General features: G+C 45.5%; 49 protein-coding genes and 4 pseudogenes (1 of these 53 running past the window's edge). 26 read left to right on the plus strand and 27 right to left on the minus strand.

What is annotated here, in order from left to right; all coding sequences use genetic code 11:
- Positions 1-293, minus strand: a pseudogene (locus PL85_RS00390) (transposase family protein); the annotation flags it as partial.
- Between the two features lie 182 nt (positions 294-475).
- Positions 476-1,612 carry an LPS O-antigen chain length determinant protein WzzB gene (locus PL85_RS00395; protein WP_081245192.1) on the minus strand — a complete coding sequence of 379 codons (1,137 nt, stop codon included), beginning with the start codon at positions 1,610-1,612 and terminating at the stop codon, positions 476-478.
- A 286-nt stretch (positions 1,613-1,898) separates the two neighbouring features.
- Between PL85_RS00395 and rfaD the strand changes: the two genes are divergently transcribed.
- From rfaD to PL85_RS00410, 3 genes are all read left to right on the plus strand, one after another.
- Positions 1,899-2,840: an ADP-glyceromanno-heptose 6-epimerase gene (rfaD, locus tag PL85_RS00400; protein ID WP_019282768.1), complete on the plus strand. Its 942-nt coding sequence runs from the start codon at positions 1,899-1,901 to the stop codon at positions 2,838-2,840.
- Between the two features lie 143 nt (positions 2,841-2,983).
- Positions 2,984-4,753 (plus strand): polysaccharide deacetylase family protein, encoded by a 1,770-nt coding sequence (locus tag PL85_RS00405; protein WP_029388338.1) that lies wholly within the window; start codon positions 2,984-2,986, stop codon positions 4,751-4,753.
- 63 nt (positions 4,754-4,816) lie between these two features.
- Positions 4,817-5,377 carry an acyltransferase gene (locus PL85_RS00410; RefSeq protein ID WP_019282770.1) on the plus strand — a complete coding sequence of 187 codons (561 nt, stop codon included), beginning with the start codon at positions 4,817-4,819 and terminating at the stop codon, positions 5,375-5,377.
- Positions 5,378-5,411: 34 nt separating this feature from the next.
- Here PL85_RS00410 and PL85_RS00415 read toward each other — a convergent pair whose 3' ends face one another.
- Together PL85_RS00415 and PL85_RS00420 are read right to left on the minus strand one after the other, a co-directional pair.
- Entirely contained in the window at positions 5,412-6,617 is a 1,206-nt protein-coding gene (locus PL85_RS00415; RefSeq protein ID WP_029388339.1) for an O-antigen ligase family protein, read from the minus strand.
- Positions 6,601-7,329, minus strand: coding sequence for a glycosyltransferase family 25 protein (locus PL85_RS00420; protein ID WP_029388340.1), 729 nt, complete (start codon positions 7,327-7,329; stop codon positions 6,601-6,603). The genes PL85_RS00415 and PL85_RS00420 overlap by 17 nt, the downstream gene beginning before the upstream one ends.
- A 178-nt stretch (positions 7,330-7,507) precedes the next feature.
- Between PL85_RS00420 and waaF the strand changes: the two genes are divergently transcribed.
- From waaF to PL85_RS00465, 9 genes and pseudogenes are all read left to right on the plus strand, one after another.
- Positions 7,508-8,545, plus strand: a complete 1,038-nt coding sequence (waaF, locus tag PL85_RS00425; RefSeq protein ID WP_019282773.1) for a lipopolysaccharide heptosyltransferase II — start codon at positions 7,508-7,510, stop codon at positions 8,543-8,545.
- Entirely contained in the window at positions 8,542-9,582 is a 1,041-nt protein-coding gene (locus PL85_RS00430; RefSeq protein ID WP_069212059.1) for a glycosyltransferase family 9 protein, read from the plus strand. Before waaF ends, PL85_RS00430 begins: the two co-directional genes overlap by 4 nt.
- Positions 9,583-9,593: 11 nt before the next feature.
- On the plus strand, positions 9,594-10,388 hold the full coding sequence (locus tag PL85_RS00435) for a glycosyltransferase family 32 protein (RefSeq protein ID WP_019282774.1): 795 nt from the start codon (positions 9,594-9,596) through the stop codon (positions 10,386-10,388).
- A 1-nt stretch (position 10,389) separates the two neighbouring features.
- Positions 10,390-11,655: a lipid IV(A) 3-deoxy-D-manno-octulosonic acid transferase gene (waaA, locus tag PL85_RS00440; protein WP_019282775.1), complete on the plus strand. Its 1,266-nt coding sequence runs from the start codon at positions 10,390-10,392 to the stop codon at positions 11,653-11,655.
- 14 nt (positions 11,656-11,669) lie between these two features.
- Complete coding sequence (locus tag PL85_RS00445) at positions 11,670-12,050, plus strand: HAD-IIIC family phosphatase (RefSeq protein ID WP_010320770.1); 381 nt, start codon at positions 11,670-11,672, stop codon at positions 12,048-12,050.
- Positions 12,041-13,624, plus strand: coding sequence for a capsular biosynthesis protein (locus PL85_RS00450; RefSeq protein ID WP_081245191.1), 1,584 nt, complete (start codon positions 12,041-12,043; stop codon positions 13,622-13,624). Before PL85_RS00445 ends, PL85_RS00450 begins: the two co-directional genes overlap by 10 nt.
- Positions 13,621-14,364: a glycosyltransferase family 2 protein gene (locus PL85_RS00455; protein WP_019282777.1), complete on the plus strand. Its 744-nt coding sequence runs from the start codon at positions 13,621-13,623 to the stop codon at positions 14,362-14,364. The genes PL85_RS00450 and PL85_RS00455 overlap by 4 nt, the downstream gene beginning before the upstream one ends.
- Positions 14,361-15,305 carry a WavE lipopolysaccharide synthesis family protein gene (locus PL85_RS00460; protein WP_019282778.1) on the plus strand — a complete coding sequence of 315 codons (945 nt, stop codon included), beginning with the start codon at positions 14,361-14,363 and terminating at the stop codon, positions 15,303-15,305. Before PL85_RS00455 ends, PL85_RS00460 begins: the two co-directional genes overlap by 4 nt.
- Positions 15,306-15,350: 45 nt before the next feature.
- Positions 15,351-16,047: pseudogene (locus tag PL85_RS00465) on the plus strand (CatB-related O-acetyltransferase).
- A gap of 191 nt (positions 16,048-16,238) precedes the next feature.
- Here the strand turns inward: PL85_RS00465 and PL85_RS00470 are convergent.
- On the minus strand, positions 16,239-18,233 hold the full coding sequence (locus PL85_RS00470) for an acyltransferase family protein (protein WP_115339368.1): 1,995 nt from the start codon (positions 18,231-18,233) through the stop codon (positions 16,239-16,241).
- A gap of 10 nt (positions 18,234-18,243) precedes the next feature.
- Positions 18,244-18,939: a 3-deoxy-D-manno-octulosonic acid kinase gene (locus PL85_RS00475; RefSeq protein ID WP_029388341.1), complete on the minus strand. Its 696-nt coding sequence runs from the start codon at positions 18,937-18,939 to the stop codon at positions 18,244-18,246.
- 115 nt (positions 18,940-19,054) lie between these two features.
- On the opposite strand from PL85_RS00475, the gene PL85_RS00480 reads away from it, so the two are divergent.
- Both PL85_RS00480 and PL85_RS00485 read left to right on the plus strand, forming a co-directional pair.
- Positions 19,055-20,125: a glycosyltransferase family 9 protein gene (locus tag PL85_RS00480; protein ID WP_115339369.1), complete on the plus strand. Its 1,071-nt coding sequence runs from the start codon at positions 19,055-19,057 to the stop codon at positions 20,123-20,125.
- Positions 20,122-20,907, plus strand: coding sequence for a glycosyltransferase family 2 protein (locus PL85_RS00485; RefSeq protein ID WP_019282784.1), 786 nt, complete (start codon positions 20,122-20,124; stop codon positions 20,905-20,907). Before PL85_RS00480 ends, PL85_RS00485 begins: the two co-directional genes overlap by 4 nt.
- On the opposite strand, the gene PL85_RS00490 is transcribed toward PL85_RS00485, so the two are convergent.
- On the minus strand, positions 20,876-21,910 hold the full coding sequence (locus PL85_RS00490; RefSeq protein ID WP_019282785.1) for a glycosyltransferase family 9 protein: 1,035 nt from the start codon (positions 21,908-21,910) through the stop codon (positions 20,876-20,878). The genes PL85_RS00485 and PL85_RS00490 overlap by 32 nt on opposite strands.
- A 123-nt stretch (positions 21,911-22,033) precedes the next feature.
- Between PL85_RS00490 and coaD the strand changes: the two genes are divergently transcribed.
- A complete protein-coding gene (gene coaD, locus PL85_RS00495; protein ID WP_026028196.1) occupies positions 22,034-22,525 on the plus strand; it encodes a pantetheine-phosphate adenylyltransferase in 492 nt (163 codons plus the stop codon).
- Between the two features lie 15 nt (positions 22,526-22,540).
- Here coaD and mutM read toward each other — a convergent pair whose 3' ends face one another.
- The 5 genes from mutM to radC all read right to left on the minus strand — a co-directional run bounded on the left by mutM (position 22,541) and on the right by radC (position 25,386).
- Positions 22,541-23,350, minus strand: coding sequence for a bifunctional DNA-formamidopyrimidine glycosylase/DNA-(apurinic or apyrimidinic site) lyase (mutM, locus tag PL85_RS00500; protein ID WP_019282786.1), 810 nt, complete (start codon positions 23,348-23,350; stop codon positions 22,541-22,543).
- A gap of 63 nt (positions 23,351-23,413) precedes the next feature.
- Positions 23,414-23,881 (minus strand): hypothetical protein, encoded by a 468-nt coding sequence (locus PL85_RS00505; RefSeq protein WP_013855728.1) that lies wholly within the window; start codon positions 23,879-23,881, stop codon positions 23,414-23,416.
- Positions 23,882-24,016: 135 nt separating this feature from the next.
- The gene (gene rpmG, locus PL85_RS00510) at positions 24,017-24,184 is read right to left on the minus strand and encodes a 50S ribosomal protein L33 (RefSeq protein WP_010318992.1); all 168 of its coding nucleotides are present in this window, start codon (positions 24,182-24,184) and stop codon (positions 24,017-24,019) included.
- Between the two features lie 13 nt (positions 24,185-24,197).
- Positions 24,198-24,434 (minus strand): 50S ribosomal protein L28, encoded by a 237-nt coding sequence (rpmB, locus tag PL85_RS00515; protein ID WP_004397476.1) that lies wholly within the window; start codon positions 24,432-24,434, stop codon positions 24,198-24,200.
- A gap of 277 nt (positions 24,435-24,711) precedes the next feature.
- Positions 24,712-25,386, minus strand: a complete 675-nt coding sequence (gene radC / locus PL85_RS00520) for a RadC family protein (RefSeq protein ID WP_010318993.1) — start codon at positions 25,384-25,386, stop codon at positions 24,712-24,714.
- A 221-nt stretch (positions 25,387-25,607) separates the two neighbouring features.
- Between radC and coaBC the strand changes: the two genes are divergently transcribed.
- From coaBC to lpxM, 4 genes are all read left to right on the plus strand, one after another.
- On the plus strand, positions 25,608-26,822 hold the full coding sequence (gene coaBC, locus PL85_RS00525) for a bifunctional phosphopantothenoylcysteine decarboxylase/phosphopantothenate--cysteine ligase CoaBC (protein WP_064626049.1): 1,215 nt from the start codon (positions 25,608-25,610) through the stop codon (positions 26,820-26,822).
- A 208-nt stretch (positions 26,823-27,030) separates the two neighbouring features.
- The gene (gene slmA, locus PL85_RS00530) at positions 27,031-27,621 is read left to right on the plus strand and encodes a nucleoid occlusion factor SlmA (RefSeq protein ID WP_010318996.1); all 591 of its coding nucleotides are present in this window, start codon (positions 27,031-27,033) and stop codon (positions 27,619-27,621) included.
- A 52-nt stretch (positions 27,622-27,673) separates the two neighbouring features.
- A complete protein-coding gene (gene lpxL / locus PL85_RS00535) occupies positions 27,674-28,621 on the plus strand; it encodes an LpxL/LpxP family Kdo(2)-lipid IV(A) lauroyl/palmitoleoyl acyltransferase (RefSeq protein WP_029388343.1) in 948 nt (315 codons plus the stop codon).
- A gap of 22 nt (positions 28,622-28,643) precedes the next feature.
- Positions 28,644-29,621, plus strand: coding sequence for a lauroyl-Kdo(2)-lipid IV(A) myristoyltransferase (gene lpxM / locus PL85_RS00540; protein ID WP_029388344.1), 978 nt, complete (start codon positions 28,644-28,646; stop codon positions 29,619-29,621).
- 101 nt (positions 29,622-29,722) lie between these two features.
- Here lpxM and pyrE read toward each other — a convergent pair whose 3' ends face one another.
- Together pyrE and rph are read right to left on the minus strand one after the other, a co-directional pair.
- Positions 29,723-30,364 (minus strand): orotate phosphoribosyltransferase, encoded by a 642-nt coding sequence (pyrE, locus tag PL85_RS00545; RefSeq protein WP_013855722.1) that lies wholly within the window; start codon positions 30,362-30,364, stop codon positions 29,723-29,725.
- 246 nt (positions 30,365-30,610) lie between these two features.
- On the minus strand, positions 30,611-31,327 hold the full coding sequence (gene rph, locus PL85_RS00550) for a ribonuclease PH (protein ID WP_017042236.1): 717 nt from the start codon (positions 31,325-31,327) through the stop codon (positions 30,611-30,613).
- 178 nt (positions 31,328-31,505) lie between these two features.
- Between rph and PL85_RS00555 the strand changes: the two genes are divergently transcribed.
- Complete coding sequence (locus tag PL85_RS00555) at positions 31,506-32,372, plus strand: YicC/YloC family endoribonuclease (protein WP_013855720.1); 867 nt, start codon at positions 31,506-31,508, stop codon at positions 32,370-32,372.
- A 105-nt stretch (positions 32,373-32,477) separates the two neighbouring features.
- On the opposite strand, the gene PL85_RS00560 is transcribed toward PL85_RS00555, so the two are convergent.
- From PL85_RS00560 to PL85_RS00570, 4 genes and pseudogenes are all read right to left on the minus strand, one after another.
- Complete coding sequence (locus PL85_RS00560; RefSeq protein WP_069212058.1) at positions 32,478-35,366, minus strand: Ig-like domain-containing protein; 2,889 nt, start codon at positions 35,364-35,366, stop codon at positions 32,478-32,480.
- Between the two features lie 156 nt (positions 35,367-35,522).
- Positions 35,523-36,005 (minus strand): annotated as a pseudogene (locus PL85_RS18770) (transposase); the annotation flags it as partial.
- Positions 35,985-36,299, minus strand: a pseudogene (locus PL85_RS18775) (transposase domain-containing protein); the annotation flags it as partial. The pseudogenes PL85_RS18770 and PL85_RS18775, both read right to left, overlap by 21 nt.
- A 114-nt stretch (positions 36,300-36,413) precedes the next feature.
- Complete coding sequence (locus PL85_RS00570) at positions 36,414-39,233, minus strand: M16 family metallopeptidase (protein WP_234826550.1); 2,820 nt, start codon at positions 39,231-39,233, stop codon at positions 36,414-36,416.
- Positions 39,234-39,500: 267 nt separating this feature from the next.
- Between PL85_RS00570 and PL85_RS00575 the strand changes: the two genes are divergently transcribed.
- Positions 39,501-39,989 carry a TIGR00645 family protein gene (locus PL85_RS00575; RefSeq protein WP_017045929.1) on the plus strand — a complete coding sequence of 163 codons (489 nt, stop codon included), beginning with the start codon at positions 39,501-39,503 and terminating at the stop codon, positions 39,987-39,989.
- Positions 39,990-40,168: 179 nt separating this feature from the next.
- On the opposite strand, the gene fhuB is transcribed toward PL85_RS00575, so the two are convergent.
- The 4 genes from fhuB to PL85_RS00595 form a co-directional block, all read right to left on the minus strand.
- Complete coding sequence (gene fhuB / locus PL85_RS00580) at positions 40,169-42,136, minus strand: Fe(3+)-hydroxamate ABC transporter permease FhuB (protein WP_115339371.1); 1,968 nt, start codon at positions 42,134-42,136, stop codon at positions 40,169-40,171.
- Complete coding sequence (locus PL85_RS00585) at positions 42,133-43,059, minus strand: iron-siderophore ABC transporter substrate-binding protein (RefSeq protein ID WP_069212057.1); 927 nt, start codon at positions 43,057-43,059, stop codon at positions 42,133-42,135. Before PL85_RS00585 ends, fhuB begins: the two co-directional genes overlap by 4 nt.
- The gene (locus tag PL85_RS00590) at positions 43,050-43,835 is read right to left on the minus strand and encodes an ABC transporter ATP-binding protein (RefSeq protein ID WP_029388345.1); all 786 of its coding nucleotides are present in this window, start codon (positions 43,833-43,835) and stop codon (positions 43,050-43,052) included. Before PL85_RS00590 ends, PL85_RS00585 begins: the two co-directional genes overlap by 10 nt.
- Before the next feature lie 105 nt (positions 43,836-43,940).
- On the minus strand, positions 43,941-46,037 hold the full coding sequence (locus PL85_RS00595) for a TonB-dependent siderophore receptor (RefSeq protein ID WP_019282793.1): 2,097 nt from the start codon (positions 46,035-46,037) through the stop codon (positions 43,941-43,943).
- 143 nt (positions 46,038-46,180) lie between these two features.
- Between PL85_RS00595 and PL85_RS00600 the strand changes: the two genes are divergently transcribed.
- Positions 46,181-48,013, plus strand: coding sequence for an ABC transporter ATP-binding protein (locus tag PL85_RS00600; protein WP_115339372.1), 1,833 nt, complete (start codon positions 46,181-46,183; stop codon positions 48,011-48,013).
- Positions 48,014-48,166: 153 nt separating this feature from the next.
- Here the strand turns inward: PL85_RS00600 and murP are convergent, their stop codons facing one another.
- Together murP and murQ are read right to left on the minus strand one after the other, a co-directional pair.
- On the minus strand, positions 48,167-49,615 hold the full coding sequence (gene murP / locus PL85_RS00605) for a PTS N-acetylmuramic acid transporter subunit IIBC (RefSeq protein ID WP_019281275.1): 1,449 nt from the start codon (positions 49,613-49,615) through the stop codon (positions 48,167-48,169).
- A 29-nt stretch (positions 49,616-49,644) separates the two neighbouring features.
- A complete protein-coding gene (gene murQ / locus PL85_RS00610) occupies positions 49,645-50,547 on the minus strand; it encodes an N-acetylmuramic acid 6-phosphate etherase (RefSeq protein ID WP_115339373.1) in 903 nt (300 codons plus the stop codon).
- Between the two features lie 241 nt (positions 50,548-50,788).
- Between murQ and PL85_RS00615 the strand changes: the two genes are divergently transcribed.
- Entirely contained in the window at positions 50,789-51,637 is an 849-nt protein-coding gene (locus PL85_RS00615) for a MurR/RpiR family transcriptional regulator (protein ID WP_115339374.1), read from the plus strand.
- 5 nt (positions 51,638-51,642) lie between these two features.
- Here the strand turns inward: PL85_RS00615 and PL85_RS00620 are convergent, their stop codons facing one another.
- From PL85_RS00620 to recQ, 3 genes are all read right to left on the minus strand, one after another.
- Positions 51,643-52,005, minus strand: coding sequence for a hypothetical protein (locus PL85_RS00620; RefSeq protein ID WP_017043038.1), 363 nt, complete (start codon positions 52,003-52,005; stop codon positions 51,643-51,645).
- A gap of 90 nt (positions 52,006-52,095) precedes the next feature.
- The gene (locus tag PL85_RS00625) at positions 52,096-52,398 is read right to left on the minus strand and encodes a DUF3630 family protein (protein ID WP_013855693.1); all 303 of its coding nucleotides are present in this window, start codon (positions 52,396-52,398) and stop codon (positions 52,096-52,098) included.
- On the minus strand, positions 52,391-54,229 hold the full coding sequence (gene recQ / locus PL85_RS00630; protein ID WP_115339375.1) for an ATP-dependent DNA helicase RecQ: 1,839 nt from the start codon (positions 54,227-54,229) through the stop codon (positions 52,391-52,393). The genes PL85_RS00625 and recQ overlap by 8 nt, the downstream gene beginning before the upstream one ends.
- Before the next feature lie 251 nt (positions 54,230-54,480).
- Between recQ and rarD the strand changes: the two genes are divergently transcribed.
- The 3 genes from rarD to PL85_RS00645 form a co-directional block, all read left to right on the plus strand.
- Positions 54,481-55,392: an EamA family transporter RarD gene (gene rarD / locus PL85_RS00635; protein ID WP_017043036.1), complete on the plus strand. Its 912-nt coding sequence runs from the start codon at positions 54,481-54,483 to the stop codon at positions 55,390-55,392.
- A 140-nt stretch (positions 55,393-55,532) separates the two neighbouring features.
- The gene (gene ggt / locus PL85_RS00640) at positions 55,533-57,287 is read left to right on the plus strand and encodes a gamma-glutamyltransferase (RefSeq protein WP_164996740.1); all 1,755 of its coding nucleotides are present in this window, start codon (positions 55,533-55,535) and stop codon (positions 57,285-57,287) included.
- Positions 57,288-57,457: 170 nt separating this feature from the next.
- On the plus strand, positions 57,458-57,671 hold the beginning of the coding sequence (locus tag PL85_RS00645; RefSeq protein WP_174223810.1) for an AraC family transcriptional regulator. 593 nt of this gene lie beyond the right edge of the window; only the first 214 of its 807 coding nucleotides appear in the window; it begins with the start codon at positions 57,458-57,460; the stop codon falls past the right edge of the window.

Here is a 57,671-nt window from a genome sequence, read left to right on the forward strand (position 1 = left end):
TATGGCAGTCCTTCATCCAAAAAGCTTCTTTGCAACGCTGTCGGATTAATCATGCCCATCACACGAGACAGCGTATCTGCAGAAGGAATACCAGCGTCAAAGTGACCATATCGTTTGAGGAAATCTAAGCGAGCATTGCCAAAATCGATAATGCCATCCCAGCCATCATGACCCGACAAAACGCCACAAATTGTCAGCAAAATAATGTCTGATAATTTGTGTGCTATTTTATTTTCCTGTCGATAATCTTTAATGATTTGAAAGTGCATAAATGGGTTGGTTAACTCGCTCATATTTAGGCTCCTATATTGTCTAGGAGCAATTAGAAAACAACAAAAATGATCCACAAGCAGATCTTGATTTTCATTTGGTTACATTCAATAGTTGGGATTCGTGATAGGTTCAAAGCGGATTCTTAGCATCTTTGCAGCCCTTATATATCAACGACCTTCATGCGGTTTCCCTGCTGCCTGGTCTAAGCTTTTTCTTCTTCTTTTCTAAACGCAAACCTCACCAGCACAATCGCAACGCCAAGCATGCCGCCCAGTAAGGTTCCAAGCACCGCTATCAATGCTCGTTTGGGCTCATCACGGCTAATCGGCGCTTCTGGTTGCTCTAAGTAAGCGTAACCTTGCACTTGCGCTGGTTTTACTTTACCTAATAGCTCAACCTGCTGAACTTGGGCTTGCAGCAGCGCTAAGCGTGGTTCAAACACACTTAAATTCGTTATACTTTTTAATGCATCGACTTTGGCTTGCAATGCTTTACTACCAATACTAATGGCAAACAGCTTCTCTTCATTCAGATTTTGTACAGGCTCATTAATATTGGCCGCTTTTGCAATTGCCAATGCATTCTGCACTCGCGCCAATTCCACCTGCAGGCGCAATTGGGTTTGCTGCTGCAAACTACTGTATTGCTGGCTAAGTTGGTTATGTTTTACCGTCAATTTACTGGTAAGGTCATTGGTTAGCTGCTGGTTCAGTTGTTGGTTAATAAAGTCGATATAGGCGTTAAGCAACACTAAACTGCTGGCTTTATCAATTGACTGAAAGCTGAGATAAAAATCACCCGCTTGTGTCTTACCCACTTCTTGAGCCGTAATTTTGCCATACCAACTTTGATAAAAGCGCGCCACATCATCAGTTTCGTTATTTTCATTCACTTTAAGCTGTTGCTGCTCAATGGCTAAAAAAGTAGGGTTACTTTGCATAAAGCGCTTTTTATTGTCATTAGTATTAAATGCACGCACAAAACGCTGGAAAATAGTGGCTGGGTTAATTAAGCCATCAAGCTCTTTACTCACAATAATGGTGCCATCTTCTTGGTAGAGATCAAACAATGGCTGATACTGCTTCACCTGTTGCAGGAAGGTTACAACTTGGCTTAATTCAGGCTGGGTAACGGTTGCTTTAGCGCTCCACCACTGCTGCGCCGTCAATGCATATACCACCGCCATCACAGCAAACAAAACAGTGCACAGCACTATGGTCAATTTCCCTTGCCATAGCACACTAAACAACTCACGCAGGTCAATTTCATCATTATTGCTTTGCTGATAGTAAGAAGGCACTGGTGGGTATGAAGAGTGCGAAAAAGGGGATTGATTCACAGTGTTGATCCTATCATTGGTTTTTAGGCACGCTACCGCCCTTAGGTATCCGCTCCTAAAGGCTGACTGTTTAAATTGTTGTTCAAGCTTTATCGAATTTGTCAATTTCGAGCCACCTTGCCACCTTGCCACCTTGCCACCTTGCCACCTTGCGTGCCGAAGTTTAAAGCAAAACCCTTTTCAAGGCTAGACGTTCAATGAGAAAAGCGAGCTTTTGTGATTACAGCCACTAGCTAAGCCGCTATAATGCGCATAATTGTTCGTATTATAACCATAGGAATTTTGTATGATCATCGTAACGGGTGGCGCTGGCATGATTGGCAGCAACATTATCAAAGCGCTAAATGAACAAGGCATTACTGATATTCTTGTTGTCGATAACTTAAAAAATGGGCGTAAATTCAAAAACCTAGTTGATCTGGACATTGCCGATTACATGGACCGAGACGATTTCTTGGTGCAGATCATGTCTGGTGAGGATTTTGGTCCTATCGAAGCCGTATTTCATGAAGGCGCTTGCTCTGCCACTACCGAATGGGATGGCAAGTATGTGATGCTTAATAACTATGAGTATTCTAAAGAACTACTGCACTACTGCTTAGAGCGCGGCATTCCATTTTTGTATGCTTCATCAGCCGCAACCTATGGCGATACCAATACCTTCATTGAAGAAAAAGAGTATGAAGGTGCGCTGAATGTATACGGCTATTCCAAACAGCAGTTTGATAACTATGTACGCCGTATTTGGCAAGAAGCACAAGCACACGGTGAGACCCTTTCCCAAATTACCGGTTTTCGTTATTTCAATGTCTATGGCCCGCGTGAACAGCACAAAGGCTCAATGGCTTCTGTTGCTTTTCATTTAAATAATCAAATGAATGCCGGTGAAAACCCGAAACTGTTTGCAGGTAGTGAAACCTTCCAGCGTGATTTCGTTTATGTAGGTGACGTTGCGGCTGTGAACTTATGGTTTATGAACAACGGTGTATCTGGTATTTATAACTTGGGTACTGGCAACGCAGAATCTTTCCAAGAAGTGGCTAAAGCCGTTATCAAGCACCATGGTAAAGGTGAGGTTGAAACCATTCCATTCCCAGATCACTTGAAAGGTGCGTACCAAGAGTTCACTGAGGCCGATTTAACGAAATTGCGCGCCGCAGGTTGTCAGCATCAATTTAAGACGGTGGCTGAAGGTGTGGCTGAGTATATGATGTTGATTAATAAGTAGTGAGGCTGTAATCACCCCCTCCTAACCTCCCCCTAAAAGGGGGAGGAATTAATAAACATCTCTCCCTAAAAGGGGAGGAATGAAAAATTGATCATGTTTCTTAGACATATGAAAAGCCCTTGCTGCTAACTCGTGGAGTATTAATGAATATATTAATGGCCTTATCTCAACTTGAGGTCACTGGGGCAGAGGTTTACGCCACAACCGCTGGTGATGAACTAACAAAGCGTGGGCATAAGGTATTTTATGTTTCCGATACGCTAACAAAACCTCACCAAGGGCTATTTTATAAACTCCGTTTTAATAAACGCAGTATTCCTCGCCGCTTTTGGCATGTGGGTTATCTTATTTATCTGATTAAGAAACACCATATCCAGCTAGTGCATGCTCACTCTCGCGCCTCCAGCTGGAGTTGTCACATTGCTTGCAAATTAACAAATACGCCTATGGTCACCACAGTACATGGTCGTCAGCCTGTACACGCATCTCGTAAAAAATTTCACGCCATGGGTGACAAAGCACTACCGGTTTGTGAGGCCATTGAACAACAACTCATGACTGAATTGAATGTTCCACAAAGCTTGCTCGTCGTAAGCCGAAACGGCATTGAAACGCAAGAATTCACTTGGCAAAACGCTCCTCAAAATAGCAAACCCGTGGTCAGTATTATTGGTAGGTTAACCGGCCCAAAAGGGGATCTTTGTTATCGGTTGCTCGATGAGTGTTTAGACTCAGCGAAATACCACATTCAGGTCATATCTGGCTCTAAAATTGAAGCACGTTTTGATAAGTTTACTTCCGACGTTCACTTTCTTGGTTATTCACAAGATGTCGTCTCGATACTTGCTCAATCAGACTTAGTCATTGGGGCTGGCAGAGTGGCAATGGAATCTTTGCTATGTGGACGGCCTACCCTGGCAATCGGTGAGGCAAGTGCAATTGGTATTGTCGATGACGATAATATCGCTGCGGCCATGGCAAGCAACTTCGGTGACATCGGGCCGAAAGATCTCGATATTGATTTTGCAAAAATTAGTCAATATGTGGAACAAGGGTTAAAAACACCACACTGCTCGCCACAAGTCAGAGAGATAATTCAGCACAGCTACAGCTTAACCAATGTGGTCGATCAAATAGAAGATATTTATCAAACGGTTTACGTTGAAAAACTGCGTAAAGAGATGCCAATCATCATGTACCATCGTTTTATTAAGGATGATAGTGAAAAAGGCGTACATGGAACCTATCTGCATATTGACATGCTTGAAAAGCACTTCAACCTGCTAAAAAAAATGGGGTTTGAAACGCTAACCTTTAAAGATTTAGCGGATAAAGGACTCATTCACCGCCTTGAATCAGGCAAGCGCTATATCATCTTAACGGTTGATGACGGGTATCAAGATAACTACGAATTGATGTTGCCGCTATTACGAAAATATGGTTTTAAAGCGGTTGTCTATATAGTAACGGGGGAGGGTTTTAACCGTTGGGATGTTGAAGTACCGAGCAACCCAGAAAAACCAGTGCCTTTAATGTCTCGTCAGCAAGTCAAAGCATTACACGATTCAGGGCTAGTTGAAATTGGGGGTCATACAATGACTCATCCATTTCTCAGCAAACTCAGTGAATCTGAACAGCGTCAAGAGATCTCACGCAATAAGCTTGAACTCGAAGAGCTACTAGACGAACAACTGGTTTCTTTTGCATACCCCTATGGCGATCATGATGCGCACTCAAAACAGATCGTGCATCAATGTGGCTATCAATTTGCGGTTGCAACCAACAGCGGCCCATTGTTAATGCATCAAGATCCATATCAAATACGACGTATTGCTATTTTCCCTAAAACCGATGTATTTGGCCTATGGCGTAAAGTACGCGGTAATTATACGTTTCGTAAATTAGGAAACTAACTATGGCGTGCAAATAATAACAACTTTAGTTTATTAACCGAAACTCATACTAAGGGATTGAATATGTCTGGTTTCTCTTTTATAGAAAAATTGCGTAATAAAATTAGGATTAAACCGAACAATCATATTCAGGTTGGTAAAAATACTCGAATCCGTTACTGTGACATTCACGTTAATGGTAAAAACAATCACCTTATCATTCATGATGGTGCTAATTTAAAAGGCGTCTCAATTGAGTTGAATGGTGAAAACTGTACCTTAGAAATCGGGACAAATTGTGTTATAGGGGAGAATTGCTTTTTCTCTTGCCGAGAACGTAATACTCAACTTTTTATCGGTGACAACTGTATGTTTTCACGTAATGTAAAGATAATGACCAGTGATGGCCATGATATATTGCGTGATGGGAAGCGTATCAATTTAGCTAAAAGTATTTATATCGGTTCACGAGTTTGGTTAGCCGATAACGTCACTGTATTAAAAGGCGTGTCAATTGGCAATGGTTCGATCGTTGGTATTAACTCAACAGTAACACATTCCGTTGCCGATAACTCAGCAGCAGCGGGTAATCCTGCTCGAGTTATCGCTGATTCTATAGTTTGGCAGGAAGAGTTAACTTTTTAAACTAACCGTTTACTCATTATTCAATAAATATTATTTAAAAAGATGGCGAATTTTTATCCTTTCCTATCTCTGAAAAACGGATCAACAAGCCACATAAGATCGTTAGTAAATAAATAAGATGTGTATGGTGCAAAGGAACATCAGTTAAACCTGCAAGCATAAGCATAATAAGCATGCTATTAACTAGTGGATTACCGATATATTTAACACCCGAACAAGTAAAATTAATGATTAAAGTAAAACAAAATAAAAACATTACCAGAGTTCCCACCACCCCATAGCGGGCTAAAGAATCTAAATATTGATTATGTAAATGGGGCTGAATAGCTGCACCACGATTTTTCATACCGGAAATGCTGTCTTGCAAACTGTCATCCCCAAGACCCAAAATAGGGTCATGAACAATCACATCCAAACCATGCTTCCATAAGTCGAACCGAATACCGATAGAGGTATTATGGTTCCCTTTCTCTATCATCGAAATTTCGTATTGCGTCTGTTTAATCCGAGTATCAATTTCTTTCTCAAAAAATGCATAAAATAGCACCGAAATGACACATATTGAAAAACACAAAAAAATATAATGTTTAACGGTCGGCTTTACTGCAACAATCATCAAATAAAGAATCGCCACAGGTAAAAAGAGAATTACCCCTCGCACATCGGTCATGATAATGGCCGCCAATGAAAGCAAGCCGCCTATACCAGCAAGCGTTTTCAACACTTTATCTGATTGATTTAAAACAAAGTAAACGCAACACAACAAGAGAAAAGAGACATATAAAGCATAAGGTATCGGGTTTGTCGCAATGCCAACACGCGCAATGTTCATCACAAAATGTTCATACAACGCATTTAGCCCACAAATAACTGAAGCTAATGCAACAATGTAATAAATCCACTGGCGTGATATTTTATTCCACGGCACAAAAAGCAAATAAACCAAACTTGCAATCAACGTTCTAGGTAAAGAAAATTCATCACCACGGACAAAGTGATAGCCAGAGAAAATCACTATCATCAATAATCCAGAGATAAAAAAGCCCCTTAACTCTGAATTCCAGTTTTCACTAATTGCATGTCGATATTTTAACAAGCAATAAAGAGAAACTATTGGTATCAACCGTGAAAGAATAAACTTACTATCAGAAAAATTAAATATAAGCATTAACACGACCACTAATGGTGATAGTAAAAATAACTTTTCTATATGATTAATTTTTTTATTTTTTATAAGCATTATTTGCTAAGGCCATTTTTACTTTGCGATACAGTGAGTACAATTCACGAGTGGGTTTTCTGTGCAATGGAGCCTTGGGTTGCTGTTCGTTTTGAAACGTTGTGTCAAAGTATTGAGGATTTGCAACCACACTTGGTAAAAATAAAAATGAAGGCATCTGATGCAAATATAGTGACCCCATATAGTTATCAACAGGCATCGACCAATACTGTGAAGCTTTAAGTAATTTCGTTGCTGCATCAGGAGAAAGTGCATAAGCTCTAGTGCCACCAAAATTATTACTTAGAAAATAGATGTCGTAGTTCTTTGCCTGTTCCTTCAAGAACAGTTGACTGCGTTCACAAGCTTCCTCCAATCTCAAAAAGCCATATTCTTGGGTTTTAATTTTGATTAGATCAATAAAATGTATAAAGCAGGGTAATAGCTCAGCATCATCCTCTAAAACAATGATCGGCTCATTCAACTCAACACTCTTTTGCCAGAGTAGGTAATGGCTCGCGTAGCAGCCCATCTCCCCTTTTGAAGGCATTTTACCACTGGTAAACCATAACCGCTTGGTATAGTCATAATTGGCAAATAAAGGGTGTGGCGGAACAACTCGACCATCAATCGCATCAAAGAACTCAAAATCTAGGCCGTAATTAGCCATTTGTTGCTCAATGGATGCTCGTCTTTCTAGGCTGTTTTTAAGGCTAATAACGTAGATTTTCATCACAAAAACTCGAATTTCTATAATATGCTCGCCAACATGCTGCACAATACTTATTCTCAGGTTGAGGCGGATTAGAGCATATCTTGCCTAGCATTTGAATGCATTTTTTAATAGAAATTGAGTTTTATCAAACGAGCGCTGTGCTAGAATGGCCGCAAAATAAGAATGACGGTGAAAAATGAAGTTACTGATTGTGGGCCCTTCATGGGTAGGCGATATGGTGATGTCACAAAGTTTATATCAACGCCTTAAGCAACAGCACCCTGATGCACAAATTGACGTTCTAGCCCCCGCTTGGTGCAAACCTATTTTGGAACGCATGCCAGAAGTTAATTGCGCGATTGAAATGTCGATTGGGCACGGCGCTTTTAATCTTGCAGGTCGATGGGCGCTCGCACAAGAGCTAAAACGCAACAATTACACTCATGCCTATGTCTTACCAAATTCGGCAAAATCAGCACTCATACCGCTATTTGCGGGTATTCCTTCTCGTACTGGCTGGAAGGGTGAGTTTCGCTACGGCTTACTTACTGATCTTCGCCCTAATCGTAAAGTGTTCCAGTATATGGTTGAACGCTATGTGGCTCTTGCTTATTCAAAAGAAAGCATGCTCGATGAAGTACAGCTAGAAAACTGCCCTCACCCTTCTTTATTAGTTGATAGCAAAGCTCAGCAATATGCCATTTCAAGATTAGGCTTATCGACAACCAAACCAATTGTCGGTTTATGCCCAGGGGCTGAGTTTGGTCCGGCTAAAAGATGGCCTGACCACTATTATGCTCAAGTTGCACAACACGCTATTGAAAGCGGCTATCAAATCTGGCTTTTTGGCTCGACCAAGGATAGCAAAGTATGTGACCTCATTCGTTCAGCACTTAGCACCGAACAACAAAAATATGCCTTTAATCTAGCTGGACAAACCTCACTTGTTGAAGCTGTGGATCTGTTGGCTGCTTGCCATACCGTCATCAGTAATGATTCAGGATTAATGCATGTCTCCGCCGCCGTAGATTGTAATATCGTCGCAATTTATGGATCAAGCTCACCGCAATACACGCCACCGCTAACTGAGCGCTTAGAAATGGTGTATACCGATATTGAATGCCGCCCATGCTTTAAGCGAACCTGCCCATTAGGGCACTTAAATTGCCTAAATCAACTGCAACCGGTGCAAGTTATTCAAGCTTTAGATAGATTTATTGGAAAAGATTCATGAAACACCTCTGGTTTGAAAAAGGGGCTTATGCCTCGAAGGCCGCGCGCCAATACTTGAATGGTTATTTTAATCCTTTAGCGATCAAGAAAATTGCCGTCATTCGCCATGCTGCGCTCGGTGATCAAGTCATTGTGCGCCCCTTTTTGATTGAAGCTCGGAAGTTCTTCCCTCATGCAGAAATAACATTAGTCACCGTTTCAAACTACCTCTATGGAACACCAGCAGAGTTAGCGGATAAAACAGTGGTAATGAAAAGCCGTGAGGATTCAAAACACTTATCACTCAAGCAAAAATGGCAAGACTACAGCCAACTGGAAGAGCAAGATATTATATTTGATGTCGCTGGGACAAATCGTTCTTACTGGATGACATTACTGACTAAAGCAAAACTCAAAGTTGGCTTTCCTTACACGCCATTTTTATGTGGCACCTTGTATAACTTGGCAGTATTTCGCTCTGACTTTCAACCAGAAGTAGAATGCATGCTCGATATGCTTAAAATCCTTGGCCACAGCCCAAGCTATCCTCTCGATTTTGCCTACCCAGACAACAGGCAACTTTGTGATTTTGAGACACCTTACCTTGTCTATTTCAGTGGAGCTTCGCAGCTGAGAAAAATCTTATCTAAGCCTGAAATGCGTGCTGTCATCGAGCAAACTATTGAGCAGCAACCCAATGTAAAACATGTCTTCCTTGAGGGAAAAAATGAGTTTGAAAAAGGTGAGTATCTACAAGATCTTGCAAAGGCTGGAAAATTAACGATTCAGCCATGCTTACCTTTAGATGAATTAGTCACGTTTATTGCGAAAGCAACGTTAGTGATTGCTCCAGACACAGGCATACGCAATGTGGCCATATCGACCCACACACCAACTGTTGGTTTTTTTTACGCTACCGTCCCTTTTCGTTATACACCACTTTATGAAACACATACGATCGTGATGAATGCCAATGGTGAAAAGCCTTCTACTGAGCAAATTACTGCAGCGATTACTGCCACGTTGAAACAGCGCTCGATAACCGAAAAAAACAGATAGGATCAATCAATATGAGCCAAGTAACCGTATTAATCGCCAACCGATTAATCCGCTTGACCGGGAATATTTTTAAAATACTCGCTTACCCATTTCATTGGGTGTTTCCAAAATTGCGTTTTACCATTCCTGCCTATTCACCAGCAAAATTGGCACGCTCTAATCGCAGCGCTATCCCACGTACAATTTGGCAAACCAACTTTACCGATCAAGCCTCTCTACCCGTTTATATTAACTACTTATTTAATCGATTAATGTCGCTCAATTGTGACTATCGCTATGTGAGTACCGAAGCCCGTGGTGAGTATTTACAAACCCACGCATCAACTGAAATCTATGATGCTTACATGCGGCTAACCAACGGCGCTGCTCAAGCCGATTTATGGCGTTTGGTCGTACTCAATAACGAAGGGGGCGTCTATATGGACATTGATGCAACTTTGGTATGGTCTCTCGATAAACTGATTGGCGATGAACAACAAGCGGTTTACATAAAGATTGACAACAATACCCGTTTTACCAACTACTTTATCGCCTCAGCACCTAATAATAACGACCTCAGCCAAGCGATTGAAAAAGTACTGCATAACATTGAGAACTACGACCCTAAAATGGGCGTTTATTATTCAACCGGGCCTGGCGTATTTGATGAATTACTAAAAGGCAGAGAAGATCTTTGCACAAAAGATAGAAAATACGTTTGTATTCAAGGTAGTTTTACCAATGAACATTTTCAATATATAGATCGCCCTCGTTCGAAGTGGACTCACATTAATCCGGATGATTTGGTAAAGAAAAAGGAACCGTAGAGTGGTGATTCGAGCTCTCTATACCTTACTGCTCTGTGTAGCTTCTCCTTTTTTAATGTGGAGCTTGTACAAAAAGCGGCCGGGCAAGCCGTGTGTTGGTGCTCGCTGGAAAGAGCATTTTGGCTTCACGCCACCGCTTAAAACTAATCAATCCCCTATTTGGATCCACGCGGTATCCGTTGGAGAAACGCTTGCCGTTTCTCCACTGATAAAAAAACTCAAATCACAATATCCTGATCAACCGATTGTCATTACAACAACAACGGCTACGGGCGCTGAGCAAGCGGCTAAATTACAAGGCATTGCCGAACATCGCTATATGCCATTTGACTTCTCTTTTGCCGTACACGCTTTCATCAAGCGGATAAAACCAAGCCAAATGCTGATCATGGAAACTGAACTTTGGCCGAACACGCTGCATACTGTTGCAAAAGCGGGCATTCCTATCACTGTTATTAATGCTCGCTTATCTGAGCGTTCATGCCAACGCTACGCTAAATTTCAACCGATATTTAACTTGTTAGCCTCTCACTTAACCCATGTACTTTGTCAGTACCCAGATGATGCGCAGCGCTTCATTCGACTCGGATTACCTGCTGACAAAGTGACAGTCACCGGTTCGATGAAGTTTGATATCAATATCGATCAACAAACCATAGAAAAAGGCCAGCAGTTAAGGCATCAACTAGGTAAAGAACGACCAATTTGGATTGCCGCAAGCACTCACCAAGGTGAAGATGAACAAGTGTTAGCCGCTCATGCAAAAGTACTTAAAGCACACCCTAGCGCACTGCTTATGCTTGTTCCGCGCCACCCTGAGCGATTTAATGCTGTTTTTGAGTTATGCAAAACACAATTTATGAGTGTTCTGCGAACTCAAACAGAGAATAAACTCGATCTAGAAGTACAGGTCTATCTAGCTGATACTATGGGGGAGATGCTAGTACTCATGGGATCTGCTGACATTTGCTTTATGGGCGGAAGCTTAGCGGGTGACAAAGTCGGTGGACATAATTTACTCGAGCCAGCTGCGCTTGGTTTACCCATGTTGACTGGCCCAAGCTATTACAACTTCAGTGAAATCACTCAAGCCCTCAATCAAGCCGATGCTTGTGTGATCACACAAGATGCAGAGCAAATTGCACAAATGCTTTGTGAATGGTTCACTGATAACAAACAGCGTATTCATTGCGGCAAGCAGGGTTATCAAATCGTAGAACAAAACCGTGGCGCTCTTGCCAAAACACTTGAATATTTAGATTTATAAAGAGAATACTCTTAATGAAACGACTAATTGTTGATCTTGATGGGACACTAACTCAAGCCAATACTTCCGATTATAAAAACGTCCTACCGAGAATGGATGTGATTGAACAACTGCGGAATTATAAGCAAAAGGGGTTTGAGATTGTGATTTCAACGGCGCGTAATATGCGCACTTATGACGGTAACGTCGGTAAAATCAATATCCACACTCTGCCTATCATTACTGAGTGGCTGGATAAACACCAAGTTCCGTATGATGAAATTTTAGTGGGCAAACCTTGGTGTGGACACGACGGCTTTTACATTGATGATCGCGCCGTGCGCCCTACCGAATTTGCCTCGATGAGTTTGGAAGAGATCCACCAACTGTTTGCAAAGGAAAAATCATGTTCCTGATAATGTCTGGTGCCTACGTCGGCCAAGAATTGGAATCTGAATTTGGACGTATTCCACCTAGCTTTCTACCTTTAGGCAATCGACCTCTTTTCCAACATCAAGTCGCTTTAGCACCGCAGGGGGTGCAGATCTATCTCTCCTTGCCCGAGTCGTTTACCATCTCAGAAATCGACAGTCAGTGGCTTGAACAGCATCAGGTGACGATTATCGCTACGCCTGATGGACTGAGCCTTGGCGCTTCTTTGGTTGCTGCACTCAATATTAGTGGCCACTCACTTAATGCACCATTGCACATCCTCTACGGTGATACGCTTTTTAATCAACTTCCTGTTGGCGATGATATTGTCAGCGTTTCCACCGCGAAAGACAGTTATAACTGGGCCGTATTGACTAATGATGAAGTTGATTGGCTACAAGATGCCAACACTCCAATGAATCACGAAAGTCAGCGGATCATTGATGGCTACTTCAAGTTCAGCCGCCCACGGGAACTGGTTCGCAGTATTACACAGAGTGAGTGGCAATTTATTGCTGGTCTTAACCGCTATCATAAAAACGTAGGCTTAAGTGCCGTTAACTCGATTGGCTGGCTCGATTTTGGTCATGTGAATACTTACTATCACTCCAAGGCTGAATTCACCACCCAGCGCGCCTTTAATGAACTAACCATAACCGCCAAATGGATTGAAAAATCGAGCATAAAGAACCAAAAAATCGCTGCCGAAGCCTACTGGTTTGACAATCTGCCGATGACGATGCGTGGTTTCATTCCACAATATTTAGGCAGCCAAAACAGCGAAGGGAAAATTTCCTATCGCTTAGAATATCTCTACCTCACTGCGCTGAATGAGTTATTCGTTTTTTCCAAGCTGCCGAGTCAAATCTGGCAAAAAATCTTAGCCAGCGCGGTGGAGTTTTTAAGCCTATGCCTTGAGCAACCTACCGAGCCGAATGATCCCATCAATACTCTCGACATACTGTTTGCCGATAAAACCACTCTACGCCTTAACGAATTCTGTGCATCGCGACGCATCACGTTAGAAAAAAAGTGGCAATTTGCAGGACAAGATGTCTCGCTCGCGCAAATTCTGCGCGATAGCCAAAAACATCTGCCTAATGGAGAACCCTTACTGGGCGTCTTGCACGGTGATTTTTGCTTTAGCAATATTTTGTATGACTTCCGAGACAACAAAATTAAAACGATCGACCCTAGAGGGATGACGCCTGACGGGCAGAAAACACTGTATGGTGATATCCGCTACGATCTCGCTAAGCTGAGTCATTCGATTCTAGGTTTATATGACTGGATTATTGCCGGTTACTACCATGTTGAGATTGCCGATAACGCGATCGAATTAAAGATTGCCGAACAGAGTCAACATAAAGAGACGCAGCAAGGCTTTATCGAGTTAATTGAACAGACTTTTGGCCTCACGGCGAAAAATCTCTACGCGATGCAAATTCAACTTTTCTTATCGATGTTGCCTTTGCATGCCGATGATCGTCACCGTCAAGATGCTCTATTTGCCAATGCATTTCGTCTCCACCAAATTTTATTGAGGCTTGATCAATGATTGTGATCCCAATGGCGGGAATGAGTTCTCGCTTCTTTAAAGCAGGTTATACACAGCCGAAATATATGCTTGAAGCCCACGGTCAAACCCTGTTTGAACACTCGGTCAACAGTTTTGCCGAGTATTTTGCTAACACACCGTTTCTGTTCATTGTGCGTAATGCTTACGACACCCCAGCGTTTGTGCGCGAAAAAGCCACTCAACTTGGCATTAAACAGTTTTACATCGCTGAATTGCATACAGAAACTCGCGGCCAAGCCGAAACGGTGACTTTAGGGTTAGAAGAACTCGCAAAACAGGGCGTGGACTATCAAGGTTCGATCACTGTGTTTAACATCGACACATTCCGTCCGAACTTTGTATTCCCGGACATTAGTCAACATAGCGATGGCTACCTAGAAGTGTTTCAGGGCAGCGGTGACAACTGCTCTTTCGCCAAACCAGAACATGCCGGCAGTACTAAAGTGATCCAGACCGCGGAGAAAAACCCGATTTCCGATCTCTGTAGTACCGGGCTTTATCATTTCAATCGCAAAGAAGATTACTTGGAGGCGTATCGCGAATACGTTGCCAGACCAAGCCAAGAATGGGAGCGAGGCGAGCTATACATTGCACCGATCTACAACCTGCTCATTGAAAAAGGGTTGAATATTCACTACCACTTGATCGCACGCCATGAGGTCATTTTTTGTGGCGTGCCAGATGAGTACAGTGACTTTTTGAGGCAGCCACAACCATGATCAATATTGATGATGAAGCGATCACCTTTGTTGTGCAGGGGCCAGTGCAAGCCAGTGCCAGTCGCCAGCAAATCTCGGGCATCACAGAGCAGTGCTTGAAGTCCATACTGCGCTTTTTTCCTAAATCGACCATCATTCTGTCGACTTGGAAAGGGCAGCCGTTGGATGGCCTTGATTACGACCAAGTGTTGGAATTGGATGATCCCGGCTCAAATACCGTTTTTTATGACGGTAAGCCGCTCAAACTCAATAACAATCGTCAGATGTACAGCACTCACATGGGGCTGAAAGCGGTAACAACGCCTTACGCAGTTAAGCTGCGTACCGATAATCTGCTGACTGGTCGCCAATTTGTTGAACTGTATCAAGAGTATGCCGATCTACCCAGAGCACAAAATTATCAGTTTTTGACTCAGCGAGTGCTCACCAGCAGTACGTTTTTTATTTCAAGCCACTACGGGCATCCGGTTCATTTTCATAAAAGCGATCTGTTTGATTTTGGCCTAGCTCAAGATCTATTAAAAATTTGGTCTGATCGCTGGATACCAGAACTACATTTCACTCTGAAACCGGGTTACAAAGCACGCCACCCAGCAACGGAGCAAATTTTATGTCTAAATTGGATCTCAGCGCTACTCAGTGAAGAGCACCATATCGAGAGTAAAACCTGCGATCATGCAGGGTTAGGTGAAGAGTTTTGGCCACAGTTTATGGCCAATAACTTACTCATGGATTGTCCAGAAAATATTGGATTGGATGTCACTGAGCGCTTCTATAAACGAGGTAATCTGGCGCTTGAATATGACTTAAATGATTGGCTATATCTTAACGGTTTGATCTCTAAAAATACTCTAATCGATAAAAAGCGTATTTATAGAGCATATAAAAAATGGACAGGATTGATGATTAAGAAAATCCATCCAACTCGAGTGACAAAATAAGAGTTTCCAATTGATAGCAAAGCGAGTGAACAAGATTAATTGACTATGAAAACCCAAAAACGCTTTTTAACTGTTAATGAGCTTATTCAGTTAAAAAAGTCCCATATCACGCTCAAAAAGTGGTTTAAGAAAGCCTATAAGATCGCTGAGCCACTCGCGATTGAGCCACACACACTTTAGTATCTCAAGAAATCATTTGTGGCAAATGGGGGCATTTTCATACTCCCATTCTGCACTGCCAGTAGATTCAATCGTTGGTCGATACTGCTCGATCTCTGGCGGTTTAAAAATAATCGGTACTGAGCATCCTCTCCACACCTTTACAACATCGCCATTAACTTATGAGTATGATTTTCTGGGTGGTGAGCGCCAGCCATTCGCACTAAAACCGCTCAAAACAGCAGAAAGATTGGTCATAGGTAATGATGTATGGATTGGACAGAATGTATCTTTAAAGGCAGGGATAAAGATTGCTGATGGTGCAGTGATCGCAGCCAATGCAGTCGTAACCAAAGATGTCCCTCCATACGCAGTTGTCGGCGGCATTCCGGCCAAAGTGATAAAATATCGCTTCTCAGAAAGTGAGATCTGTCAGCTCCTAGAACTAAAATGGTGGAATTATCACTATAAAGATTTTGTAGGTATGGATTTGAATTTCTCAGGTGCACAGCTGTGTGACTATTTTGGCCAACAACTCCTCAAACTTAAGCCATATACACCAGAAAAAATTCATCTAAGCTAGCTGACCTGTGCTTTATCCTACAAGACATATGCCACTGGACTAATGTATTCCCCCTCCGTTTTGGTCATAAAACAAAAAACGCAATCGTCAGCCAATTGCGTTTTTTAATATATCAATCACTAAGAATACAGAATTAAGCTACTTGAGGTATCACTCAGTTCAGATGGGTCAGCTAGCCCCTTACTGAAATTTCATTGATTTATCCCTAACCAGTGTTCTGCTAATACTCTCGCACCTTCATAATTAAGATGATTATTATCCATATACAAAGGAGTACTATTTAGCTGACTTTTACAACTAACCTCATCACAAATAATTGATAAGATTGGGATAATTTCAACTTGTGGATATTTTTTTGCAATCTCATCAATAATTGTATTTGTCATCTCCTGACGTTCAATCATTGCACTTAAAGGTAAATCACAGGATGCATCTTTCATCCATCCATAGGTAGCTTTCTTAACTAAACAATTGCTAGGATTGAAGTCATAATCTGGCACTTGTTCAAACAAAATAGGCTTGATACCAGCTTCAACCAAATGCTTAATTGTCCGTTCTAAACCTTCTTTGAAAGCTCTACGGCTATTATCAATCGATTCGCTATAATCCGTTTCATCGCCTAAGTAGACACGACTACCTTTCTCGCCAACAGAACGTGTTGTTTCTACATACATAGTCCAACGTCCAGCTAAAAAAACCACATCCGGCTTCAACTCAGCTAACTTAAGGGCTATTTCATTATTACGTTCAGAACACTTTTGCTCTGGCTTTCCATGTTTAATCAAATCGCTTCCAATAACAGGAGGGCAGCCACCTAAACCTCCAAACAGTGCAGCAAACCCCTCTTGCTTGCCTAAAACATCAACAAAACTTCTAAAATGGCCTGCATGTGAATCCCCCCAGATATAAGCTGTAATCGGTTGCTCGATGTCTCCTATCACTGGTGATTCAAAAGGGTACGAATCCACAATCTGCATACGATGATTCTTATTATCATCAAACGTATAAGCGGATTGGCTAAATATCGCTTGGACTGAATCACTGAATCGTGTTGGATAACCATCTTGCGCAACAATCTGTTTAGCAATCACGACCGAACATCCAATCGGCAAAATCAAATAAAACAAGTAAACCCATCGCTTGCCAATCTGCGCATGCCGCAAAGGGTTTTCTACCCACAGCCAAGAGGCAAAAGAGAGAATAACCGTGATCACTCCACAAATGATGGCATCGACAATCGTAAAGCTAATGAAATAGTAACGATAAAAAGCCAATACCGGCCAATGCCATAGATACAATGAGTAAGACAAACGACCGATGAGCACCATGGGGCGCAAACTCAATACGTACGAAATAGTGCTGGTTTTTGACGTCCCAGAGACAATGACTAAAGCGGAAGCGATAGTCACAAATAGCGCATGAATACCGGGAAACACATCACTTTCATTCAAAGAGAAAGAGAGCCAAACTAGGCTAACCATCCCGACAATCCCAGTAAAATGATAAAAGCCTCTGGGTAATTCCCTGCTGTTTTGGCTTTTTGAGTAAACCATTATTGCTAACAGCGCTCCCATCAAGAGTTCAAAAGCTCTACTTTGAATTAAATAATAACCAGAGCTGTCTCCTAATCTAGCCATATATTCAGAATAACCAATGAATCCAACTAAAGTCGCAGACATTACTCCCCAGAAAAAGCGCGAATTGAGGTAACGAGCAGCGAGGATTAAGACCATCGGCCAGACAAAGTAAAATTGTTCTTCGATAGATAATGACCAAGTATGGAGTAATGGCAACGTTTCTGAGGTTGGAGCAAAATAACCGGAGTGTTTTTCAAAGTAAACATTAGCAATGAATGTGCTTGCATACCGTAAGCTATCGGCAAAGCCCATAAAATCATTCGGAGTATAAAGCCAATATGCAAAAACAAGACTTGTCATCGCTACCAGATAAAATAGCGGTAGGATTCTTTTGATTCGTTTTACATAAAACTGATTAAACGAAAATTCTTTATTTACAATCTGAGGATAAATCGCTGACGTTATGATATAGCCAGAGATAACAAAGAAAATATCAACACCAATAAATCCTCCAGGGATCCAATCAGCATTCATGTGGAATAAAACCACCATCAAAACGGCTATCGCTCTCAAACCGTCAATATCTGCTCTATATTTCAGATTACTCATTTAATTCTACTTATTGACTCGCCAGCATTAATTCCCAATGCTCTTTGGTCCAATGGATTTTCCGTTTGATTAATTCCTTTTCAAACGATCGCTTCAATCTATCTAAATTTCCTTTCTTCCAGCTCTCACCTTGTTGCTGGCAGCACTTATCAAAATCAATAATCCATACCTTTTCTTGGCCATCAATCAAGATGTTATGGATATTGAGATCGGTGTGATTGACTTGCGCATCATGCATTTTGCGAATTTCTAGGCCGATTTTCTCATACATTTCAGTCGGTAATGGACGTTCTTGTAAAATAGACACCAGATCGCGGGCATTCGGGATTTTTTCGCTGAGTAAATCGGCCTGATAACAAAAAGTGCGCTTTACTGCTCGCGCTGCAATCGGGCGTGGGACATTTACCCCAGACTCTCTCAGAGTATTGAGCAATTCGAATTCTTGGAAGCTGCGAGTTTTCTTCCAACCTGAGAAAAAGTAGTGATCACTGACCAACTTACCGAACAATCCACCACGCTTATAGTGGCGTAGTGCCGCTTCTACTTTTTCAGCTTTTACAAACCATGTCGTGCCGCGCCCAGTTGCACTACCTGTGACGCTACCAGCCTGCTGCCAAAACTCGGGGTTAAAACAGCGGAGCGGATCTTCAACTAGCAAATGCTCGTCATACCAAATTGTTTGATTCTCTTTTTTCAGCGTTTTCATCGTTTCACTTTTTAATGACGAGATTGAATGTGCTTCATTGTGCTTGTTTGGCATTTTACATTTATCGGCGCTATCTGCATAATTCTTACTAACTTTCTCTCTATCGATGTCACTTATGGCTCTTTTTTCTTCTGCCCCACGCTCAATTTGTGTGTTGCGTCTGTCGGCGATTGGCGATGTGTGCAATGCAGTGGCCGCCGTGCAAGCAATTCAACACCAATGGCCTGAAACTCATATCACGTGGATCACAGGAAAACTGGAAGCGCAGTTACTCACTGATTTACCGAATGTAAACGTGGTTATATTCGACAAAAAACAGGGGTGGAAAGCGTATCAAAAACTGTGGGCAGAACTTAAAGGGCAATCCTTCGATGCGCTTTTGCATATGCAGTATGCCTTTCGTGCCAGTATTGCCACTCTGGGTATTAAAGCTAAATATAAACTCGGTTTTGATGCCGCCCGCAGCCAAGATTTCCAGCACCTATTTACCAATGTAAAAGTGATATCGCCTCAAGCGCCTCATGTATTAGATGGCTTACTCGCGTTTGCAGAATGCCTTGGAGTCAAAGTTCTAGAACCTAAGTGGTCACTCACTTATTCAGATTCCGATCATCAATGGGCCAAGCAGCAACTTGCACATTCAAAGCGTAATTTAGTCGTGGTTCCTGCCGCGAGTAAGGCTTATAAAAATTGGACCGCTGAAGGTTATGTAACAGTGATAACTCATGCTCAACAACTTGGTTGGCATATTATTTTAGCCGGTAGCCCTGCGCAAATTGAAGTTGATCTAGCAGCCGAAATAGCGAGTAAACTGACTCAGCCGGTACTCAATGTCGTTGGTAAAAGCCAACTTAAAGAGATGTTGGCACTGCTCGACTTAGCCGATTTAGTGATAGCGCCAGATACAGGCCCAGCGCACATGGCCAATGCAATGAATACCCCAGTTATCGGTTTATACGCTCACCATAATCCGCAGCGCACAGGGCCTTATCAGTATCGTGATTATGTGGTGTCGGCTTATGACGAAGCACTGTTTGCCGAAACAGGAAAAACGAAAGAGCAAGTCAGTTGGCGTACTCGCGTCAAAGATGAACAAGCGATGCAGCGCATTCAAGCAAGCCATGTTATCCAAATGTTTGATAAGATAACGGCTGATTTTCAGCTAAACCCAATATCCGAGGAATGAATGTGAACAAACCTACTTTAGCCGTTGCGCTGATCGTTAAAAATGAAGCGCAACATCTGCAAGCTTGCTTGGAAACCGTTCACCAATGGGTAGATGAAATCGTCGTCTTAGATTCAGGTAGCAGTGATAATACCGAAGAGATTGCACGCCGTTATACTGACAAGTTTTTTGTCAATTCGCAGTGGCCTGGGTTTGGCCCACAGCGCCGCTTAGCGCAGTCGTATGTCGAGTCTGATTATGTGTTGTGGCTAGATGCCGATGAACGCGTGACCAAAGAGTTAAAAGAGAGCATTCAGCAAGCGGTCGCGGCTAATAAACCCAATACACTGTATCAATTTGCCCGTTTGAGTTGGGTTTTTGGCCGCTATATTCGCCACTGTGGTTGGTATCCTGATCGCGTGTTGCGCCTCTACCCAACTCAATTAACGCAATATAACGAGGCTTTGGTGCATGAAAAAGTCGAAGTCGCAGATGGCATGAAAGTCGAGAATCTTGCAGGTGATGCGATTCACTACACCTATAACGATATTCATCATTATTTAGTTAAATCCGCAGGTTATGCCAAGGCATGGGCAGAGCAACGAGAAAAACGTGGTAAGAAAAGCAGCATTAGCCAAGGTATTTTTCATGCGTTTGGCTGCTTTTTGAAAATGTACGTTTTAAAAGCAGGCTTTTTAGATGGTAAGCAAGGCTTCTTGCTTTCTTTATTATCGGCGCACTCAACCTTTGTTAAATACGCCGATTTATGGGTTAGAACCAGTACTGAGCCGCCCAAGGGTTAAGTTCAGCTAACACCGCATTAATATCAATGCGACTCATATCGGCCTGAGTTTCTTTGTCTTTTGCTTGTGGTGGACAAAAAGCGATATGGCGACCTTGTGAATTCAATGGTCGCCAACGCAGTGGCGTGGCTGAACGTTTGGCGGGGAAAAAGCCAACTGTGGGCACATCAATCGCAGCGGCAATATGCAAAGGCCCAGTTGAACCTGCGATAAAAATATCAGCGCAAGCAATCGAGCGTGAGAAATCAACAAGCCCTTCATTTTTATCATACAGTGCCGCTCGCCCGCCCTTTTCTTCAATCAAAGCTTTTAACTGCGCGGCTTTCACCTCTTCTCCCGGCCCAGCGGTGAGGATAATTTCTTGCTTGCTATCAATCCCCATCACTAACTGCGTGTATTGCTCTAGCGACAAATTATTCGCTGAGCCGCCGCTTCCGGCATGAACAAACACCCACGCTTTACTGGTATCGAGATGAAGTTGCGTAGCCAGTTTGCTTTTTTGTTCAACAAGCTTCGCTTGATCAAATTGTAGATAAGGTGCGCTCGGCTCGACAACCTCTTTGCCAATATCATGCAAAAAAGCGCGTACCAAATCTAAGTTATACTCATATTCTGGTTTGGCTGATTGAGAGCGTTTTTGCTTAATTCGTTTGTTGTAAAAAATTTGAGCGAATTTAGTCGCCGGCGCTAAACGATAAGGAATACGAGATTTCCAAACTAATAGTGCATTGTAAGTGGTCGAGAAGAGGTTGATCGAGGCATCAAAGTGTTGCTGTTTAATCGCTTGAATACATTGCTTTTTCTGCGCAGAGGACGCGTTTTCCGTTGGGTCGACCATCACCGCATCAATCCACGGGCAAAGCTCGGCCAGCGCGACGGTATAGCTGGGGACTAGCGCGGTAATATGGCAATCTGGCAACGAGGCTTTTAGCATCGCAAAACTTGGCCAAGCCAGCATGAAATCACCAATTTTATCGTTACGGATCACCAACAACTTATTCATCGTCTCTTCTCTCACTCGCTAAGTGTCACAGTTTAGTGCGGGCTACATCATACCGAGTTCAATAGGTAATTTTGAGTCTTTTTGTTAATATCAGTGCCAGTTAACCAATATGAGCCTTCCACTGTGAGCCAAAAAAGAATTTCGCGTGTGATTTATCCCGGCACTTTTGATCCCATCACCAATGGTCATTTGGATCTGATCGAACGCGCCGCCAATATGTTTGATGAAGTGATCATCGCCGTCGCCGCCAGCCCAAGCAAAAACACCATGTTTACTCTGCAAGAGCGGGTCGCCTTTGCCAGCGCCGTCACTCAACATTTAGAGAATGTCACTGCCAAAGGATTTGCTGGGTTAATGGTCGATTTTGCGCGTGATGAAAAAGCCAATGTGCTGATCCGCGGTTTGCGTACTACGGTTGACTTCGAGTATGAATTTGGTTTGACCAACATGTACCGCCGTTTGATGCCGGGGCTGGAAAGTGTGTTTCTTACGCCATCAGAGGAGCATGCGTTTATCTCCTCCACCATTGTGCGAGAAGTGGCGATTCATGGTGGAGAAGTTGATCAATTTGTTCCTGACATTGTCGCTAACGCCTTGCATGGCAAGAAAATATAGCCTTTAGGACGTACCTTATTTTTGGCAAGCAGAGCAGAAAAAGGTGTTACGCTGACCAATTTTCAGCGCTTCAATCGCTTGCCCACACGCTGGGCAAGGCTGCTGCGCTTTGCCATACACATTAAGCTCTTGAGCAAAATAGCCCGGTTTACCATCCGCTTGTGCAAAATCTTTTAAGGTTGTGCCACCTTGTTGAATCGCCGTTGCTAAGACTGATTTAATTTCTCGCACGAGGCAATTCCATTCAGTCAGTGTCAGCGAATGAGCGGGCCGAGTGGGGAGAATTCGCGCATTAAACAGTGATTCACTCGCGTAGATATTGCCTACGCCAACCACCACTTTATTTTCCATAATAAATTGCTTAACGGCGATACGTTTATTGTTCGCTTTTTGCGCAATGTAATCTGCATCAAAATCATCGGTTAATGGCTCAGGACCGATATTACTCAACGCAGAGTGGCTTTCTCCTTGTTCGCACCATAACCAAGCGCCAAATCGACGAGGATCGTGGTAGCGCAGCACCTTGCCATTGGTTAATCGCAGATCAACGTGATCATGCTTGCCTGCCGGAAAATCACACTCCAATACTCGCAATGAACCTGACATTCCCAAATGAACAATCGCGCTGCCAATATCGGTCTCTATCAATAAATATTTGGCCCGGCGGGCAATATTGCGGATCACTTGCCCTTCTAACTGTTTCAGCTCTTGAGGGATGGCCCAACGTAATTTGGGCGTGCGAAATGTCAGTTGTTGGATCGTTTGCCCAACTAGATGCGCGCTAATCCCCATTTTACTTACTTCAACTTCGGGTAACTCAGGCATGATAAATCTCGATTCTTCGTTCGTCGTTATTGGTTTGTTCAACGCTCAAAGAGAAATAATGACTCAGTTCGGAAAAAGAAAAGCTTCTTCTACCGAAAGTGCCACCCATTTCTCTTGCCAATTTTTCAATAACCAAAACTGGGGGGTTTGGTAGTAGGTGATCCTTTGCGGCTCTTCGCGATCCTGATACCACACCTCCACGGTTTGTGGGTTGCGTAGTAGAGACGCAAGCGACTCGTAAGTGGCATCATCTACTTCTGTACCAACTAAACTCTGCCAGCGTTGTGCCAATATTTCAGGAGCAACTGAAATTGCTTTGCTTGATCGCCAACGGTTTTGATTCAGTTCAAGTGACCAGTCAGTAAAATGCAGTGCTTGCAGCTGTGCATTTGGATTAATCACATAAGGATAAGGGCTAGCAGGCGGTTCAATAAGATAAGTTTTGATGACTGTGGGTAAATTCAAAATGGCAATAAAAGCAATAACAGCCAAGATAAGAATATTATTCCAACGGCGGCGATTGATACGCATAAGTGATCCCTAAGAGTTTATCTTTGAGTAACTTAGCACATTATAGTGAGAGCTGACATTGCAGGGTACAAATTCCAGATAATAAAAAACCCAGCCAAAGCTGGGTCTTTCAATGCTTACAAAGCGTAAAATCAATTACTTGATTTTGCCTTCTTTGTAAAGAACGTGCTGGCGAACTACTGGATCAAATTTCTTGATCTCAAATTTGCCTGGCATGTTGCGTTTGTTCTTGTCAGTTGTGTAGAAGTGACCAGTACCTGCAGAAGATATTAGTCGAATTTTCTCACGAATGCCTTTAGCCATTGCTCAATTCCTCTTAAACGTTTTCGCCACGTGCACGGATATCAACAAGAACAGCATCAATGCCTTTCTTATCGATGATACGCATGCCTTTAGCAGTTAGACGTAGTTTAACAAAACGTTTTTCGCTCTCTACCCAGAAACGATGAGTTTGTAGGTTCGGCAGAAAACGACGCTTAGTAGCATTTCGTGCGTGTGAACGGTTGTTACCCGTTATTGGACGCTTACCAGTTACTTGGCATACTCGGGACATGAATGTCTTCTCCAAATCGTTTCAGCTCGATATCAACCTTGGTGGCCGAACCTCGTTCTCGATGTATTAAGAAGTTTGAGGTTAAAAACCGTTATGGAAAATCCATACAAGGCTATCAAAGGTCGCGTATTATACTAACTTGACATGCATTGCTCAAGACCCGAACAGATCCTTTTTACGGATTTGGCGATCTTTTTTTAAGCAGAGCTGATTTAGGTTGATAATTTAGTGCGCGAATCATACCAGAATAATCTTAAGTCACAACCTAAAATGTGATTCAAATCCACCCTCTTTCTGCAAAAGAAATTACCTCGCCGTCGCCCACCACAAAATGGTCCAAAATACGGATGTCCACTAACGCAAGCGCATCGGTTAATCGACGTGTGATTCTGCGATCGGCTTGGCTAGGCTCAGCAACGCCTGACGGATGATTATGGGCCAATATTAATGCCGCTGCATTATGGTGGAGTGCTCTTTTAACTACCTCTCGAGGGTAAACGCTGGCCGCGTCAATCGTCCCCTCAAACAGCACTTCATCGCTGATCACTCGGTGTTGATTATCCAAAAACAGAATATAGAAGGCTTCTCGATGGCGATCGCGTAGCACACTCGATAAATAAAGCTTGGTTTGCTCTGGGCTAGTCAAAGCGCCACCTCGTTTGAGCGTTTCGGCCAAATAGCGCTGCGTCATTTCAAGCACCGCCTGCAATTGAACGTATTTGGCTTCGCCCAACCCTTTATGGCGGCAAAACTCTTGCTGGTTGGCCGAAAAAAGCGCTCGAAGTGATCCAAACTCGCGCAGCAGCAGATCCGAGAGAGCGAGTACATTCATTCCTTGAGTACCAGTACGAAGGAAAATCGCCAGCAGTTCAGCATCCGATAATGCCTGAGGACCGCGAGCAAGCAATTTTTCGCGTGGCATTGATTCTGTGGGCAGTGATTTGAGGCTCATTAAGCACTCCTAGGGCTAAAGGTACTCAGACAACATAGAGAAATAGCCAAGCCTGCAACTTTGCTTCTCTTTATTTAGGCTTGATTCATGGTTTTTTGTAATTGATAAGTGATGAAAGACGCAGAAACACTCGTCCAATATGAAAGGATTGAGCGGATCATAAGGTCACTCGATGCGAGAGTTGTGCTAACATAATGCGCAGAATTTTTGAGGAAAAGATAATGCAAACACTGGCAGGAAAAAAGATTCTGCTCGGCATTAGCGGCGGTATTGCTGCGTATAAATGTGCTGAGTTAACGCGTCGTTTGATTGAACGTGGCGCACAAGTACAAGTGGTGATGACTCACGCTGCAAAAGAGTTTATAACGCCACTGACCATGCAAGCCGTCTCTGGCAGGCCAGTTTCAGATAGCTTATTAGACCCAGCCGCCGAAGCGTCTATGGGCCATATTGAACTTGCCAAATGGGCAGACTTAGTCCTGCTAGCTCCCGCGACAGCGGATCTCATTGCCCGCGTCGCCGCAGGGATGGGTAATGATTTACTCACCACTTTGATTTTAGCCACCAATGCGCCAGTGGCCGTCTCGCCGGCAATGAATCAGCAGATGTATCGCAATATCGCCACACAAGAGAATATTGCCACGCTTAAACGCCGAGGAATGATGATTTGGGGCCCTGCAGCTGGTGAACAGGCGTGTGGCGATGTTGGCCCGGGCCGCATGCTTGAGCCAATGCAATTGGTTGAGCGCTGCGAGTTTTTTTTCCAAACAGAGGTAGCGAACAACACACTGCTCGCGGGAAAATCACTGTTGATTAGCGCAGGCCCAACCCGTGAAGCGCTCGATCCAGTTCGCTATATCAGTAACCACAGTTCAGGCAAAATGGGCTATGCGATTGCGCAGGCCGCCGCTCAATTGGGCGCGAAAGTGACTCTGATCAGTGGCCCGGTCAATTTGCTCACACCGCCACAAGTACAACGTATTGATGTGGAAAGTGCCTGCGATATGCATCAGCAAGTGATGGCGCAAGCGCAATCACATGATGTATTCATCAGTTGCGCCGCCGTAGCCGACTATCGCCCTGAGATCGTCGCCGATCAAAAGATCAAAAAAACCGATGCGAGCGATCACATGCTCATCACCATGGTCAAAAATCCCGACATCGTCGCTAGTGTAGCCGCATTGAAAGAAAACCGCCCGTTCACGGTAGGCTTTGCAGCTGAAACGCAGCAAGTTGAAAAATATGCCCGTGCTAAACTGCTCAACAAAAAACTGGATATGATCTGCGCCAATGATGTTTCTGTTGCGGGCCAAGGCTTTAACAGCAACGACAATGCATTAACCGTCTATTGGCAAGGCGGAGAGCAAGCATTACCTTTGAGTTCAAAATCTGCATTAGCTCACGCACTGATGCAACTGATCGCGAGTCAACTGTAGGCGACAAACAGACGTTCTAAGCTTCTTTTAGGGTTCATAGCGTTTATTGGGTGGTAAAATCACCACCCAGTTCAATCATTTTCATTTTTACGCTACGCAGTCCGAAAACTGTCCGTTAAACTACTGCGCTTAACGGACAATACCCAAACCATCTGAAGGGTATAAATATTTGCTCACAAGCATGTGGTAACTAAAAGGAAATCGGGTCATGGCCGTCAATAAGAAAATCAATCGTCGTGAAGAGATTCTACAAGCACTCGCTGAAATGCTGGAATCTAACGATGGTGCATCACGCATCACCACAGCAAAGCTTGCTAAGCAAGTGGGCGTTTCTGAAGCGGCTTTGTACCGTCATTTTCCGAGTAAAGCACGGATGTTTGAAGGCTTGATTGAGTTTATTGAAGAGTCTTTAATGTCGCGGATTAATCGCATTTTGGATGAAGAGAAAGATACACTCAACCGCATCCGCTTAGTGCTACAACTTATCTTGGCTTTTTCGGAACGTAACCCGGGCTTGACACGAATTTTATCCGGCCATGCTCTAATGTTTGAAAATGAGCGACTGCGTGAACGGATCAACCAACTGTTCGAACGCATAGAAACGTCACTACGCCAGATCCTTCGCGAACGTAAACTGCGTGAAGGTAAATCCTTCCCCGTCGACGAAAGCATTTTAGCCGCTCAATTGCTTGGTCAAGTGGAAGGCAGCTTAAATCGCTTTGTGCGATCTGACTTTAAATACCAACCGACGGCAAATTTTGAAGCGTATTGGGCGTTATTAAGCGCTCAGATTGAGTAAAAACCGCCGCCAACGTCGTGATAAAGAATCATCAGTGAAAGAATCAAGAGTAATGAGCAAAGAAAAATACGGTAAACCTGAGTTTTCCCTCTCGCTACTGCACCCTAAATATTGGGGCGTGTGGCTTAGCTTTGGACTACTCGCTTTAATGGTCAACCTGCTTACTTATTCTGCGTTACTAAAAATAGGACGCAGCATGGGCGCGTTTGGAATGCGCTTTGCTAACAAGCGAGTACACATTGCCACGCGTAATCTACAGCTATCTTTTCCAGAGAAAAGTGCAGGTGAGATTGAGCATATTGTTAACGAAAACTTTAAAAACACTGGCATGGCGCTGATAGAAACCGGAATTACTTGGTTTTGGCCGACTTGGCGTTTTGCTCGCCTGCTTGATGTGAAAGATGTCAGTGCCCTTTTGCAACTCAAACAAGAAAAACGTGGCGCACTGCTGTGTTGCGTACATGCGTTAAATTTAGAAATTACAGCACGCGCTTTTGGTGTAATAGGCCTTGAAGGCTATGGCGTTTACCGCCCACACAGCAACCCTGCGTATGAATTTATCCAATACCGTGGTCGCACACGCAATGGCAATAAACTAATCTACCGCACCGACATTAAACAGATGATCCGCGTACTCAAAAAGGGCGAGCGCCTATTTTATCTACCCGATCAAGATTACGGCCATAACAAATCGGTGTTTGTTCCCTTCTTTTCGGTCAAAGAAGCGTGTACCACCACAGGCACCAGTATTCTGGCTTATACTAGCCAATGTGCGATTGTCCCTGGTTCAGGGTTTCGAAACGCCAACGGAAAATATGAAATCATCGCCGATAAAACCATTGATGGCGACTATCCAAAAGATGACATGACCGCTGCCGCCGCTTACATGAATAAATACGTTGAAGAAGTGATTCTACGCGCACCAGAACAGTGGATGTGGCTGCATAAGCGTTTTAAATCTTTGCCAGATGAAACGTTAACTAACTCTCGCTATTTATAACTAGAAAAAGGTTTTGCTTTCAATGAGCAACAACGAAAACAGCACAGACAAACACTTGCACAACCCCACATTCCAATGGTCTTTTTTACACCCAAAACATTGGGGAACTTGGATTGGGATCTTCTTTGCCGCTCTGTTCGCCTTTATGCCACCCGCATGGCGAGATAGGCTAGCACGCAAATTATCCACCTTTGCGGTACGCAAAAACGGTCGTGTTGTACGCCGCACGCGAGTGAATCTGGAAAAATGCTTTCCTGAAAAATCCCCGCAAGAACGCCAGGCTATTTTGGAAGAAACCTTTGTCAAAGCAGCACAATACATGCTCGGTTATTCGGAGTTTTTGGTTCGTTCCACAAAACACAATCAGCAACGCGGCATCATGATTGGTGAAGAGAACTTATTGCCATTGTTAGATGCTGGCGAGAACGTGATCATCCTCGCTCCTCACGCTTGGGCGGTCGATTACCCTGCGGTAATGCTTGCGGCAAAAGGCTATAAAGTAACCACCATCATGAAGCCACAGCGCAATCCTATCGGTGATTGGTTAATGCACGTCCAACGCATGCAATATGGCGGGCGTATTTTTGCACGTGATGCTGGAGTAAAACCGTTTGTACGTTCAATTAAAGATGGATACTTAGGCTACTGGCTGCCCGATGAAGACTTTGGCCCGGCCAACTCGGTCTTTGTTCCATTCTTTGGCACTGAAAAAGCCACGTTAAAAGGTTTTGGTAAAATGGCGCGCCTATCAAAGGCGAAAGTCGTGCCAATTTTGCCTGCTTATAACGATAAAACCTGTAAGTACGAAGTGCATATTTTGCCTGCATTAGAAAACTTTCCAACTGGCGATGAAGAGCAAGATGCACGTGCTATGAATAAGGCGATTGAAGATTTAGTCACACCACGCCCAGAACAGTACATGTGGAATTTATCACTGTTGAAAACGCAGCGTGATGGCTCGGAAATTTACGATAACTCGCACCATGGCGATCAAAGTTAATCGCTAGAATAACTAAACTAATAACAAACAAGCCCCGAGCGACAAACTCGGGGCTTTTACTTTTCAATAAGTGGCTCTACGATTCGCAAATAAGTTGATGCTTAAATTCCGTACTGAGCACGATACGCTTTTACCGCCTCAAGGTGCTTAGCATCTGCCCCTTTCTCTTCAAGGTAAGTAACCAGATCGGTCAGGCTAACAATTGAGATGATCGCGCAACCAAAATCACGCTCGACTTCTTGAATTGCAGAAAGCTCTCCTTTGCCTTTTTCTTGGCGGTCAATTGCTACCAAAACACCAGCAAGATCCGCACCGTTAGCTTGAATGATTTCCATCGACTCACGAATGGCAGTACCAGCTGTAATGACATCATCCACCAGCATAATGCGCCCTTCTAATGCGCTACCGACCAAGTTACCGCCCTCACCGTGGTCTTTCGCTTCTTTACGGTTAAAGCAATACGGCGTATCAACATCATGATGATCAGCCAACGCTACTGCCGTTGTAGTCGCAATTGGGATCCCTTTGTACGCCGGTCCAAATAGCACATCAAACTCAATCCCAGAATCGACCAAAGCAGCGGCATAAAAACGCCCTAAGCGCGCTAAATCACGGCCAGTATTAAACAAGCCAGCGTTAAAGAAATAAGGGCTTTTTCGGCCAGACTTCAAAGTAAACTCGCCAAACTTCAAGACTTCTTTTTCTAGTGCAAATTCAATAAATTCACGCTGGTATGCTTTCATGATTTTCTCTCTCTTAACTCATACACTTTGGTTTATTTCTCTTTCTCAACAAGAACAACCCCCTCCTAGCCTCCCTCGAAAAGGGGGGAGGTACTAAGATGGTGCTCACCTCCCCTCAAGGGCGATATTAGGAACACTTCCTTCATTCCCTCCCCTTATAGGGGAGGGTTAGGGTGGGGTCATCACGTACAACAATACAATGAATAAAACGGGCAAAAAAATAGCCCCCAACTGGGAGCTACTTGATCAATCTAATAACGATGCTTTCTGCGCTTCAACAATATCAGCGATGCCTTTCTTGGCAACGGCCAGTAAATCCATCAGCTCTTCATGGCTAAACGGTTCACCCTCTGCGGTGCCTTGAATTTCAATCATCTTACCGTTTTCAGTCATCACCACATTCATATCGGTATCAGCGGCAGAATCTTCCACGTATTCCAAATCACATAAAATGTTTTCACCCAAGATGCCAACTGAGACAGCAGCAACATGGCCTTTCATTGGATTCTTCTTCAATTTACCGCTAGCAACCAAATGAGCAAACGCATCCGCTAGTGCCACACTTGCGCCCGTAATTGATGCAGTACGAGTACCACCGTCCGCTTGAATAACGTCACAGTCAACCGTGATCATCACCTCTGGCATGGCCTCTAAATCCACCACAGCACGTAAGCTGCGAGCGATGAGACGTTGGATCTCCATGGTGCGGCCACCTTGCTTACCGTTGGTCGCTTCACGACGAGTCCGTGAATGGGTTGCACGTGGCAGCATGCCGTATTCGGCAGTAACCCAACCTTTACCCTGACCTTTCAACCAGCGAGGAACACCCTCTTCGACAGTGGCATTACACAATACTTTGGTATTACCAAATTCCACCAATACTGACCCTTCAGCATAAGCAGTGTAGTTGCGAGTGATTTTAATTGGGCGAATTTGATCGGCCGCGCGGTCATTTGGACGCATAGTGCATCTACCTTTTATCGGGTGAGACGGAATCGATTGGGGCGAGATTATAGCGGATTAGCCGCCTTGACGCTAGGTTGGTCACCCTTTGCATTGGCGTGAACCTAGTATACGCGTGAAGCTAGTGCTAACATATCTCTCGTTTGATATTTCATCTTCGTGAGCAAAGGACAAATCAATGATTTACAGCATGACCGCGTACGCGCGTAAAGAAGTTAAAGGTGATTGGGGTACCGCGGTATGGGAAATTCGCTCGGTAAACCAACGTTATCTTGAAACCTACTTCCGCCTGCCGGAACAATTTCGTGGTCTTGAGCCTGTACTGCGTGAACGCTTTCGCCAACGTTTAGCGCGCGGCAAAGTAGAATGTCACTTACGTTATGAAGCAAACCCTGCGGCCAAAAGTGAGCTGAATATCAATGAAGCACTCGCCAATCAAGTGATTAAAGCCGCCAACCAAGTCATGCACATGACGGGCGAGTTAAGCCGCATTAATCCATTTCAAATCATGCAGTGGCCCGGCGTAATGGAAACACCAGAACAAGACATGGACAGTATTAATAAAGCCTTATTAGCAGGCTTTGATGACGCAATCATTGAATTCATTGACGCACGTGGCCGTGAAGGTGACAACATGAAGGCGTTAATCGAGCAACGCCTGACGGCGATCAGTGAAGAAGTGGTCAAAGTGCGCGCACGCATGCCAGAAATCCTGCAATGGCAACGTGAACGCCTATTGACTAAGTTTGAAGAAGCAAAGATTGAGCTTGATGCGACACGCGTTGAGCAAGAGCTGATTTTACTTGCACAAAAATCAGACGTTGCCGAAGAGTTAGACCGCCTCGATTCGCACGTCAAAGAAGCACGTAATGTGCTCAAAAAAGGCGGTTCATGTGGCCGTAAGCTCGATTTCATGATGCAAGAATTTAACCGCGAATCGAACACATTAGCCTCGAAATCAATCAGCACCGACATCACGGCCTCCGGCGTCGAACTTAAGGTTCTGATTGAACAAATGAGAGAGCAAATTCAAAACATCGAATAGTTTTTCAGCTTCGGCGATTCAGATTAAGTTGATGACGATGGATAAAAACACGGAAGGCACCATAGCCTTCCGTTATCTAGTTAACTCACAAAGTAACCATGCAGGCTACTTACTGACACTGATCATTTCGTTGAAGTACTCGACTTGCTGTTCCATGCTCAGACTTTGATTATTTGAACCCAGCGCCCAGATAAAGAAACCACCGTAACCATTCTCTTTTTGCCACTTGGCACGGTTGAGGTTGTTTTCACGGCTTTCCACAAAATTGCCGTTTGGCCCCCACTGGCTATTGATCGTATTGCCCAAAACAATTTTCGACTTGTCTCCAATGTATTGAGCGTAATTGGCCATCGCGACATCGTAGAGGAAGTTTTGGCCGGCGTCATAGGTCATGACGTTGAAGAAATCGAAATCGTTCTTGGTTGCTTGTAACAGATCGATCACTTCACCATGGTGAGACGAGCGACCTGATGGCTCAACGTAAGAACAATTTTCAAACACACTTGAATCCATGCATGCCACAGGATCAGCACCGACATGGTATGTGGTCAGCGACAACACTTTATTGTCTCCCACTTTTTGGCGTATCAGTTTAATCAATGCGGTTAGGTCTTGGTTCTCTTTATCGGTAATGCGCGCTGCTTTCTCGAAGTCGAAGTCAAGACCATCGATTTGCACATAACCCGCTAATTGGTACTTGCTGTAATCACATTGGCCATCACCCCCCGTCGCAAGGCAGTCACCCACCACCTCTTCTGGTTTTAGGTTCTTCTTATAGACAGGGAAGGGTTTGTTGACCAATTCAACGAGGCCATTGGCCACCGCCTCCCGATTTACATCGCTACCAATCGCAGACCAAATACTTTCATAAGTTTGACCACCAAACGCGACCATCATGGTGACATTGCTATTATCGTGTTTTAAGGTTGACCACGCTAAGTACTGAGATGGCATCCAATCTGGGTTGTAACTTGGTGGGGTTACCATGTCATCAGAAATCGTAATGTTGCCGCTAGCATCCCATTTACCGAACGATAATAAATAACCGTCACCTTCAGAATTAAACAGTTTTTCATAATCGTTTAATCCCCAAGAAGTGAGATAACTAATGGCACGGTCTGGGTTATCGGCAAGGCCACCACCACCGGTACTCTCTTTCACTGTAATATTGGATGGGGCTGACATTTGCTCTTGATTGGCACTGTTGAGCGCCTTTGCGTAAATAGCGTAGTTGCCTGCTTGCGCTCCAATCCACTCATATTCATAAGGTGCTTCGGTGTCTTGATTCAGCACCTTGCCGTTGGCAATAAACGTCACGGACGCCACCTCGCCTTCATAGCTCTTAGCATCCGCTTTGATTGAGATCGCTCGGCCTTCAAAGAAGCTTGAACCGTCTACAGGGGAAGAGAGTGACACCAGCAGATCTTTATCAGTAATGGCAATCGAAATCGGTGCAGTTTGAGCACTTGCGCCTTGATCGTCATACGCGGCAACCGTGAGTGTGTATTGTCCTTCAACTTGAGCAGGCACAGTGATGGTGTAGAGGTCGCCCGAAGAAGAGATGGATGTTGCAACGACTTCGCCATTCAATTGAACATCGACACGCGCCACTTGGGTATCGTCGCTCGCCTCAACGACCACCTCAAATGGCTGATTGGGTGCTATTTTTTGTCCATTTTCTGGCGATTGAACATGCACTTCAGGAACAGGGTTAGGATCGCACTCACCAACGTCATTCCATGCATCTTTCCATGCATCTGGATAATTTGGATGCCCAGTACCTGGTGTCCATACTGGGTTACCACACCAACCTGCGATTTCACATGAGTAGATATGGCCAATATTGGTTACCTCATCTCCCACTTGATAGCTCACGCCATCTTGGTACTGAGCAACGTCACCGCAACTACCACTCACATCAGTAACCGTAATCGTCAGATTTTTTTGTGTTACATGCCGTTCATCATCTTGCGCTTCAACACGTAATGCAGCGCTTCCGGCCGTTTGAGGGGTCCAGTCACAAGAGAACACTTGCTCTGTTTTGGCATCGATACTGCAAACTTCGGTGTCATTAGCAAAAAATTTAACGGTAGCCAGATCATTATCAGCATCGGTCACTTCAGCAGAGATCGTCAAACTTGTACCTTGTGGGTGGGACGATGCCGCTTCTGGGGAAATGAACTCAACGACCGGAGGATTAGGCGCCGTCGATTCTGACTCGACAGAAACAGGCACGCTTTGCTCAGAGAGCTTATCGCCTTCCTCATTGAACGCGATAACTGAAATGGAAGCGGCTCCTATTTCTTTCGGTTGCCACACTTGCTGATACTCGGTGACACCTTGCTTCAATGGTTGTTGAGCAATTTTGTCTTGGTTAGCCCAAAACTCAAGCTTACCAGCGCTCTCACCATCAATACGAGCCATAATGCTGACGCCTGTGCCTGTGTATACCACTGAATTTGGCGCTGGAGAGAGAATATCTAGCGAAAAATCGGGCGGTGGTGTGATGCCCCCTTCCATTTTCACAATAACAGAATCTTCAAAAGCACTCAGGTTTTCCAATGAACCACCAAAAGCGATCGTCAAGGAGAGTGATTCTGAGGCATTCAGAACGCTGTCAACCCAAGCACCTTCAGGGAATTTAAGCGCCACTGAATGGAGAATACCGCCTGCTTGAGCGGTATGAGATAGACTCCACGTAGGATGGGATAGCGCCGATGATTGCCAACCTATATCGTTAATCGCAACGGGTAATACAAATTCGATGACCGCATCGCGCATATCCGCTGAATCTGCTCCTGTATTTTTAATCGCTAAGGTGTAAGTGCTCCACCATTGCCCCTCTGACTCAGCAACCGCATCAGCGCTAAACTCAGCAGCAATAGCCTGAGATATTGGATTTAAAAGTAGGCCAGAGAAAAGGATGGTTAGGCCTAAAGCCCGATAGTAGTTTTTATCGGCTACTGAGACTAGCGTGTTTTTCTGATTAAACATTATTTAATACCCTCTTATTATTAAATTTATAATTTTCGGTATATTTATTAGCACCACCACTGAAAAATCATGAACATTGCCGAAAATAAAGACTTCCCAACACTGAAAAATCATGAACACTCCCGAAAACAAAGACTTCCCAGCACCTTCAAAAGGCTTTGTATCGTAGGCTCCATCAGCACAGACTTTCACAATTTGGTGGCGTAACGGGTTGAGCTACGTCGGTAGAACTTCATTTTCGCCGACAGATTCTAGGCTGACAACAGCGGAAATCAGTTCATGCGTACTTGAATCAATCGCAAGGTGTAGCTTTCGCCAAAAACGGCGCTTTTCCTTGCCATGCTTACGCATTTTCCACTCTCTCAACACCTTCAAACCTGTAGCAACGCCCCAGAAAAGAGTAATGCCAGGGCTTGTCAATTCCATATGACAGACCATTCTAATTTGAGGGTAAGTATTTTCGCGATGTTGATTACTTTGAGTTTCAAAGACTTGATGATTTTCTAACGTGTCTGCGGTTCGCCATACTACGCCATCAACGGCGAATAAATTAAGTCCCGCCCATTGTTCAAACGAATTCGTTTCATATACGTGTTGAGCGACGGCTTTAAATACCTCTTTTACTGCATCCGCCCCCAAACGTTGCCTTGCTTGGACCAAAGCACTTGGTGCGACCAACGGTTTTCTATTTGGCAACATGATATCCATCTGAGTAGCGATATCCCAGACAGACTTCTGACGATATAGTGCCATTCCGATGATTGACCATAGCACCGTTTCGAGTGGTAGTCGGCACTTTCTCAACGTGGCGACTCCAGCTTGTTCGAACCCTTGCTGAATAAGCTCTGGCGATAGCAACTCTGCGTATTTTTCAAAAGTATGGAAGGTATTACAGGACTTAAAGGCTGTGGCTAATTCGCTTTCAAAACGCATAAAAAAATCCGATATCAGATAACTAATATCGGATTTTGAAGCCTTTTAAAGATCGGTCAAATGATCTCGAAAATTTCTTAACTGATCGGCATTACCCCCAACAGGAGGCTCATTTTATTTTGAGATTGCAGAGGTAGTGCTGGGTAATATCTTAACACTCAGTCGTTTGTCTGCTTGTAAATATTGATTAGCAACATGACGCAGATCATTCGTACTCACCTGATTGATGGCGTGACGAACCTCCTGCCAACGACTATAGCGATGCGGATAAGTTTGAGTTAACGATGCGACATCAAGCCAAAATACATTCTTTTCTGGCAGGCTATCTAACCATTGTAGAAGCGGTTGTTTCGCTCGTTGCAACATATCAGCATCAATGCCATGATCAGCTTTCACTCGAGACAATACCGCATCGAAACTCTCTTCCACTAATTTAAGTTGCGTTGTGTCTGTCACACTGAACAGCCCCAAATAACCAAATCCTGTGGGAAGGAAATCATTGCTGCTAAATGGGTAAGGTGAGTAACTCGCGCCAGCCTTTTCTCTCACTTCTTCCGTCAACAAAATACTGAGAACCTCTTCAAGCAGCATCAGTTTTGCGTAGTGTTCGGCATTCACCTTATCAGTCGTTGGCCACAGCCAAGCCAGTGCCGCGGCATTGGCTGAACCTTGATGCTCAACAATATGTGAAGCAGGCAATGATGGAAACTCAACGCGCTCAACTTGCAGCTCTTTTTCTGGATGACGCGGCAAAGCGCCCAGTGTTTTAGCAACCGATTGAATCGTTTTCTCTTCGTCAAGATCACCCACAATGGCAATTTCTAAAAGGCCTTTATCTACCGCCGAGGCAAACACTGGGGCTAATTCTGAAAAATGACGCTTTAACAGTTCCTCGTCATGGCTACGAAATCGTGGGTCGTCAGGGTGCAATAATTCAGGTAATACCGTCCAAAATGCCTCTTCTGGCGTCGTGTTCTGGCTGTTACTCGCTGCCAGTACTCGTTGACGAAATTGGTTCATCCCCTCTTCTCGCCAGCCCGGGCTCGTTAAAAATGCCGTTTGCAGTGCTAACTGTTGGTCAAGCGACGCTTGATTGGTGAAATCCTGACTCGCAAAACCAAGCGTTCCAACATTGAACCCCGTCGTCACATTGGCAGCAGAAAAGAGATGAATTAACTGCTGAAACGAATGCTGCTCTAACCCACCAGCAACAAAGCCATCATTAAACAGTGCCTGAATGCCCTCTTTTCTAGGTAACGGATATTCGCCAAAACCTAATGAAAGATTGAGGTAGATGACGTTTTTCTCTAACTCAGTTGGCTTGATGTTGAGCTTAACGCCATTGGCAAATTTCAACATCCGAATCCCCGTTTCGGGATCTCGCTTGTCGTGAACGAGCGTGCCCGCCTCACCAAATTCACGGTAGGCAAATGCCTCGACCGATGATATTTGATAAGGCTCTACTGGCTGTTTTTGGCTTTGTTCATATACATCGAGTAGCGTTTGATTGATTTCCTCAACCTTGTATGGCCCAGAAAGATAAATCCACGGCTTACCTTGCCAACGTTCTGTAAGCAGGTCGCGCAATCGAGCTGCGGTGATTTGAGGTTGATAAGCTTCAAAAAAAGCAAGCGCGAACGTCGGTTCAATCGGGACAAATTGCTGAGCATCACTTGTCACTAGGCCTTGCGCAATCGAAATACTATGCAAGGTATCGCTACTTGCTGCTCTTTGCTGATAATCAGCATGTATTGCCTTGATCGCTTGATCAATTTCGCTCTGATTAAAGCCGTATCGAATCGCTTGTCGCACCGTCTGTTCAAGTAATGTCAGCCCATGCCGCCACTGCTCGGGCAAGGTTACCAGCGACAATTCCATCCGTGATGCGATACCGAAGTCTTGATCAATACTAACAAAAGCATCCGTTATCCCTTCTTGGCCTATCAGATGGGGAAGTAAACGTTGGTAGAGTAAGTTCGACAATATTGATTCAAGGATCATTTCATGGCGGCTTTCTACGCTATCAGCTTGTCGCTCTTGTGGTGCAATCACACCAAGCGAAATTTGGGTCGGCAAACGAGCATCAAAGAAAGCATCGGCTTGCAAGTGCGTCCTTACTGCAGGCAACATCAAATGGTCAGCCCGTAGCGATACCGCATCCCGGTGAGGTACCCAGTTAGAAAAAAGTCGTTTGATCTGCTCTTCGGCCTGAGCAACATCAAGGTCTCCCACCACAATGATTGTGGTGCGCTCTGGCGTGTAAAAACGTTGATAGAGTGAACGTAACTGCTCTGAGCTAGCATGTTTTACTACATCGAGATCACCAATTGGCAAACGTTTTGACAAAGGGCTCCTCGGATATAAGAAGCTCAGCTGTTGACGATAATTATCTACATCAGCGGAATTTCTCTCTTTCCATTCCGCCACAACAACCGGTTTTTCTTGCTCTAACGCCTTTGGCTCAAGCTTAAGGCGATCCGCAATCTCTCTCATCAGCCACAAACCAGTTGCTACTTTTTGTGAGTCTCCTTGAGCAATATTGAACTCATACACGGTTTGATTGAATTGAGTCACCGCATTGGTATCGGATCCAAAACTTAATCCTAACCGTTCAAGTTGGCGAATCATCTCCCCTTCGGCTACAGAGTCCGAACCTTTAAACGCCATGTGCTCTAAAAGATGCATCAAGCCTTGTTCTTGCTCTGACTCAACTAAAGAGCCACCCGCAATGCGCATACGCATAATGACAGCATGAGCAGGTGTGGTGTTATGGACTAATTGGTACCTTAAGCCATTTTCAAGCTGACCTTCGTGAATGCGATGACTTTTAGGTAACTCCGTCGATAACGAACTAGCCGACATGACAAGCAGCAATAATAAGCTCAATGGGTGAAAAAATAGAATATGACGCAAATTAAGATTCTCAGTATGCATGGAACAACACTCATTCTAATTGAGTGCTTATTATTGCCCTTTTATTGGATTTATAAATACATCAAGACAATTCCATACAAAAAAGTACAATCTTTTCAAATCACAGCATGGCGAGCAAACGCGTATCACGCCCCCCTTGAATATCAGCTTGGCTGGCTTATATTGCTCTACAAAAACTTTGTGCAATAACGTAGCCAAATTACAAGAAAACACAGTATTATCACCCCTTATTCCACATACTTCGTGGAGATCATAAACGGAATAATTATGGAAAATATCGTCGAAAAACTACTCTATTCAGCGCGCTGGATTATGGCGCCTATCTATTTGGGGTTAAGTTTAGTGCTGCTGGCATTAGGCATTAAATTTTTCCAAGAAGTGTTTCATCTGTTACCTAACATCTTGAGCACCGATGAAGTCAGCCTGATTTTAGTGACACTTTCTTTGATTGATATTTCATTGGTTGGTGGGTTGATTGTGATGGTGATGTTTTCAGGCTATGAGAATTTTGTCTCTAAAATTGATATCGCCGAAGAGGATGATAAGCTCGGCTGGCTCGGAAAATTAGACACAGGATCGTTGAAAAATAAGGTTTCGGCATCGATTGTCGCCATCTCCTCAATTCATTTGCTGAAAGTCTTCATGAACACTGAAAATATCGACAGTGAAAAAATCAAGTGGTACTTACTGCTGCACATTACCTTTGTCTTATCGGCCTTTGCGATGGGTTATTTAGATAAAATCACCAAAAAATAGCCGCAAGCCCTGTATACACAGGGCTATTCGTTAACACTATCGATCATGTGGGTTACATATCGTTGCTACGCCAAGGCACTACCATCATTTTATTAATAAGAAAAACGACTTATCTGGCACAGTGAGCAGCTTTGTTACGATGCTAAATACCATCGATGCCAATGGTAAATAGACTGAGCTTATTTTGAACGATTGACCAACAGTAACAGCAAGAAATAGCTCCCACCGAGAATCGCCACCAGCGTGCCAGCCGCAATTTGCATCGGATAAACGATCACCTGTCCGAGCCAATCCGCCCACAACATTAATGATGCACCGACTAAACTTGCCACCAGCAGTTGGGTTTTACTTTGCTGCGCGCCTAGCATCATCGCCATGTGTGGCGCAATCAAACCCACAAACGACACTGGCCCCATCGTCGCCGTCACCAGCGTACATAACAGCGCCACAATGGTCAATAAAATCAAACTGGTGCTTTGCGCATTAACGCCGCGCGCACTGGCAAAACGACGACCAATGGAGATTAAAGTCAGCCAACGCGACAGCGCGATGGTGGCCGCGGCCAGCAACAGCACCAAAACGGCCAGCAACAGCGCTTGGTCAGGCGTAACGCGATAGGTTGAGCCTGCCAACCACTGTAAAATTCGATAACTGTCTTCTGACCCTTTAGCCAAGCAAAATTGCACTAAGGATTCAAGCAATGCGGTGATGGCTATCCCGGTTAAAATCAAACTCGACGCGGCGTATTGATGGCGCTTACCCAGCACAACTAATGCCGCCAACACCAGCAAACTACCCAACAACGCTGTCACCCAATGAGCGGCTAACAAGCTTTGACCTAAAAAGAGATTGGCAAACACCAACGCAAACGTCGCCCCTGACGAGACCCCTAAAATATCTGGGCTGGCTAACGGGTTGTATATCAAACGTTGCAAAATGCTACCTGCTAGTGCAAGACCAATACCGGCACACAATGCGGTAAGCATGCGCGGCCAGCGTAATGACCACTGATAGCTGCTTGGCAGTGCCAATTGCCAACTGAGTTCGTTCATTTGAAACAACGTATGCAACCCAAGTGCTGCCAGCATCATTAACAACAACCCCAATAATGCGACACGGCTTAATGATGCGCGCGACTGAGGCAGTGAGATAGTCAAGGTATCTTGCGCCTTGAGCTGACGGCGACTAAACCAGATCAATGCGGGCGCGCCAATCGCCGCGGCTGTGATACCGCTGGCGATGACTTGCGTAGTCCATAGGCTCAACCACATTGCGAGCATATCGGTTAATAAAAGCAGTAACGCGCCAAGCAGTAAGCTCGAATAGAGCTCTTGTTTGGGCGTTCTTGCCCCCATAGCACGGGCGATGTTTGGCGTGAGTAGCCCGATAAAACTGATGACGCCCACCGCTGTAATCGAGGCTGAAACCAACCAAATCCCGAGCACCATTAAGATTAAAAATGCAGGAATGACAGGCAGACCACGAGCCGCAGCACCTTGATGACCTAAACGCAATAACGTCAGAACCCTTGGCGCAAACAATAAAATCAATAAGGAGACCGATAACCGCGGCAGCAACCACTGCACCCAATCCCAGCCATTTTGCGCCAGATCGCCCGCGCCCCACATGAAGACGTTTTTGGCGTATTGTTCATTGAGTAGAATCAGTGCCGTCGCAATCGCGCCAAGTAGCAGGTTCACCACCATGCCTGCCACAATTAACGGCAAGCCCGTCATGTTACGCACACCAGCAATCACCACGATCAACGCAAATGCGAGCAAAGCACCACTCATTGCCGCCAACGCGCTGTAACTGGCAACTAGGCTTGGAAAACCAATGTTGAGAATAATCAGCGCCAGCCAAGCTCCAGATGAGGTGCCCAGCGTCAATGGTGAAGTGAGGTTATTCTGCGTCAGTTGTTGCATCACACTGCCGACCAAACCTAACATCGCGCCCACCAGCAACGTCATCACCAAACGGGGCAATTGACCATATAGGAAATTGAACTCCGCAAAAGAGCTCGCTTCACGTTGCGCCCACAACAGTTGCCATTGCGTGACTAGATCAACGCCATTGCCAATTTGCACACTGAGCATCGCCGCAAGCAGCAGCGCACTACTCAGTACGAGAAACACTTTTCCGTTCATGACTTAGGCGCAACCTCAAGCAAACTGCGTGTCAGCGCTTCTGCAATGTATTGTAGTGACATCGCGCCGCCGTAGTTCCAGACACTCTCAACCGAGTTCACTCGCGCTTGACGCACAAACGGCATCGCTTGCCAAAGCATTGATTTTTCTAGCTGTGCTTGCTGGGCAAATGGCAAGAAATAGAGCACATAACCTTGCTCAACATACTGCAAATCCGTTAACCGATGTTGCACAATCCCCCACTCTTTGGCGGGCTGAGGCAGCGCTTCATACAAGCCCAATTGCTTCAGCACATAATGAGTGGTGGAGTTTTCACCGTAAAGGAACACCGAGGTTGGATTAGCAAAACGCATCGCCACCACCGCGGGTGTTTGATGAGAAAACGCGATGTCAATTTGTGCTTTTAACTGCGCAAAACGTTCCGTCATTGTGGTCAGTTTTTGCTCGGCGAGCGCTTGCTTGTCAAAGAGCTGCGCTAATTGGCGAAAATGGTCAATCGCGACTGCACCACTGTCATCACTGGCTTGAAAATTAGAGAAATAGAGTACCGGAGCAATGCGCTCTAACGGTGTGATTAAATCTTGCTGCGGCGCAGCAGCGAGAATGAGATCTGGTTTCAGTGCAGCAATTTTTTCCAAATTGGGTTCAACGCGCGTGCCGATATCTTCTACCCCTTGCGGCACTTGCGGTTTGACAACCCAATCTTGATAACTGGCAAGCTCTGGCGCGCCAACGGGTGTGATACCCAGTTCAATCACTTGCTCAAGTAAATCCCAATTGAGCACCACCGCACGTTGTGGCCGCTGCTGTAGAGTTTGCTCTCCGCGGCTGTCGTGTACGGTCAATGGCGCGCTAAAAGCGACACTCGAAAAAACAGAGAGTAAGCCAGCAACCAGCCAGCGCTTTACAAGGTTTAAGCACATACAATCGCGACCTTATGCGTGTGAGAATCTGAATTGGACATTGGGTGATCCAGCAGTTGGATCGGCGTTTGATAAAGCGCCGATAAACGTGCTTCATCGACCAATAAAGAGGCATCGCCTTCAAAAGCAACCTTGCCCTGCTTGAGCGCGACAATGTGGGTCGCGTAACGTAGCGCAAGGTTCAAATCATGCAAAATGACGATAATTCCGCAGCCTTGTGTTTGGTTTAATTGCGCAAGCAGAGCCATTAACTGATATTGGTGCTGCACATCTAACGCTGAAGTTGGCTCATCTAAAATCAGCACCGGAGACTGCTGCGCCAACAGCATCGCCACCCAAGCGCGTTGCCTTTCACCGCCAGACAATTCATCTGCCAAGGTATAGGCAAATTCAGTGACGCCGGTTTGGGCGATCGCTTGATCGATGATCACTTCATCCTGATTTTGCCAGCGACCAAAAGGACCACGCCACGGAAAACGCCCAAGGCGCACTAACTCTCGTACCGTTAACCCCGCTGAAGTTGGCAATTTTTGTGGCAAAAACGCCACCGCTTTAGCCAGCGCTCTGGCGCTGAGCTCGGCAATCGGCTGCTGGTTAAGTAACACGTCGCCACGGTCAGGTGCTTGCTGACCAGAAATCAAACTCACCAGCGTGGATTTACCAGAGCCATTATGGCCGAGTACCACAGTTAACTCTGTGGTGGGAATATTCAGTGATTCAATGGATAAAATGCTTCGTCCACCGCGTACCACTTGAACATTTGATAAGGTAAACATCACTCTCCCCCAAAAATCGAACCACCTAAAACACACATCCCCGCCGGCGCGGGAATGTTCAAAAACCGTCAAACTCACCTTCAGCGAAGGTGAGTTCATGCTGACTTACCAGCGGTAATTCACGCTTGCCACCATACGACGTGATTCGCCGTAATAGCAGGTTCCGAAATCACAACCAGCAAAGGACTCGTCATCCAAAATATTATTGAGGTTAACCTGCACATCCCACTGTGTATTGATGGCGTAGCTTGCCATTGCATCCCACAGCATATAAGCAGGCACCTTTTTATCGAGCGAGGCATCCACAGACGTTCCGGTATAACGCACGCCAGAGCCCAACGTCAGCCCCTCAATCCCAAGGCCTGCAAAATCATAGCTCGCCCAACCTGTCGCTAAGTGGCGCGGAATCATCGACTTGCGCTTCTGGCTCGTTCCTTCACCCGTATGAGCATCGAGATAGGTGTAGCTGGCATTCAGCATCAGATTCTCTGTCACAGCCATGCGAGCTTCCACTTCGAGCCCTTGCGTATTGGTTTTTGTGCCCGATTGACTGGTGGTTAACGCACCATTGCTGCCGACAGTAGAGGCGGTTGCGTTTTTCTGGTCGATATCAAACCACGCCAGATTGACATAGCCATCGAGCCAGCTTGGCATGTATTTCACACCCACCTCGGTTTGGTTGCTCTCGACGGGTTTGTAGAGTTTGTTGGTGGTGAAATCTAAGCTGCTGATCACATAGAAAGATTCAGAGTAGCTCACATAAGGTGACAAACCGTTATCGGCTAAATAGATCAAACCGCTGTTTAATGACAGTTGGCCATCATCAAGCTCATCTTTATTCAAACCTTTGCTTTCAACATCAATTTTGTCGTAGCGGCCACCTAAATTCAGAACCCATTTCTGTTGCCACTTCGTTTGATATTGCGCGTACACTCCCAGTTGCTGTTTGACAATCTCATTGTCATACAAGCTGCTTGAAAGATCTGGCACATTGCCGTAGGTCGGATTAAGGCTGTTGATCACGCCCACCGGTGAACCAGTGCCATTACCCAGCCATTTATTTTGGTGATACTGAATGTCAAACCCGGCCAGTAAGCGGTGCTCAAATTGGCTACTTTGCCACTGTGCTTGGGCGTTGTTATCTAAGGTTACGCTGTGTGCATCACCATCATTGATCAAGGTATAACGTGCCAATGTGTATGGGTCGCTATCTTGCCAAGCATTTTGATAGGCCGAAGAGCTTCGCAGGTACAGATCAACATAGGCGTAGTTGAAGTTTTGCTTGAGGCTCCAAGTGTCGTTCAGTTGATGAGAGAGTTGGTAGCCGAACGACAATTGTGTTTTATCGAAATCATCGTGATCCGGCTCGCCAAAGTTGCGGTTAGGCGCAATCGTCTCACCATTGGGCAGCGCCACTAATGTGCCATCGCTTGGGAAGAAACCGTTTTGTGGCACGCCGTTATCTTTCAAGAAAGTGGCCATCAGCGTTAGCGTGGTTTGATCTGATAAATCGATAGCGTAGCTTGGCGCAACATAAACGCGCTGGCTCTCAATGCCATCCAATTCACCCTCTTTTTGATTAACCATCGCCACCAAGCGGTAGCGCTGGCTGCCATCTTGGTTGGCCCAATCGGCAATATCGACACCCAACTGCTGGTAATTTTTATTCCCCACCGACAGAGATACGGAATGCTGCGCGCCATCAGTCGGCTTTTTCTGCACCACGTTGGCAATACCGCCCGGCATGGACTCACCATACAGCACCGAAGACGGGCCTTTCACCAATTCAACTCGCTCTAAACCAAAGGGTTCAACCGTCCAAGCAAAGAAACCTTCTTTATAAAGACGGTTACCATCGAGATAGACACTCGGTTCAAAACCACGCACAAACATCCATTCGGCGTCGTTATCCGCGCCATAAGGTGAGGTGTACCCCGGCGTATAGCGCAATGCTTCATCCAGTTTTTGTACGTTATGCTGGTCCAGTTCATCACGTTCAATGACAGTGACCGACTTTGCGGTTTCTTGTGTCGGGGTATCGACTTTCAATGCCGATGCCGTTACCACGATCGTGTCTAAAACTGGTGGCGGTGTTTGCTCAGCTTGTGCCGTAGCCGAAACCATGAACAGACAAGGTAATGCGCTGATTTTTAATATGTTGTGAATTGCTGTCCCCAGCAAGCTTGGGCGAATGAGATCCATTAAAGGATACCTCCTGCTTTAATTAGTTTGAGAAACGTTTTTATTATCATTATTATTGCCCGTCATTTTACTGATAAATTCAATATTTAACAGATAAAAATAAGAATGAATCTCACTCGCATATCACCATAAGTTGATCACCTATGTTTCAATGGTTTGAAAATCTCACGACGGCGTTTCCTAAAGAAGAGCCGCAACAACCGCCTAACTCCTTATTAGCCTTCTGCCGTCATTACACGCGGGGTTTTGAAGTACCGTTATTGGTCATGTCACTGCTCAGTGCTTGTGTGGCGATTGCCGAAGTCACCCTCATTCGCTATATGGGTGAATTGGTTGATATGCTTGGCAGCCAACAACGTGCCACATTCTGGGCTGATCAGAGTGACCGCTTGTGGGTAATGGCTGCGCTGGTGGTGGTCATTATGCCGCTGCTGGCTTTCTTCCACTCCATGATCATGCACCAAACGCTACTGGGTAATTACCCGATGTCGATACGTTGGATGATCCACCGCTACTTACTCAAACAGAGCGTCAGTTTTTTCCAACGCGATTTCGCGGGGCGGATCGCCACCAAAGTGATGCAAAGTTCACTCGCCGTGCGAGAAACAGTGATGAAACTGGTCGATGTACTGGTTTACATCGCGGTCTACTTCGTCTCGATGATTTGGATGATGGGCGAATCTGACCGCATCTTGATGATCCCGATTCTGATTTGGCTCGTGGCCTACATCATCATTCAATTGTATTTCATTCCCAAGATGAAAAAAGTGGCGACCGATCAAGCCGATGCTCGCTCAACTATGACGGGCAGCATAGTCGACAGTTACACCAACATTGCCACCGTGAAACTGTTTTCCCATTCGCAACGAGAAATGCAGTACGCCAAAAGCAGCATGAAACGGTTTTTGAACACCGTGTACCAACAGATGCGCATGGTGACGTGCCTGTTGTGGAGTGTTGACGCCATCAACTATTTACTGCTGTTTTCTATCGCCGCTTTATCAATCAATTTGTGGCTCGATGCCTCAGTGACTGTCGGTGTCATTGCGATTGCGATTAGCATTGCGCTGCGCGTACAAGGCATGTCGAAATGGATCATGTGGGAAGTGAGCGCACTATTTGAAAATATCGGTACTGTGGTGGATGGAATGAATACCTTGTCGCAACCAGTGACCATAACGGATGTGGCCAATGCGCCGCCGCTGCAAGTAACGCAAGGGCAAATCAGCTTCCATAACGTTCACTTTCACTATGGACAAGAAAACACTGTGTTTGAAGCGCTTAACTTTGAGTTAAAAGCGGGCGAAAAAGTGGGCTTAGTGGGTCGTTCGGGCGCGGGTAAATCCACACTGGTTAACTTGCTGCTGCGATTTTACGATTTGAATGGCGGCAAAATCTGCATTGATGGGCAAGATATTTCGCAGGTCAGCCAAGATTCACTGCGCCAACACATTGGTATGATCACGCAAGATACTTCGCTGTTGCACCGCTCAATCCGCGACAACATTCTCTATGGCAACCCAGAGGCCGGGGAAGAGGCGCTGATAGAAGCAAGCCGTCAAGCGCATGCTCATGATTTTATCGCGCAGTTGCAGGATGAGAATGGCAACCTTGGCTACGATGTTCAAGTGGGAGAACGCGGTGTCAAACTCTCTGGCGGCCAACGCCAACGCATTGCGATTGCCAGAGTACTATTAAAAAATGCGCCGATTCTGATCATGGATGAAGCCACCTCGGCCCTAGATTCAGAAGTGGAAGCGGCTATTCAAGAAAATTTTGAAACGCTGATGGAAAACAAAACTGTGATCGCCATTGCGCACCGTTTATCAACCATTGCCGCCATGGATCGCTTAATTGTGCTGGATGAAGGACGAATCATTGAACAAGGCTCACACCAAGAGTTGCTGCAACGACAAGGCGTTTATGCTCAGCTATGGGCGCATCAAACGGGTGGGTTTATAGGCGAACTTGCGTAGTGGATGCTCTTTAGGCCAAATAAAAGGCCTTTAGACACATCCAACAGAGAAAGAAGATGTGCTAAAGGCTGCGCTATTTCACCCAATACCCTCACTTGACCGAGTTTGGGTATTTTGCATACTATTTTGAATACCATACATAGGGGGGGTGAATTAGCTTAAATCGACATCTTTGCAGCCAAAAAAGTAGGTCGCGAGAAAGCCAACGGTGTAGGAGATTAAAAGACCGCCAACAAACACCATCATCCCAGCAAAAATTCCTTGCTCGGAAGTCATCAATGGAATGGCGACAATGCCTGACGGGCCAAACACCGTATTTAATCCTACTGGCAAACCAAGGTAAGAAACTAAGCCGACGAAGAAACCGCCCGCTGCACCACCAATGCAAGCGGTGACAAACGGTTTAACCCGCGGCAAGGTCACGCCATAAATCAGTGGTTCGCCAATTCCCAAAATACCGGGAATGATCGCCCCTTTCACTTGCGTGCGCAGCAACGCATCTTTATTCGCTTTGAAATAGAGTGCCAGCGAAGCGCCCACTTGGCCGCCGCCCGCCATCGCCAAAATAGGAAACAGAGAGTTAAACCCTTGTACATCCATCAGCGCAAAATAGACTGGCACAAACCCTTGGTGAATACCAAACACCACCGAAATTAAGAACAAACCCGACAGTAACGCCGCGCCCAACGGGTTATCATTGAGGTTCAAAAACAACCATGACATGCCTTTAAACAGCTCACCACCAATCGGCATGATCACCAAGAAAGTCACCGCGCCCATGATGAGTAACGTCACCACAGAGGTTAAGATCATATCCAAATCATCAGGCATGTATTGACGCACTTTACGTTCTACTTGCGCGCCCAGAATAGAGGCCAATAGTACCCCGATGATGTTGCCGCGTGGGTCAATGGCGAAGCCAAAGAATTCACTCATACCCGAGTAGATACCCGTTGTCGCCTCTGGGTTATACCCCAGCACAAACAGCGAAGCTAAAATGGCACCATTAACACCCGAGCCACCGAAAGCTTGCTGCGCGTTATAACCAATTAAAATACTCAAGAAAGCAAAGAGCCCTTTACCAAACACTTTCATATAAGTAATGAGATCGAGCATAAACTGGCTAGGCGATTGATCGATAACGAACATTTGCTCCAGCAAAGTGGCAAAACCAAGCAACAAGCCCGCAGCAATGAAACCGGGGATCAGCGGCGTGAAAATGGTCGCAAATTTGCTTAAAAAACGTTGTACGCCGCTGGTCTGTTTACTCTTCATCTGCTTTTTCTGCTCAGCAGCAATCGCGGATAGATCGGCAGTTACGGCCATATCCGTCTCAGCACCGTCACCGTTGGCGATCATCTCATTCATCATATCGGCCGCCGTTTGCGCTTTGCCTGGGCCTAAAATGATCTGCAGTTGTTGGTCACTCTCCACCACGCCCATTACGCCGGGAAGGGTTTTCAGCAGAGCCTGATCGGCCAATGCCGTATTATTTAATGTCAAACGTAAGCGCGTCATGCAGTTGCCACACTTACCGATATTGCCACTACCACCGACTGCACTAAGCAGCTTGGCGATCATATTTGAGGTTATTTTTGCCATTGGGACATCCTTGGATAGATCCAGTCGGGTTATTGATCATTCAGTGCCGCGCGAATAAAACCATTATGCTTGGCCAGTTTTTGCGTCGCTTGCTCGGCGCTTAGCCCCGCAAGAATCATTACAATGGCGGTTTTACAGTGACGATGGCAGGCGCTCAGTGCTTGTTCTGCTTCCTCTTTACTGCAACCTGTCGCTTCGACCACAATGTTATTTTGGCGCTGAATCAACTTAGCGTTGGTCGCCTCGACATCGACCATGAGGTTGCCAAACACTTTACCGCAACGAATCATCGCGCCGCTGGTTAACATGTTAAGCACCAGTTTTTGCGCCGTGCCCGCTTTCATACGTGAAGAGCCCGTGACCACTTCCGCGCCCACCACTGGCACAATGGCAATGTCAGCCGCGTGCTGCATCGCGCAATCTGGGTTGCACACTACTGCCACAACCGTTGCACCCAGTGATTTAGCGTAAGCCATGCCGCCTAGCGCATAGGGTGTGCGACCACTGGCGGCGATACCCACCACCACATCGTTGCGGGTCAAATTAATATTTTTCAGATCGCTTTGCCCAAGCTCAACATTGTCTTCGGCATTTTCAACCGCTTTAAGAATCGCTGGGTGTCCGCCCGCAATAAGCCCAACCACTTGTTTAGGATCAGAGCCGTAGGTGGGTGGGCACTCGCTAGCATCTAAAATCCCCAAGCGACCGGAGGTTCCCGCTCCCATGTAGATCAAACGTCCACCCGCTTGAAATGCCAAGGTAATGGCATCCACCGCTTGCGCTATCTGCGGTAAGGTTTTTTCAACCGCCAACGCGACCAGTTGATCTTCACGGTTAATGACTTGCAACATCTCTAAGGTGGAAAGGGTGTCAATGTCAGCACTGACAGGGTTGCGGCTTTCGGTAACCAACTGGGTTAGGTCTAGGTTCATCGTCTATTTCTCGGTTTGAATTCGGAACTGAGGGCGATTCTATGGAATAAAATATTCCATTTTAGTGACAAAAATCACAACAAAGGTTATTCTTTGACCAGTCATTGCATGGAATAATGGCCTACAATGCACCGATATCTTTTAAGCCTCTGAACAAAAGGCTAGTTAATACAAGCCACTATACTAATGTTCGTTATTTTAAATTTGGAATAATTTATTCTAAATAATACAAGGATCGCGCATGTCTGTGATGCATAAAATCGTCAGCCGCCGCACTCAACTCTCTCGCAGTGAATTACAAATCGCTGATTGGATCATCACTCATCCAGAAAAAGCCGCGCTCGCCACTAGCCAAGCATTGGCCGAACACGCAAAAGTCAGCCAATCGAGCATTGTCAAATTTACCCAGAAAATTGGCTTTAGGGGCTACAGTGAGTTTAAGTTAGCGCTGGCCGAAGAGCTTGGCCGTAAATTGGCGTTTCAGACCACGCCACTGCACAGCAATATTCTGGCTGACGACCCACTGGCGGTGATCGCACAAAAATTAGTGCAAGCGAAAACAGAGGCGATGTTTCACACCACCAACGCGCTTTCATTTCCCCATTTCAACCAAGCAGTACAGTGGATAAACCTCGCCAACCGCGTGCAAATTATCGGTATCGGCGGCTCGGCGCTCACCGCAAAAGATTTGGCTTTTAAGCTCCTGAAATTAGGCATCACAGCGCTGACAGAACAAGATAGCCACGTACAAATCGCCACCGCACGCACGCTGGGTGCGCAAGATGTTCAAATTGTGATTTCATTTTCAGGAGAGAGAAAAGAGATTTTGATTGCCGCCGAAGCGGCCAAGCAGCAAGGAGCAAGCGTTATCGCGCTCACCTCTCCGAAGAAAAATCGATTACGTGAATTAGCCGATCTCTCTTTTGATACGATTGCCGATGAAAGTGAACATCGCAGCTCATCCATCGCCTCTCGCACCGCGCAGAACGTTCTAACCGACCTGTTGTTTATTACTCTTGTACAGCAAAGAGACGAGTCGGCGCGTCAATTGATCCAAGACATTTCATCTGATATTCGTCAAATCTTTTAACGGAACTAATCGCTCTCTTCAATGCAGTGCATGCGATGAAAAACGCGATGAATGATCGGTGCAAATAGGGTAGCCAATGAAACGAAAAAGACCGTTTCGATAAATAAGCTGTAAAAGGCTAAAAAGAGATGCAAGCTCGGCGCAAGATGCAGATTGATTATCGGGTAGGGAAGTTCGAGACCACTGACCATCGAAAGCGCATTCAACCACGCTTGCGCCGCCGGGAGATCAGCTAGGTAGACAAAACCCACCACTCCGGGAATGAGGCCAGTCAACAGCAGTAACGCAGCGATCGCCGCATAGCGTAAGCAGCGCCATGTAAAACGCTCAACGGAGATAACTTCTTGATGAATCGATTCAAATTTCACGCCAGCCTCCTTGATGTTTGCCTCATCATAAGCAATGGCGGCTTAATAATGAAGGACCAAAAGGCGGATATGCAGAGTTGATCTACACGCTTAGAAACCTCGCGCTAATAATTGCGCGAGAAACGCCAACTCTTCTTGGCTCTCTTTGATGGCAAGTGCTTCAAGCCAAACCGACTCGCTGTAATGCTCGGCTTTGAGAAAAAGTAAGCAACCTTCAAAATCAATCAACCATGAGTGAATGTCCGCATCCCATTGTTTTTCTATCACTGTAGCCGAAAGCTGCTTGACCAAACGCTCGCCTAGTGCAGGAAAAGTATCGACATCAAAACGCGGTGTACTCAAGACGAGTCGCCCTTCATCTTGTAAATTGTGTGCTAAACCGAACTCAGCCATGGTGGGTTAAGTGCTCCTGAATCAGGTCTAAAAATGGGTCGGCGTATTTTTCAAGCTTGCGTTGCCCAACGCCGTTAACGGCCAACATTTCTCCGTACGAAGTGGGCAATATTTCCGCCATATCAATTAGGGTCGCATCGCTAAAGACCACGTAAGGCGGCAGGCCATCTTCATCAGCAATCGATTTACGCAATTTACGCAATTTGGCAAACAGTGGTTTGTCGTAGTTTTTGTTGGATAACTTATCTGATTTCGCCGCACGAGCGGCTGTGTCTAAGCGTGGAATAGCTAACTCTAATGGCATTTTTCCACGCAACAGCGGTCGCGCCTCTTCCGTCAACTGCAAGGTCGAATTGCGAGTAATGTTTTGCTGCAACAACCCTTTATGGATCAACTGACGGAAAATACTCACCCAATAATCATGGCTATGATCGCGACCAATGCCGTAAGTAGTGAGCTTGTCGTGGCCATTTTCACGAATACGGATATTTTGCATACCGCGCATCACTTCCACCACATAACCAATACCGAAACTTTGGTTGACGCGATAAACGCACGATAACGCTTTTTGCGCCTCTTGCGTGGCATCGAAATGCTTGGGCGGATCAAGGCAGATATCGCAGTTGCCGCAAGGTTTATCTCGATATTCACCAAAATAATTGAGCAACACTTGGCGGCGACAAGTTTGTGCTTCAGCAAAAGCGCTCATCGCGCCCAACTTATGGCTTTCCACCTGCTTTTGTGGCCCTTCAGGCTTCTCATCTAACATTCGACGCAGCCAACTGATGTCGGCTGGATCATAGAGCATCATCGCTTCGGCTGGTAAACCGTCTCGCCCGGCGCGCCCGGTCTCTTGATAGTAAGATTCGATGTTGCGCGGAATATCAAAATGCACCACAAAACGCACGTTGGGTTTATTAATCCCCATTCCAAATGCGACGGTAGCAACCACTATCTGAATGTCATCACGCTGAAATGCTTCTTGCACATAAGCGCGCTCATCGGCGTCCATACCCGCATGGTAACTGGCTGCTCGTAAATGGTTATTGCACAGTTTCTCTGTCAGCATTTCTACTTTTTTGCGACTGCCACAGTAAATGATGCCGCAATGTCCTCTTTGCGTATCAAGATAGCGGATCACCTGTGAAACCGGTTTGTGCTTTTCGACCAAGGTATAGCGGATATTAGGGCGATCAAAGCTGCCCAGATAGACATGCGGTTCTTGCAACTGCAAACGGTGCAAAATATCCACGCGCGTGGCGTCATCAGCCGTTGCCGTCAGCGCCATAAAAGGCACGTGTGAAAAATGCTGTTTAAGTTGGCCTAACGCCGCATACTCAGGGCGAAAATCGTGCCCCCATTGAGAAATACAGTGTGCTTCATCCACGGCAATCATCGCCAATGGCAACTGCTGCAAGCGTTCGATGAAATCGGGCATCAAAACGCGCTCAGGCGACGCGTAAATCAGCTTCAGTTGCCCCGCGTTCATTCGGTTATACACCGACATCAGCATCTCACGTGACATACTTGAATTAATACACTCAGCCGCGACACCGTTGGCTTTGAGCTGATCCACTTGGTCTTTCATCAACGAAATGAGCGGCGAGATGACTAAAGTGATGCCCTCTTTGACTAACGCAGGGATCTGATAACAGAGCGATTTCCCCCCACCCGTTGGCATGATAACTAAGCTATCTTGCCCCGCTAACGAAGCGTCAATCACCTCTTGCTGGCCGACACGAAACGACTGATAACCGAACACAGTCTGTAAAATACTGTGCGGTGTCTCAGGTTGAGGATCGGTTTGTTGAGCCATTAACGTTGCGGTCATGAAATTTCCAAGGGTGAACAAAAGGGGTAGAGCAACCGCTATACCGCAAAGCGTCTTATTGTAGTGGGGTTCGATGGTGAATAAAACCGCAAAATGTAGCGGTAAAGCGAATCACTTGATTCTCGGCCATTATTCGCCACTCAAACTCCCGAGTAGGCGGTTGATTAACAAAGCTGCAACTTACTTAAGGAACAGTATATACTGTCGAATCGTTTCGCTGGCTCAGCACTTCACTCCTTTGAGAATTCATCATGACCGCAGAAGAACAACAACGCTCCAGACAAGGCGTTTTACTCGCTATTGGTGCTTACACTATGTGGGGCATCGCACCGATCTATTTTAAAGCAATCAACAATGTTCCTGCACTTGAGATCCTCACTCACCGCGTAGTGTGGTCGTTTTTCTTGTTAGCAGCACTACTTCATTTTGGCCGCAACTGGCGTAGTGTACGCAGTGTGATTACTCATAAATCAAAGATGATCTATCTAATGACCACTGCTTGTCTGGTTGCGGTGAACTGGTTAATTTTCATCTGGGCGATCAATGCTAATCATATGTTAGATGCCAGTTTAGGTTATTACATTAACCCACTGCTCAATGTGGTGCTCGGCATGCTTTTTCTTGGTGAGCGATTACGCAAACTGCAGTGGGTCGCGGTAGCGCTAGCCACCATTGGTGTGGCCATTCAGTTAATTGTGTTTGGTTCGATTCCTGTGGTCGCCATCGCTTTGGCGACCACTTTTGGCTTGTATGGCTTACTGCGTAAAAAAGTGGCGGTTGATGCACAAACAGGTTTATTTATCGAAACCTTAGTGATGTTGCCCGCGGCGTTGATTTATCTATTGTTTATCGCCAGCTCGCCAACTTCAGATATGGCGCTCAATCCGCTTAACCTCAACCTACTGCTGATCGCAGCTGGCGTCATCACGACCTTGCCTTTGCTTTGTTTCACAGGAGCAGCAACGCGTTTAAAACTTTCAACGCTGGGTTTCTTCCAATACATCGGCCCAAGCTTGATGTTTTTGCTCGCTGTCTTGGTTTACGGTGAAGCCTTTTCTAGTGATAAAGCCATTACTTTTGCCTTTATTTGGGCTGCATTGTTGCTGTTCAGTTTTGATGGTTTAAAAACAGGCCGAACCGCGCGACGCGCTCAACGGGCATAAATCGATTAGATACAGTGGGTCTCATTATCCAATCCTGAGACATCGTGGCATAAATCGAACATTCCAAGCACAACCGACTGGCGAATAACAACTGTAAAACGATAAAATAACATCTTCATCACAACCCAATGGAGATGGGCATGCTCTTGACTCACACACGATTGACTCTTCCAGTCTTAATTTTTGCTGTTTCTGCGCAAGCTGCCTCTGATCAGGCAGCCGATGCTTTTGCACCTGAACAAAGTAGTGGTTTTGAACAAAAACAGCTGGTTAAAGCCAAACACTGGATGGTGACAGCCGCCAATCCTTTAGCCACCGAAGCGGGCGCTAATATTTTGCGCCAAGGGGGCAATGCGATCGATGCCATGGTAACGACACAATTGATGCTCGGGCTAGTTGAGCCTCAATCTTCAGGTATCGGCGGCGGCTCATTTTTGGTCTACTGGGATGCCAAGGAAAAAGCACTCACTACCTTCGATGGCCGAGAAACCGCGCCACTCAATGCCACACCAGCTCTCTTTTTAGATAGCGCAGGAAAACCACTGCAATTTTACGATGCTGTTGTGGGAGGCCGCTCGGTCGGCACACCCGGCACCGTCAAGCTGCTTTGGGAAACCCATCGCCAATACGGCAAGCTGGAATGGACTCGCCTGATTGAGCCGGTAGCAAAACTCGCCGAACAAGGATTTGAGGTAAGTCCGCGCCTCGCAACGTTGATCGCTGAGGATAAAGAACGCTTAAGCCGCTTCCCCGCTACCAAAGCGTATTTCTTCGATGCGCAAGGTGAACCACTCAAAACGGGCACCTTACTGAAAAACCCTGAGTATGCCGCCACGCTGAATGCTATCGCGAAACATGGAGCAAAAGCCTTCTACCAAGGTGATATAGCCAAAGACATCATCGCCACAGTGCAAAATGCGCTGGGCAATCCCGGTTTACTTGCCCAACAAGATTTTGATACTTACCAAGTCAAGCAGCGTGAGCCGATTTGTGCGCCTTACCAAAGCTATCAAGTATGTGGTATGGGCCTACCCAGTTCAGGCGCACTCACTGTGGGTCAAATTTTGTCGATCACCGAGCAATATGACTTAAAAGGCTGGGGAGCCAAAGACGTGAACTCTTGGCAGGTGTTGGGAGATGCCTCTCGATTAGCGTTTGCCGATCGTGGCTTGCATATGGCGGATCAAGATTATGTTCCCGTCCCAACCCAAGGTTTATTAGATAAAAGCTATCTCGCTGAACGTGCTCAACTGATCCAACCTGGCAAAGCGCTGACCCGTGCAGAAGCCGGTAACCCACCTTGGCACCATGCACAACTACGTAGCTCAGATCAATCGATTGAATTACCGTCCACCAGCCACTTTAATATTGTCGATCGTGAAGGCAATGTCGTGTCGTACACGACCTCAATCGAAAACGCGTTTGGCTCTCGCCTCTTTGTGCGCGGCTTTTTACTCAATAATGAGCTGACCGATTTTTCCTTTGCTACCCACAGTGATGATCGTCCAATCGCTAATCGCCTTGAGCCAGGTAAGCGCCCTCGCTCTTCAATGGCTCCGACCATAGTACTGCACAACAACCAGCCTTATCTGGCTATTGGTTCTCCGGGCGGCAGCCGCATCATTGGTTATGTAGCACAAGCGTTAATCGCTCACTTCCAGTGGGATATGGATATTCAGGCCGCAATCAACCAACCGCATGTGCTAAATCGTTTTGGTGAAATGGAATTAGAAAAAGGGACTCAAGCAGAACAATTCAAACCGGCGCTAGAAAGTATGGGAGCGAAAGTGGCGATCCGAGATCTCAATTCTGGGCTACACGCCATTCGTATTACAGAGCAAGGTCTTGAAGGAGCGGCTGATCCACGCCGTGAAGGGGCTGCCATCGGAGAATAACACTCAGTAATTTAGTTTCGGTTGGCGAGATAAACACGCGCCAACCGTTTTCTACGCTTCGTTTATTCCAAACCGCTCAAAACCGGCCAGAGTTCTGTGATCATTTTTTACAAGACAGTGGCGACATGGCTGGCTAAGCTTGCATTATTCAACCCTAAATTTTGGTCTCTATGGATAAAGTGAGCTACAGCCAAACGGCCTATCCTGCGATCGGTCTGATTGATGCAGACTATCGTCAGTTTGCGTTTGATCGCCACTACCATCTTGATATTCATATTGGCCTTATCACTCAAGGAACGCAGCGCTTCTACCACCAAGGCGCTTGGCATCAGGTACAACGGGGCGGCGTAGTTCTGATGTCGCCAGATGAACTGCACGATGGGC

The sequence above is a fragment of the Vibrio anguillarum genome (genome assembly GCF_001989995.2).
Taxonomy (GTDB): Bacteria; Pseudomonadota; Gammaproteobacteria; order Enterobacterales; family Vibrionaceae; genus Vibrio; species Vibrio anguillarum.

Coding starts and splice junctions, on each gene's coding strand:
- pyrE (WP_013855722.1), bottom strand. CDS start 30,364: ATGAAAGCATACCAGCGTGAATTTATTGAATTTGCACTAGAAAAAGAA.
- coaBC (WP_064626049.1), top strand. CDS start 25,608: ATGCAAACACTGGCAGGAAAAAAGATTCTGCTCGGCATTAGCGGCGGT.
- rfaD (WP_019282768.1), top strand. CDS start 1,899: ATGATCATCGTAACGGGTGGCGCTGGCATGATTGGCAGCAACATTATC.
- rph (WP_017042236.1), bottom strand. CDS start 31,327: ATGCGTCCAAATGACCGCGCGGCCGATCAAATTCGCCCAATTAAAATC.
- PL85_RS00470 (WP_115339368.1), bottom strand. CDS start 18,233: ATGAGTAATCTGAAATATAGAGCAGATATTGACGGTTTGAGAGCGATA.
- ggt (WP_164996740.1), top strand. CDS start 55,533: ATGCTCTTGACTCACACACGATTGACTCTTCCAGTCTTAATTTTTGCT.
- PL85_RS00625 (WP_013855693.1), bottom strand. CDS start 52,398: ATGGCTGAGTTCGGTTTAGCACACAATTTACAAGATGAAGGGCGACTC.
- PL85_RS00575 (WP_017045929.1), top strand. CDS start 39,501: ATGGAAAATATCGTCGAAAAACTACTCTATTCAGCGCGCTGGATTATG.
- PL85_RS00600 (WP_115339372.1), top strand. CDS start 46,181: ATGTTTCAATGGTTTGAAAATCTCACGACGGCGTTTCCTAAAGAAGAG.
- PL85_RS00410 (WP_019282770.1), top strand. CDS start 4,817: ATGTCTGGTTTCTCTTTTATAGAAAAATTGCGTAATAAAATTAGGATT.
- rpmB (WP_004397476.1), bottom strand. CDS start 24,434: ATGTCCCGAGTATGCCAAGTAACTGGTAAGCGTCCAATAACGGGTAAC.
- PL85_RS00555 (WP_013855720.1), top strand. CDS start 31,506: ATGATTTACAGCATGACCGCGTACGCGCGTAAAGAAGTTAAAGGTGAT.
- recQ (WP_115339375.1), bottom strand. CDS start 54,229: ATGACCGCAACGTTAATGGCTCAACAAACCGATCCTCAACCTGAGACA.
- slmA (WP_010318996.1), top strand. CDS start 27,031: ATGGCCGTCAATAAGAAAATCAATCGTCGTGAAGAGATTCTACAAGCA.
- rpmG (WP_010318992.1), bottom strand. CDS start 24,184: ATGGCTAAAGGCATTCGTGAGAAAATTCGACTAATATCTTCTGCAGGT.
- murP (WP_019281275.1), bottom strand. CDS start 49,615: ATGGCAAAAATAACCTCAAATATGATCGCCAAGCTGCTTAGTGCAGTC.
- lpxL (WP_029388343.1), top strand. CDS start 27,674: ATGAGCAAAGAAAAATACGGTAAACCTGAGTTTTCCCTCTCGCTACTG.
- PL85_RS00475 (WP_029388341.1), bottom strand. CDS start 18,939: ATGAAAACGCTGAAAAAAGAGAATCAAACAATTTGGTATGACGAGCAT.
- PL85_RS00505 (WP_013855728.1), bottom strand. CDS start 23,881: ATGCGTATCAATCGCCGCCGTTGGAATAATATTCTTATCTTGGCTGTT.
- PL85_RS00590 (WP_029388345.1), bottom strand. CDS start 43,835: ATGTTTACCTTATCAAATGTTCAAGTGGTACGCGGTGGACGAAGCATT.
- fhuB (WP_115339371.1), bottom strand. CDS start 42,136: ATGAACGGAAAAGTGTTTCTCGTACTGAGTAGTGCGCTGCTGCTTGCG.
- PL85_RS00415 (WP_029388339.1), bottom strand. CDS start 6,617: ATGCTTATAAAAAATAAAAAAATTAATCATATAGAAAAGTTATTTTTA.
- PL85_RS00615 (WP_115339374.1), top strand. CDS start 50,789: ATGTCTGTGATGCATAAAATCGTCAGCCGCCGCACTCAACTCTCTCGC.
- PL85_RS00450 (WP_081245191.1), top strand. CDS start 12,041: ATGTTCCTGATAATGTCTGGTGCCTACGTCGGCCAAGAATTGGAATCT.
- PL85_RS00480 (WP_115339369.1), top strand. CDS start 19,055: ATGGCTCTTTTTTCTTCTGCCCCACGCTCAATTTGTGTGTTGCGTCTG.
- PL85_RS00460 (WP_019282778.1), top strand. CDS start 14,361: ATGATCAATATTGATGATGAAGCGATCACCTTTGTTGTGCAGGGGCCA.
- murQ (WP_115339373.1), bottom strand. CDS start 50,547: ATGAACCTAGACCTAACCCAGTTGGTTACCGAAAGCCGCAACCCTGTC.
- PL85_RS00570 (WP_234826550.1), bottom strand. CDS start 39,233: ATGCATACTGAGAATCTTAATTTGCGTCATATTCTATTTTTTCACCCA.
- PL85_RS00585 (WP_069212057.1), bottom strand. CDS start 43,059: ATGTGCTTAAACCTTGTAAAGCGCTGGCTGGTTGCTGGCTTACTCTCT.
- radC (WP_010318993.1), bottom strand. CDS start 25,386: ATGAGCCTCAAATCACTGCCCACAGAATCAATGCCACGCGAAAAATTG.
- PL85_RS00595 (WP_019282793.1), bottom strand. CDS start 46,037: ATGGATCTCATTCGCCCAAGCTTGCTGGGGACAGCAATTCACAACATA.
- PL85_RS00485 (WP_019282784.1), top strand. CDS start 20,122: ATGAATGTGAACAAACCTACTTTAGCCGTTGCGCTGATCGTTAAAAAT.
- lpxM (WP_029388344.1), top strand. CDS start 28,644: ATGAGCAACAACGAAAACAGCACAGACAAACACTTGCACAACCCCACA.
- PL85_RS00405 (WP_029388338.1), top strand. CDS start 2,984: ATGAATATATTAATGGCCTTATCTCAACTTGAGGTCACTGGGGCAGAG.
- PL85_RS00430 (WP_069212059.1), top strand. CDS start 8,542: ATGAAACACCTCTGGTTTGAAAAAGGGGCTTATGCCTCGAAGGCCGCG.
- rarD (WP_017043036.1), top strand. CDS start 54,481: ATGACCGCAGAAGAACAACAACGCTCCAGACAAGGCGTTTTACTCGCT.
- mutM (WP_019282786.1), bottom strand. CDS start 23,350: ATGCCTGAGTTACCCGAAGTTGAAGTAAGTAAAATGGGGATTAGCGCG.
- PL85_RS00490 (WP_019282785.1), bottom strand. CDS start 21,910: ATGAATAAGTTGTTGGTGATCCGTAACGATAAAATTGGTGATTTCATG.
- waaF (WP_019282773.1), top strand. CDS start 7,508: ATGAAGTTACTGATTGTGGGCCCTTCATGGGTAGGCGATATGGTGATG.
- PL85_RS00455 (WP_019282777.1), top strand. CDS start 13,621: ATGATTGTGATCCCAATGGCGGGAATGAGTTCTCGCTTCTTTAAAGCA.
- PL85_RS00560 (WP_069212058.1), bottom strand. CDS start 35,366: ATGTTTAATCAGAAAAACACGCTAGTCTCAGTAGCCGATAAAAACTAC.
- PL85_RS00420 (WP_029388340.1), bottom strand. CDS start 7,329: ATGAAAATCTACGTTATTAGCCTTAAAAACAGCCTAGAAAGACGAGCA.
- PL85_RS00445 (WP_010320770.1), top strand. CDS start 11,670: ATGAAACGACTAATTGTTGATCTTGATGGGACACTAACTCAAGCCAAT.
- PL85_RS00435 (WP_019282774.1), top strand. CDS start 9,594: ATGAGCCAAGTAACCGTATTAATCGCCAACCGATTAATCCGCTTGACC.